Source organism: Streptomyces sp. ME19-01-6, assembly GCF_033793745.1.
GTDB lineage: Bacteria > Actinomycetota > Actinomycetes > Streptomycetales > Streptomycetaceae > Streptomyces.
Window position 1 is genome coordinate 1 of sequence record NZ_JARAXF010000010.1, and the last position, 57,347, is coordinate 57,347.

51 protein-coding genes and 1 pseudogene (1 of these 52 running past the window's edge) are annotated in these 57,347 nt (G+C 72.4%); 35 read left to right on the plus strand and 17 right to left on the minus strand.

All coding sequences use genetic code 11. From position 1 onward, the window contains the following. From PV419_RS22975 to PV419_RS22985, 3 genes are all read left to right on the plus strand, one after another. Nucleotides 1-262 (plus strand): flavodoxin-dependent (E)-4-hydroxy-3-methylbut-2-enyl-diphosphate synthase (locus PV419_RS22975; RefSeq protein ID WP_319691752.1); only part of this gene is annotated, 262 nt, incomplete at its 5' end. 32 nt (nucleotides 263-294) lie between these two features. Beyond that, the gene (dxs, locus tag PV419_RS22980; RefSeq protein WP_319691754.1) at nucleotides 295-2,322 is read left to right on the plus strand and encodes a 1-deoxy-D-xylulose-5-phosphate synthase; all 2,028 of its coding nucleotides are present in this window, start codon (nucleotides 295-297) and stop codon (nucleotides 2,320-2,322) included. Further along, complete coding sequence (locus PV419_RS22985; RefSeq protein WP_319691755.1) at nucleotides 2,319-3,719, plus strand: aspartate aminotransferase family protein; 1,401 nt, start codon at nucleotides 2,319-2,321, stop codon at nucleotides 3,717-3,719. Before dxs ends, PV419_RS22985 begins: the two co-directional genes overlap by 4 nt. A gap of 58 nt (nucleotides 3,720-3,777) precedes the next feature. Here the strand turns inward: PV419_RS22985 and PV419_RS22990 are convergent, their stop codons facing one another. Then, nucleotides 3,778-4,587: a tyrosine-protein phosphatase gene (locus tag PV419_RS22990; protein WP_319691756.1), complete on the minus strand. Its 810-nt coding sequence runs from the start codon at nucleotides 4,585-4,587 to the stop codon at nucleotides 3,778-3,780. Nucleotides 4,588-4,802: 215 nt separating this feature from the next. On the opposite strand from PV419_RS22990, the gene PV419_RS22995 reads away from it, so the two are divergent. Beyond that, the gene (locus PV419_RS22995; RefSeq protein WP_319691758.1) at nucleotides 4,803-6,908 is read left to right on the plus strand and encodes an alpha-galactosidase; all 2,106 of its coding nucleotides are present in this window, start codon (nucleotides 4,803-4,805) and stop codon (nucleotides 6,906-6,908) included. Nucleotides 6,909-6,987: 79 nt separating this feature from the next. Then, a complete protein-coding gene (locus tag PV419_RS23000) occupies nucleotides 6,988-7,812 on the plus strand; it encodes an SGNH/GDSL hydrolase family protein (protein ID WP_319691760.1) in 825 nt (274 codons plus the stop codon). A 109-nt stretch (nucleotides 7,813-7,921) separates the two neighbouring features. Here the strand turns inward: PV419_RS23000 and PV419_RS23005 are convergent, their stop codons facing one another. Then, the gene (locus tag PV419_RS23005) at nucleotides 7,922-8,302 is read right to left on the minus strand and encodes an ATP-binding protein (protein WP_319692159.1); all 381 of its coding nucleotides are present in this window, start codon (nucleotides 8,300-8,302) and stop codon (nucleotides 7,922-7,924) included. A 196-nt stretch (nucleotides 8,303-8,498) separates the two neighbouring features. Here PV419_RS23005 and PV419_RS23010 point away from each other — a divergent pair, with 196 nt between their 5' ends. From PV419_RS23010 to PV419_RS23020, 3 genes are read left to right on the plus strand one after another with little or no spacing between them, the layout of a single operon-like run. Beyond that, a complete protein-coding gene (locus tag PV419_RS23010; RefSeq protein ID WP_319691761.1) occupies nucleotides 8,499-9,365 on the plus strand; it encodes a helix-turn-helix transcriptional regulator in 867 nt (288 codons plus the stop codon). Between the two features lie 3 nt (nucleotides 9,366-9,368). Beyond that, nucleotides 9,369-9,620 (plus strand): DUF397 domain-containing protein, encoded by a 252-nt coding sequence (locus tag PV419_RS23015; protein ID WP_319691762.1) that lies wholly within the window; start codon nucleotides 9,369-9,371, stop codon nucleotides 9,618-9,620. 39 nt (nucleotides 9,621-9,659) lie between these two features. Beyond that, nucleotides 9,660-10,475: an SAM-dependent methyltransferase gene (locus tag PV419_RS23020; RefSeq protein ID WP_319691764.1), complete on the plus strand. Its 816-nt coding sequence runs from the start codon at nucleotides 9,660-9,662 to the stop codon at nucleotides 10,473-10,475. Here PV419_RS23020 and PV419_RS23025 read toward each other — a convergent pair. From PV419_RS23025 to PV419_RS23050, 6 genes are all read right to left on the minus strand, one after another. Continuing rightward, nucleotides 10,413-11,327, minus strand: coding sequence for an STM4011 family radical SAM protein (locus PV419_RS23025; protein WP_319691765.1), 915 nt, complete (start codon nucleotides 11,325-11,327; stop codon nucleotides 10,413-10,415). The two genes, PV419_RS23020 and PV419_RS23025, sit on opposite strands and share 63 nt — an antisense overlap. Nucleotides 11,328-11,337: 10 nt before the next feature. After that, nucleotides 11,338-12,711 (minus strand): STM4012 family radical SAM protein, encoded by a 1,374-nt coding sequence (locus PV419_RS23030; RefSeq protein ID WP_319691766.1) that lies wholly within the window; start codon nucleotides 12,709-12,711, stop codon nucleotides 11,338-11,340. Continuing rightward, a complete protein-coding gene (locus tag PV419_RS23035) occupies nucleotides 12,708-13,511 on the minus strand; it encodes an STM4013/SEN3800 family hydrolase (protein ID WP_319692161.1) in 804 nt (267 codons plus the stop codon). Before PV419_RS23035 ends, PV419_RS23030 begins: the two co-directional genes overlap by 4 nt. A gap of 7 nt (nucleotides 13,512-13,518) precedes the next feature. After that, the gene (locus PV419_RS23040; protein WP_319691768.1) at nucleotides 13,519-14,736 is read right to left on the minus strand and encodes an STM4014 family protein; all 1,218 of its coding nucleotides are present in this window, start codon (nucleotides 14,734-14,736) and stop codon (nucleotides 13,519-13,521) included. Next, on the minus strand, nucleotides 14,717-15,697 hold the full coding sequence (locus tag PV419_RS23045; RefSeq protein WP_319691769.1) for an STM4015 family protein: 981 nt from the start codon (nucleotides 15,695-15,697) through the stop codon (nucleotides 14,717-14,719). The genes PV419_RS23040 and PV419_RS23045 overlap by 20 nt, the downstream gene beginning before the upstream one ends. 64 nt (nucleotides 15,698-15,761) lie before the next feature. Then, on the minus strand, nucleotides 15,762-16,733 hold the full coding sequence (locus PV419_RS23050; protein ID WP_319691771.1) for an STM4015 family protein: 972 nt from the start codon (nucleotides 16,731-16,733) through the stop codon (nucleotides 15,762-15,764). Nucleotides 16,734-16,935: 202 nt separating this feature from the next. Between PV419_RS23050 and PV419_RS23055 the strand changes: the two genes are divergently transcribed. The 8 genes and pseudogenes from PV419_RS23055 to PV419_RS23090 all read left to right on the plus strand — a co-directional run bounded on the left by PV419_RS23055 (nucleotide 16,936) and on the right by PV419_RS23090 (nucleotide 25,849). Next, nucleotides 16,936-17,262, plus strand: coding sequence for a hypothetical protein (locus tag PV419_RS23055; protein ID WP_319691773.1), 327 nt, complete (start codon nucleotides 16,936-16,938; stop codon nucleotides 17,260-17,262). Between the two features lie 32 nt (nucleotides 17,263-17,294). Further along, on the plus strand, nucleotides 17,295-18,518 hold the full coding sequence (locus PV419_RS23060) for a DUF6745 domain-containing protein (RefSeq protein ID WP_415925367.1): 1,224 nt from the start codon (nucleotides 17,295-17,297) through the stop codon (nucleotides 18,516-18,518). A 1-nt stretch (nucleotide 18,519) separates the two neighbouring features. Continuing rightward, nucleotides 18,520-18,705 (plus strand): annotated as a pseudogene (locus PV419_RS23065) (glycoside hydrolase family 19 protein); the annotation flags it as partial. A gap of 124 nt (nucleotides 18,706-18,829) precedes the next feature. Continuing rightward, the gene (locus tag PV419_RS23070) at nucleotides 18,830-20,071 is read left to right on the plus strand and encodes an MBL fold metallo-hydrolase (protein WP_319691775.1); all 1,242 of its coding nucleotides are present in this window, start codon (nucleotides 18,830-18,832) and stop codon (nucleotides 20,069-20,071) included. Between the two features lie 196 nt (nucleotides 20,072-20,267). Next, nucleotides 20,268-21,161: a chitosanase gene (locus PV419_RS23075; RefSeq protein WP_319691777.1), complete on the plus strand. Its 894-nt coding sequence runs from the start codon at nucleotides 20,268-20,270 to the stop codon at nucleotides 21,159-21,161. Between the two features lie 259 nt (nucleotides 21,162-21,420). Continuing rightward, nucleotides 21,421-21,729 (plus strand): trypco2 family protein, encoded by a 309-nt coding sequence (locus tag PV419_RS23080; protein WP_319691778.1) that lies wholly within the window; start codon nucleotides 21,421-21,423, stop codon nucleotides 21,727-21,729. Nucleotides 21,730-21,737: 8 nt separating this feature from the next. Continuing rightward, on the plus strand, nucleotides 21,738-24,884 hold the full coding sequence (locus tag PV419_RS23085) for a trypsin-like peptidase domain-containing protein (protein ID WP_319691780.1): 3,147 nt from the start codon (nucleotides 21,738-21,740) through the stop codon (nucleotides 24,882-24,884). Next, the gene (locus PV419_RS23090) at nucleotides 24,788-25,849 is read left to right on the plus strand and encodes a hypothetical protein (RefSeq protein WP_319691782.1); all 1,062 of its coding nucleotides are present in this window, start codon (nucleotides 24,788-24,790) and stop codon (nucleotides 25,847-25,849) included. Before PV419_RS23085 ends, PV419_RS23090 begins: the two co-directional genes overlap by 97 nt. On the opposite strand, the gene PV419_RS23095 is transcribed toward PV419_RS23090, so the two are convergent. The 3 genes from PV419_RS23095 to PV419_RS23105 form a co-directional block, all read right to left on the minus strand. Continuing rightward, nucleotides 25,806-26,513, minus strand: a complete 708-nt coding sequence (locus tag PV419_RS23095; RefSeq protein WP_319691783.1) for a gamma-glutamyl-gamma-aminobutyrate hydrolase family protein — start codon at nucleotides 26,511-26,513, stop codon at nucleotides 25,806-25,808. The genes PV419_RS23090 and PV419_RS23095 overlap by 44 nt on opposite strands. A 32-nt stretch (nucleotides 26,514-26,545) precedes the next feature. Next, nucleotides 26,546-28,033: an ethanolamine permease gene (gene eat, locus PV419_RS23100; RefSeq protein WP_319691784.1), complete on the minus strand. Its 1,488-nt coding sequence runs from the start codon at nucleotides 28,031-28,033 to the stop codon at nucleotides 26,546-26,548. Between the two features lie 99 nt (nucleotides 28,034-28,132). After that, the gene (locus PV419_RS23105; protein WP_319691786.1) at nucleotides 28,133-28,954 is read right to left on the minus strand and encodes a FadR/GntR family transcriptional regulator; all 822 of its coding nucleotides are present in this window, start codon (nucleotides 28,952-28,954) and stop codon (nucleotides 28,133-28,135) included. Between the two features lie 91 nt (nucleotides 28,955-29,045). On the opposite strand from PV419_RS23105, the gene PV419_RS23110 reads away from it, so the two are divergent. The 4 genes from PV419_RS23110 (at nucleotide 29,046) to PV419_RS23125 (ending at nucleotide 33,674) form a co-directional block, all read left to right on the plus strand. After that, on the plus strand, nucleotides 29,046-30,413 hold the full coding sequence (locus PV419_RS23110) for a glutamine synthetase family protein (protein WP_319691788.1): 1,368 nt from the start codon (nucleotides 29,046-29,048) through the stop codon (nucleotides 30,411-30,413). Nucleotides 30,414-30,424: 11 nt separating this feature from the next. Then, complete coding sequence (locus PV419_RS23115) at nucleotides 30,425-31,807, plus strand: aldehyde dehydrogenase family protein (protein ID WP_319691790.1); 1,383 nt, start codon at nucleotides 30,425-30,427, stop codon at nucleotides 31,805-31,807. A gap of 1 nt (nucleotide 31,808) precedes the next feature. Further along, complete coding sequence (locus PV419_RS23120) at nucleotides 31,809-32,609, plus strand: 3-oxoacyl-ACP reductase (protein ID WP_319691791.1); 801 nt, start codon at nucleotides 31,809-31,811, stop codon at nucleotides 32,607-32,609. 69 nt (nucleotides 32,610-32,678) lie between these two features. Then, on the plus strand, nucleotides 32,679-33,674 hold the full coding sequence (locus tag PV419_RS23125) for a DUF2510 domain-containing protein (protein ID WP_319691793.1): 996 nt from the start codon (nucleotides 32,679-32,681) through the stop codon (nucleotides 33,672-33,674). 23 nt (nucleotides 33,675-33,697) lie between these two features. Here the strand turns inward: PV419_RS23125 and PV419_RS23130 are convergent, their stop codons facing one another. Continuing rightward, nucleotides 33,698-34,918, minus strand: a complete 1,221-nt coding sequence (locus PV419_RS23130) for an amino acid deaminase/aldolase (RefSeq protein WP_319691795.1) — start codon at nucleotides 34,916-34,918, stop codon at nucleotides 33,698-33,700. Between the two features lie 222 nt (nucleotides 34,919-35,140). Between PV419_RS23130 and PV419_RS23135 the strand changes: the two genes are divergently transcribed. Continuing rightward, nucleotides 35,141-36,307, plus strand: a complete 1,167-nt coding sequence (locus PV419_RS23135) for a hypothetical protein (RefSeq protein ID WP_319691796.1) — start codon at nucleotides 35,141-35,143, stop codon at nucleotides 36,305-36,307. Continuing rightward, nucleotides 36,304-37,527 (plus strand): type VII secretion-associated serine protease mycosin, encoded by a 1,224-nt coding sequence (mycP, locus tag PV419_RS23140; protein WP_319691798.1) that lies wholly within the window; start codon nucleotides 36,304-36,306, stop codon nucleotides 37,525-37,527. Before PV419_RS23135 ends, mycP begins: the two co-directional genes overlap by 4 nt. Here the strand turns inward: mycP and PV419_RS23145 are convergent. Then, on the minus strand, nucleotides 37,524-38,246 hold the full coding sequence (locus PV419_RS23145) for a serine hydrolase (RefSeq protein ID WP_319691800.1): 723 nt from the start codon (nucleotides 38,244-38,246) through the stop codon (nucleotides 37,524-37,526). The genes mycP and PV419_RS23145 overlap by 4 nt on opposite strands. A 157-nt stretch (nucleotides 38,247-38,403) precedes the next feature. On the opposite strand from PV419_RS23145, the gene PV419_RS23150 reads away from it, so the two are divergent. Both PV419_RS23150 and PV419_RS23155 read left to right on the plus strand, forming a co-directional pair. After that, complete coding sequence (locus PV419_RS23150) at nucleotides 38,404-39,138, plus strand: SseB family protein (protein WP_319691802.1); 735 nt, start codon at nucleotides 38,404-38,406, stop codon at nucleotides 39,136-39,138. Nucleotides 39,139-39,250: 112 nt separating this feature from the next. Continuing rightward, nucleotides 39,251-40,075, plus strand: a complete 825-nt coding sequence (locus tag PV419_RS23155; protein WP_319691804.1) for an aquaporin — start codon at nucleotides 39,251-39,253, stop codon at nucleotides 40,073-40,075. Nucleotides 40,076-40,178: 103 nt separating this feature from the next. Here the strand turns inward: PV419_RS23155 and PV419_RS23160 are convergent, their stop codons facing one another. After that, entirely contained in the window at nucleotides 40,179-40,550 is a 372-nt protein-coding gene (locus PV419_RS23160; RefSeq protein WP_319691805.1) for a DUF1844 domain-containing protein, read from the minus strand. A 392-nt stretch (nucleotides 40,551-40,942) separates the two neighbouring features. Here PV419_RS23160 and infC point away from each other — a divergent pair, with 392 nt between their 5' ends. From infC to PV419_RS23210, 10 genes are all read left to right on the plus strand, one after another. Further along, entirely contained in the window at nucleotides 40,943-41,560 is a 618-nt protein-coding gene (infC, locus tag PV419_RS23165) for a translation initiation factor IF-3 (protein ID WP_319692164.1), read from the plus strand. 116 nt (nucleotides 41,561-41,676) lie between these two features. Next, nucleotides 41,677-41,871 (plus strand): 50S ribosomal protein L35, encoded by a 195-nt coding sequence (gene rpmI, locus PV419_RS23170; protein ID WP_319691807.1) that lies wholly within the window; start codon nucleotides 41,677-41,679, stop codon nucleotides 41,869-41,871. A 99-nt stretch (nucleotides 41,872-41,970) separates the two neighbouring features. Next, entirely contained in the window at nucleotides 41,971-42,354 is a 384-nt protein-coding gene (gene rplT, locus PV419_RS23175; protein WP_014175141.1) for a 50S ribosomal protein L20, read from the plus strand. A gap of 96 nt (nucleotides 42,355-42,450) precedes the next feature. Next, the gene (locus PV419_RS23180) at nucleotides 42,451-43,284 is read left to right on the plus strand and encodes an RNA methyltransferase (protein ID WP_319691809.1); all 834 of its coding nucleotides are present in this window, start codon (nucleotides 42,451-42,453) and stop codon (nucleotides 43,282-43,284) included. Between the two features lie 32 nt (nucleotides 43,285-43,316). Then, nucleotides 43,317-44,486, plus strand: a complete 1,170-nt coding sequence (locus tag PV419_RS23185) for a sensor histidine kinase (protein ID WP_319691811.1) — start codon at nucleotides 43,317-43,319, stop codon at nucleotides 44,484-44,486. Nucleotides 44,487-44,642: 156 nt separating this feature from the next. Next, nucleotides 44,643-45,770, plus strand: coding sequence for a phenylalanine--tRNA ligase subunit alpha (pheS, locus tag PV419_RS23190; RefSeq protein ID WP_319691813.1), 1,128 nt, complete (start codon nucleotides 44,643-44,645; stop codon nucleotides 45,768-45,770). Continuing rightward, nucleotides 45,770-48,295 (plus strand): phenylalanine--tRNA ligase subunit beta, encoded by a 2,526-nt coding sequence (gene pheT / locus PV419_RS23195; protein ID WP_319691815.1) that lies wholly within the window; start codon nucleotides 45,770-45,772, stop codon nucleotides 48,293-48,295. Before pheS ends, pheT begins: the two co-directional genes overlap by 1 nt. Nucleotides 48,296-48,580: 285 nt before the next feature. Then, entirely contained in the window at nucleotides 48,581-49,768 is a 1,188-nt protein-coding gene (locus PV419_RS23200) for a PP2C family protein-serine/threonine phosphatase (RefSeq protein ID WP_319691817.1), read from the plus strand. 128 nt (nucleotides 49,769-49,896) lie between these two features. Beyond that, nucleotides 49,897-51,234, plus strand: coding sequence for a transcriptional regulator (locus PV419_RS23205; protein ID WP_319691819.1), 1,338 nt, complete (start codon nucleotides 49,897-49,899; stop codon nucleotides 51,232-51,234). Between the two features lie 58 nt (nucleotides 51,235-51,292). Further along, on the plus strand, nucleotides 51,293-51,823 hold the full coding sequence (locus PV419_RS23210; RefSeq protein ID WP_319691821.1) for an NUDIX hydrolase: 531 nt from the start codon (nucleotides 51,293-51,295) through the stop codon (nucleotides 51,821-51,823). Nucleotides 51,824-51,886: 63 nt separating this feature from the next. Here PV419_RS23210 and PV419_RS23215 read toward each other — a convergent pair whose 3' ends face one another. The 3 genes from PV419_RS23215 to PV419_RS23225 form a co-directional block, all read right to left on the minus strand. Continuing rightward, a complete protein-coding gene (locus PV419_RS23215) occupies nucleotides 51,887-52,144 on the minus strand; it encodes a hypothetical protein (protein ID WP_319691823.1) in 258 nt (85 codons plus the stop codon). Nucleotides 52,145-52,512: 368 nt separating this feature from the next. Further along, complete coding sequence (locus PV419_RS23220) at nucleotides 52,513-53,373, minus strand: 3-hydroxybutyryl-CoA dehydrogenase (RefSeq protein ID WP_319691825.1); 861 nt, start codon at nucleotides 53,371-53,373, stop codon at nucleotides 52,513-52,515. A 157-nt stretch (nucleotides 53,374-53,530) separates the two neighbouring features. Further along, entirely contained in the window at nucleotides 53,531-55,813 is a 2,283-nt protein-coding gene (locus PV419_RS23225) for a xyloglucanase (protein WP_319692166.1), read from the minus strand. 308 nt (nucleotides 55,814-56,121) lie between these two features. Here PV419_RS23225 and PV419_RS23230 point away from each other — a divergent pair, with 308 nt between their 5' ends. Beyond that, nucleotides 56,122-57,347 carry the 5' portion of a glycoside hydrolase family 10 protein gene (locus tag PV419_RS23230; protein ID WP_319691827.1) on the plus strand. 25 nt of this gene lie beyond the right edge of the window, so only the first 1,226 of its 1,251 coding nucleotides appear in the window; its start codon is at nucleotides 56,122-56,124; the stop codon falls past the right edge of the window.

A 57,347-nucleotide genomic window follows, 5' to 3' on the forward strand; every position in this document is an offset into this window, starting at 1 on the left:
GGCGGGTCTGCAGGGTATGGAGGTGCCGTTGCGGGTCGCGGTGATGGGGTGTGTGGTCAATGGTCCGGGTGAGGCGCGTGAGGCGGATCTGGGTGTGGCTTCGGGCAATGGCAAGGGGCAGATCTTTGTGAAGGGCGAGGTGATCAAGACCGTGCCCGAGTCGAAGATCGTGGAGACCCTGATCGACGAGGCCATGAAGATCGCCGAGCAGATGGAGAAGGACGGGGCCCGTTCGGGTACCCCCGAGGTCACCGTGAGCTGATACACGCAGATACGCAAGGAGGGGATCCGCGCATGCCACTACTGGAGCGCGTCCGGGGCCCGCGTGACCTCAAGGCGCTGACCGAGGGACAGCTGACCGAACTGGCGGAGGAGATCCGTCAGTTCCTGATCACCGCAGTGGCCAGAACCGGCGGACACCTGGGCCCCAACCTCGGTGTCGTCGAGCTGTCCATAGCGCTGCACCGCGTCTTCGACTCGCCCGTGGACCGGGTCCTGTGGGACACCGGGCACCAGTCCTACGTCCACAAACTGCTCACCGGCCGCCAGGACTTCTCCAAGCTCCGCGGCAAGGGCGGGCTGTCCGGTTACCCGTCGCGCGCCGAGTCCGAGCACGACGTCATCGAGAACAGCCACGCCTCCACCGCCCTGGGCTGGGCCGACGGCCTGGCCAAGGCCAACGAGGTGCTCGGCCGCACCGACCGGCATGTCGTCGCGGTCATCGGCGACGGCGCGCTGACCGGCGGCATGGCCTGGGAGGCGCTCAACAACATCGCCGCCGCCCGGGACCGCCCGCTGATCATCGTCGTCAACGACAACGAGCGCTCCTACGCGCCCACCATCGGCGGCCTCGCCAACCACCTGGCCACCCTCCGCACCACCGACGGTTACGAGCGCGTCCTGGCCTGGGGCAAGGACGTACTGCAGCGCACGCCCGTGGTCGGCCAGCCGCTGTACGAGTCGCTGCACGGCGCCAAGAAGGGCTTCAAGGACGCTTTCGCGCCGCAGGGCATGTTCGAGGACCTGGGCCTGAAGTACGTCGGCCCCATCGACGGACACGACATCGCGGCCGTCGAATCCGCCCTGCGCCGCGCCCGGCGCTTCCACGGCCCGGTCCTCGTCCACTGCCTCACCCAGAAGGGCCGCGGCTACCGGCCCGCGCTGGAGGACGAGGCCGACCGCTTCCACACGGTCGGCGCCATGGACCCGCTGACCTGCGCGCCCCTCGCGCCCTCCGGCGGCCGGTCGTGGACCTCGGTGTTCGGCGAGGAGATGGTACGGATCGGCGCCGAGCGCCCCGACGTGGTGGCGATCACCGCCGCGATGCTGGACCCGGTCGGCCTGACCGAGTTCGCCCGGGCGTATCCGCGGCGGGTGTGGGACGTCGGCATCGCCGAGCAGCACGCCGCGGTCTCCGCTGCCGGGCTCGCGACCGGCGGGCTGCACCCGGTCTTCGCCGTCTACGCCACCTTCCTCAACCGCGCCTTCGACCAGCTGCTGATGGACGTCGCGCTGCACAAGTGCGGGGTGACCTTCGTCCTGGACCGCGCGGGCGTCACCGGCACCGACGGGCCCAGCCACAACGGCATGTGGGACATGTCCCTGCTGCAGGTGGTGCCGGGCCTGCGGGTCGCCGCCCCGCGCGACGCGGACCAGCTGCGCGCCCAGCTGCGCGAGGCGCTCGACGTGGCCGACGCGCCGACCGTCATCCGCTTCCCGAAGGAGTCGGTGGGCGACCCGGTCCCGGCGCTCGGCCGCGTCGGCGGCATGGATGTGCTGCGACACGCAGGGCCCGAGCCGGCCGACCAGGGCGGCGGCGGTGATGTGCTGCTGGTCGTGGCCGGGGTGATGGCCCAGGTCGGCCTGACCGCCGCCGAGCTGCTGGCCGAGCGCGGCATCGGCTGCACCGTCGTCGACCCGCGCTGGGTCAAGCCTGTCGACCCCGCCCTGCCGGGGCTGGCGGCGCGCCACCGCGCCGTGGCCGTCGTCGAGGACAACAGCCGCACGGGCGGAGTGGGGGCGGCGGTCGCGCAGGCGCTGCGCGACGCCGAGGTGGATCTGCCGGTGCGCACCTTCGGCATCCCCGAGGCGTTCCTGGCGCATGCCAAGCGCGGGGAGGTGCTGGCCGACATCGGGCTCACCCCCGCCGAGATCGCGGGCCGGATCGGGGCGGCCCTGGCCCGTATCGACGCATCCGTCACCGCGCCCGTCACCGCCCCCGGTGCCACCGCGCCCGTCACCGTCCCCGCCACCGGCGCCGGGCGGCGCGCGGCCACCGCCCGCTCGGCCCCGCCCGCGGCCCGCAAGGAGAAGGACGCATGACAGCAGCCGAGCAGCGATCGGGCTTCGACCTCGGGAAGCTCCTGGCCGAGCGCGGATCCGAGCGGTACGACCTGCACGCCCGGCACCTCAACCACCAGCTGCCGCGCATGCTGCACACCATCGGCTTCGACAAGGTCTACGAGCGGGCCGAGGGCGCGTACTTCTGGGACGACGAGGACCGGGACTACCTCGATATGCTCGCCGGCTTCGGGGTGATGGGTTTGGGCCGTCACCACCCGGTCGTCCGCAAGGCGCTGCACGACGTCCTGGACGCCCAGCTGGCCGATCTGACCCGCTTCGACTGTCAGCCGCTGCCCGGCCTGCTCGCCGAGAAGCTGCTCGGCCACACCCCGCATCTGGACCGGGTCTTCTTCGGCAACAGCGGCACGGAGGCGGTGGAGACCGCCTTGAAGTTCGCCCGGTACGCGACGGGCAAGCCGCGCGTCCTGTACTGCGCGCACGCCTTCCACGGCCTGACGACCGGTTCGCTGTCGGTCAACGGAGAGGACTCCTTCCGTAAGGGGTTCGCCCCGCTGCTGCCGGACACCGCGATTCCACTCGGCGACCTGGCCGCGCTGGAGCGGGAGCTCAGACGCGGCGATGTGGCCGGGTTCGTCGTCGAGCCGATCCAGGGCAAGGGCGTCCACGAGACCCCGCCCGGCTATCTGCGCGCCGCCCAGGAGCTGCTGCGGAGGCACAAGGCGCTGCTGATCGCCGACGAGGTGCAGACGGGGCTCGGCCGGACCGGGGACTTCTTCGCGTACCAGCACGAGGCGGGCGTGGAGCCGGACCTGGTGTGCGTGGCCAAGGCCCTGTCGGGCGGCTATGTGCCCGTCGGCGCGACGCTCGGCAAGGACTGGATCTTCAAGCGCGTCTATTCGTCGATGGACCGGGTGCTGGTCCACTCGGCGAGCTTCGGCGCCAACGCGCAGGCGATGGCGGCGGGGCTGGCCGTCCTCGCGGTCATGGAGGACGAGAAGGTCGTCGAGAACGCCCGGCACACCGGCGACCTGCTGCGCACCCGCCTCGCCGCGCTGGTGGACCGCTACGAGCTGCTCCATGAGGTGCGCGGGCGCGGGCTGATGATCGGCATTGAGTTCGGGAAGCCGACCTCGCTGGGGCTGCGCAGCCGCTGGGCGATGCTGCAGGCGGCCCGCAAGGGGCTGTTCGCGCAGATGGTGGTGGTGCCGCTGCTGCAGCGGCACCGCATCCTCACCCAGGTCTCCGGCGACCATCTGGAGGTGATCAAGCTGATTCCGCCGCTGATCATCGGGGAGCGGGAAGTGGACCGCTTCGTCGAGGCGTTCACGGCCGTCATGGACGACGCGCACGGGGGCGGCGGGCTCATGTGGGACTTCGGGCGGACGCTCGTCAAGCAGGCGATGGCCCACCGCTGACCGCCCCCGGGCGGCCGGCGGCGGCCCCGGCCCCGCCGGCTCCAGTGCCTCAGTCGCCTCAGTTGGCGAGCAGCCGCTCCCGCAGCCGCTCCCGCTTGGCCGCATCGAGCCCGAGCCCCCGGGCGAGGTACGTCTCGGTGTCGCCCCAGGTCTCCTCGATGGCCTCGAAAGCGGCCGCCAGATACTCGGCGCGGGCGTCGAAGAGCGGTGCGAGCAGCGCCATGACCTCGGGGGACATCCCGTCCTCGGCGTGTGAGGCGCGCCACACCTTATAGCGGCGGTGGGCGGCGGCCGACTCCAGGTAGTCGGCCTCAATGGCGTCCCGCTCCACACGGAGGGCCAGCAGGGTCACCGCGATCGACAGGCCCGCGCGGTCCTTGCCGGCCGAACAGTGCATCAGCGCGGGCGCGCCGCCGTCCGCGAGCTCGTCGAGCACCCGGCTGTGCTCGGTGGTACGGGTGGTGATGGTCAACCGGTACGAGTCGATCATCCGCTGCGCCGCCCGCCCCTCGCCGAGCATGTTGCGCAGGGTGGCCAGATTCCCCTCGCGGACCATGGTCCAGAACCCGGTGCCGTCGGCCGGATCGGACAGCGGGAGGTTGACGGTCCGCACGCCCGGGAGCGCCACATCCAGGCCCTCGAGTTTGATGTCGGCGGAGTTCCGGAAGTCGAAGACGGTGTGCAGCCCGAGCGAGCCGAGGAACGCGGCGTCGCTGTCGGAGGCATGCGCCAGATGGCCGCTGCGGAACAGTACGCCACGCCCCACGCGCCGCCCGTCGACGGTCGGCAGACCGCCCACGTCCCGGAAGTTGCGCACCCCCGTGAGCTCGGGCTCGGTCGACGGGACCTGCGGCGTCTGCTGCGTCACGGGCGCTCCTTCGGCTCGGCCGCCGGCGCCGCTCATCGGCGAGGCGGACTGTGCTGACCATACGACATACGTGTGCGGGGGCGACTGGGCCGCGACCGGACCGCGACCGGGCAGCGCTCGGTCGGTGATTCGTCGGGTCGACGGGCACTCCGGGCATTGCGCGCCGGGTGCACTGCCCCGATGATGTTCCAGTCTGTGCGGAATTGGGGAGAGTGATGATCGAAATCGGTGGTAGTGGTCGGATCTGGCTGCTGTCGGGGCGGAGCAGCAGCTATGCGCTGCACCTCACGGAGGATGACGAGTTGCTTCACCTCCACTGGGGCGCGCGCATCGCGCTCCCCGACGCGGAGGCGCTCGCTGCTGAATCCGTCCCCGCCTCATGGGGGTTCGAATCACCTCTGGACGGGCGCGAAGAGTTCCCGGTGGAAGGCGGGCCCCGCTTCGTACGCCCCGCCCTGTCGGTGCGGTCGCAGGATGTCAGGGGCACCGAGTGGCGCTTCGAGCGGGGCGTGGTGGCCGACTCCGGGGAGGAGCTGCGGCTCCACTTCCACGACCCGCTGCACCACCTCGCCCTCACCCTCCACTACCGGATGCGTGACGACTTCGACGTGATCGAGCGCTGGACCACCGCGGCCCACGCGGGCGGCCCGGACGACGCCCCGCTGGAACTGCTGCGCATCGACTCCGCCGCCTGGTCCCTCCCGGCGCGCGACCGCTGGCGGCTGACCCATCTGTACGGGCGCTGGGCCGCCGAGAGCCAGCTGGCGCGCACCGACCTCACGCCCGGCGAGAAGGTGCTCGGCAGCCGCCGCGGCCACACCAGCCACCAGCATCTGCCCTGGATAGCCCTGGACTCCGGCGAGGCCACCGAAGAACACGGCGAGGTGCACAGCTGCGCCCTCGCCTGGTCCGGGTCCTGGCGGATCGCCGTCCAGCGGCTGCCCATCGGCGCGGTGCAGGCGGTCGGCGGCGTCGGCCACGACGACTCGGGCCAGCTGAGCCTGGCGCCCGGCGAGTCCTTCACCACCCCCGCCTTCGCGGGCCTGTGGACCGACGGCGGGTTCGGCGCCGCCAGCCGGGCCTGGCACGCCTGGCAGCTGGCCCATGTGATCCCCGGCGCCGACGGGCACCGGCCGGTGCTCTTCAACTCCTGGGAGGCTACCTTCTTCGACGTCAGCGAGGAGCAGCAGCGGGGGCTCGCCCGACGCGCCGCCGACATGGGCGTGGAGCTGTTCGTCGTCGACGACGGCTGGTTCGGGGCGCGCACCCACGACCGCGCCGGGCTCGGCGACTGGACCCCCAACCTCGACCGCTTCCCCGGCGGGCTGAAGCCGCTGGCGGACGAGGTGCACGGGCTGGGCATGCAGTTCGGGATCTGGGTCGAGCCGGAGATGGTCAACGCCGACAGCGACCTCTACCGGGCCCACCCCGACTGGGTGCAGCACCACCCCGGCCGCACCCGCACCGAGTTCCGCAACCAGCTGGTGCTCAACCTCGCCCGGCCCGACGTACGCGAGCACCTGTGGGAGCGGCTGGACACCCTGCTGTCCAGCGCGCCCATCGACTATGTGAAATGGGACTTCAACCGGTCCTTCTCGGACGCGGGGTGGCCGGGCGACCCGTACCCCCAGCGGCTGTGGATCGAGCATGTGCGCGGGCTGTACGAGCTCCTGGGGCGCCTGCGGGCCGCACACCCGGACGTCGCCTTCGAGTCCTGCTCGGGCGGCGGCGGCCGGATCGACCTGGGCATCCTCGGCCTCACCGACCAGGTGTGGACCTCGGACAACACCGACCCGCTGGACCGGCTGCCCATCCAGCACGGCTTCAGCCAGCTGCACCCGGCCCGCGTCATGGCCGCCTGGGTCACCGACACCCCCAACACCCTGGGCAATCAGCGCATCACCTCGCTGCGCTTCCGCTTCGTCAGCGCGATGGCCGGCGTGCTGGGGGTGGGCGGCGATCTGAGCCGATGGAGCGAGGAGGAACTCGCCGAGGCGCGCGACTGGGTGGCGCTCTACAAGCGCATCCGGCCCGTCGTCCAGCACGGCGAGCTGTACCGGCTGCGGCCGCCGGGGGACGGCGGACTCACCGCCGTGCAGTATGTGCGCGGCGAGGAGACCGTGGTGCTGGCCTGGCTGCACGCGCAGAGCCTCGGCGAGCGGCAGCCCAGGCTGCGACTGCGCGGACTCGACCCCGAGAGCCGGTACGAGGACCTGGAGACCGGGACGGTCCACCGGGGGGCCGTGCTCGGCCACCACGGCCTCGAGACCGGACTGCGTCGCGACCTGGACGCCGCCGTATTCCACCTTCGGCGGATCTGACCAGGTGGGATAGATCACCCCTCGTCAACCCCTGCCTACGGTGGCGTAGGTCACTGGCCAGGGAGGAGGATGTCGGGACGTGGCAGACGATGCGAAGAGACTCAACAGCGGTGTGATCGGGGCGTACGCCGCCATCGGGGACAGCTTCACCGAAGGCGTCGGCGACCCGGGCCCCGAAGGCGTTTTCATCGGCTGGGCGGACCGGCTGGCCGTCCTGCTCTCCGACCGGCACTCCGGAGCCGGGCCCACCGGCGGCCCGGCTCCGGCCGACTTCCGCTACGCCAACCTCGCCGTGCGGGGCCGGCTCCTCGACCAGATCGTCGAGGATCAGGTCCCGCGCGCGACGGCGCTCGGCCCCGATCTGGTGACCTTCTGCGCGGGCGGCAACGACATCCTGCGGCCCGGCAGCGACCCCGACGACGTCGCCGAGCGCTACGAGGCGGCCGTGGCCCGGCTCACCTCCAGCGTCGGCACGGTGCTGCTGTGCACCGGGTTCGACACCCGCGGCGTGCCGGTGCTGCGCCATCTGCGCGGCAAGATCGCCATGTATTCGGCCCATGTGCGGGCGATCGCCGACCGGTACCAGTGCCCGGTGCTCGATCTGTGGTCGCTGCGCTCCGTACAGGACCGGCGCGCCTGGAGCGATGACCGGCTCCACCTGTCGGCCGACGGACACACCCGGGTCGCGCTGCGCGCCGCCCAGGTGCTCGGCCTCGACGTGCCGGCCGACCCGGACCAGCCGTGGCCGCCGGAGGGGCCGCGCACGGCCGCCGAGGTGCGCCGGGACAACCTCCACTGGGCACGCGAACACCTGGTGCCCTGGATCGGCCGACGGCTGCGCGGGGAGTCGTCGGGAGACCATGTGGAACCCAAGCGGCCGGACCTGCTGCCGCTGCGGCACTGAAAGCTCCCCCAGGGAAGTCTCAGGAGAGCCCGAAGAGAAGCGACGAGAAACAGCGGCCGAAACAGCGGAGAGAATCAGCGAAGACGAAGCGGGGTCGCGCCAGGGGAGCCTAAACTAGGTAGGCCCACACGGCGCGGCCCGTGCCGTCGGCGTCCGGTCTGACGCCCCATGCCTCGGACAGGGCCTCGACCAGCATCAGCCCGCGGCCGCCCTCCTGGTCCACGCTCACCGACCGGGCCTGTGGCTCCGTGCGCGCACACCCTTGGTCGGCCACTTCCAACCGCAAGCGCTTGCTCATGAGCTGCATCGTGCACCGGACCTCCTCACTGGAGGTGTGGCGTACGGCGTTGGTGAAGAGCTCGGAGACGACCAACTCGGCGTTGTCGCACATCTCCTGCCCGGCGCCCCATGAGCACAGTCGCAGCACGACCAGCCTTCTCGCCTCCGCGACGGAAGTGCTCAGTGCCGGAAGACGAAACGCGTCCTGCAGGCACGGAGCGGAGAGCGAGCCGCTGCGCCCTAACCGGAGAGCCTCATAGGAAGGAGCCACGTCGCCACTATGCTCTGCGCCACTCGCGTATGGCAAGGTTCAATCTGTAAATTGCAGAATCGAAGAGACAGTCTGTTGCTGAGGCTGAGCGCGTGCCAGACTGCTGCGATGTGAAGGTAGTTGGAGGGGGACGGTAGTGGCGGATGGGCGAGCGGGCGGCGCCCCGACCGTCCTGAGAGTCGTGCTCGGCAAGCGGCTGCAGGACCTCAGGGAGAAGGCCGGGCTGTCATACGAGCGGGCGGGCCGCGCTCTCGACGTCACCCATGCCACGATCCGCCGCATGGAGAAGGCCGAAGTCGGCCTGAGGCTCCCGTATGTCGAGAAGCTGCTGCGCGTCTACGGGGTCACCGACCCGGAAGAGGTCGAGGGATTCCTCTCCCTCGCCCGCGAGGCCAACAAGCCCGGCTGGTGGCACCGCTTCCGGGATGTGCTGCCCGCGTGGTTCAACACCTTCGTCAGTCTGGAGGGCGAGGCCAACCTCATCCGGGCCTATGAGCCGCACTATGTCCCCGGGCTGCTGCAGACCGAGGACTACGCCCGTGCGGTGATGTGTGCCGGAATGCCGCACGCGCTCGACTCGGAGACCGAGCGCAATGTCGCCCTGCGGATGGAGCGGCAGTCCCTCCTCACGCGCCCGAACCCACCGATGCTGTGGGTGGTGATGGACGAAACGGTGCTGCGCCGTCCCATCGGCGGGCCCGAGGTCATGCGCGATCAGATCACGCGGCTCATCGAAGCCGCGGCGATGCCCAACATCAGGTTGCAGATCATGCCGTTCGACGCCGGGCCGCACCCGGCGATGTACGGCCCCTTCCATATCTTCCGGTTCCCGATCCAGGAACTGCCGGATATCGCGTACACGGAGACGCTCGTCAGCGGCTCCTACTTCGACCAGCGCGATGACGTATCGGCGTTCCTGGAGGCCTTGGACCGGATGTGTGCGCAGGCCGCGCCTGCACAGACCACTCAGGCCATTCTGAGTGGCATTCGCAAGGAGATCTGATCGATGGATCGCATTCGCAGGGACCGCGTCTACAGCGGAATGCCGGCGACGGACCTCGGCACCGAGGGCTGGCACAAGCCGTGGAGCGGTGGCAATGGGGGAAGTTGCGTCGAGGCGATGAGGCTGAAGGACGGGCGAGTGGCGCTGCGCCAGTCCACGGATCCCGACGGACCCGCCCTCATCTACACGCATCTGGAGATGAAGCGGTTCATCCAGGGTGCGAAGGCCGGCGAAGCGGATTTCCTGCTCGCCTGACGCAGCCACGGGTCACAGGGGAGTGAGTGACCGACATAAATGGAGAACGGTGTGACCGACCAAGGATTCTCCGTCCAGGAGATAAACACCAGCACGCCTCATCCGGCCCGGATGTACGACTACTACCTCGGGGGCTGGGACAACTACGAAGCCGACCGCAGAGCGGCCGACCGCATTCTCGAAGTAACACCGACCATCCGCGGCACCGCCCGTGCCAACCGGGAGTTTCTGCACCGGGCCGTGCGCACCGTCGTCGCGGGTGGGGTACGGCAGATCATCGACATCGGGACCGGCATCCCGACGTCGCCGAACACCCATGAGGTTGCCCGGGAGATCGCGCCGGAAACCCGGGTGGTCTACATCGACAACGATCCGATCGTGGCCACGCACGCGAGCGCCAAGCTGACGAACACGGGTGGCACGAGCTTCGCGCTGGGGGACGTGCGCAAGCCCACCGAGGTCCTCGACCGGCCCGCGGTGCGGGAGTTCGTCGACTTCACCGAGCCGGTGGCGCTGCTGCTGGTCGCGGTGTTGCACTTCGTCAAGGACGAGGAGGACCCGGCCGGGATCCTCGCCACCCTCACCGAACGGCTGGCTCCGGGCAGCTTTCTGGTGATCAGCCATGGCACCTTGGACTTCACCGGCCAGGCCGACATCGCCGCGGAGGTGTACCGGAAGTCCACGGCAAGCCTCAACCTGCGCGGCCACGCCGAGATCCTGCCGTTCTTCGACGGGTTTCCGCTGCTGGAGCCCGGCCTGGTCCAGGTGCCGTCATGGCGGCCGGACGGCCGCCTACCGGACAAGAGGACCCGCGCCGACGTCGGCGTCTACGGCGGGGTGGGGCGCAAGCCCTGAGCCCGTGCCGACGGCGGCCGGAATCCGCTCCAGCACCCCGCCCGCGAACACGTCGTACAGCGGCAGCGTCTCCAGGTGCACATAGCCGATGTGGCAGTCGCAGACGGCGAGCGGACAGGGGCGGGGCGCGAGGGCCGCGCGGTACGAGCCGTCGTAGAGGTTGCCCAGCTCCGCGCGGACGAAATGGCAGCGGCGCACCGTGCCGTCGCCGTCCACCGAGACCACCGAAGCGCCGGTCCGGCATCGAAGGCCGGCGCTTCGGTGCGGATGACGGCTGTAGCCGAACAGCGGGTCGAGCGCGGTCCACTCGGCCGCTTCCCCGTCCGTATAGGAGCGCCCCTCGGCGGCGTTGACCCACAGATAGACCCGCTCGGGCAGATCGGCGCGCAGCCTCCGGGCGGGCTCCAGGTGCTCGGGCAGGCCGACGATGCCGACGCTGTGGCGCACCCCGAGCGCCGTCAGCTCACGGCTCTTGGCCAGAAACCGGTCGTACGGCGTCTGGCCCGGGTGGAAGGTGCACCACAGCGCCAGGGTGTCCAGGTCGGCCTCCGCCATCCAGCCCGTACGGCAGCTCAGATTCGTCTGGATCGCCACCCGCTCGATATGCGGCAGCCGGCTGAGCTCGGTCAGCGCGCGGCGGTACCAGGAGCGCACCAGGCCCTCGCCCCACGGGGTGAACAGCACCGACAGCCGGTCCCCGGTGTTCGCCGCGGCCCACGCGGTGAAGCGCTCCAGGGCGGCCCGGTCGGCGCGCAGTTGCTCCCGGGTGTCGCGCCGCTTGGCGAACGGGCAGTACGGGCAGTCGTAGTCGCACGAGGCCAGCGGGCCCCGGTACAGGATCGTCAGGTCCACACCGGCCGCCTCACCGCAGGTCGTAGTCGGCCATGGCGGCGCGCACCGCCGGGGAGAACAGCTCGGGCCCCAGCGCGTCGGAGTGCGCCAGCCCCTCGGGGGAGAGCCGCAGCAGGCCGGGGGCGGCGTCCGGATCCAGCCAGCCGCGCTCGGCGAACCGCGCCAGCTCGGTCGGGAAGTCCTCGGCCGGGTCGGTGCCGAACCGGGCCCGGTAGCCGGCGACCGGCATGCCCTGTGCCTGCAGGACCGACTGCAGGAGATGGCGCCGCCGGGCCTCCTCGGCGGTCATGATGCGGCCCACCTCGGCGCGCGCGAAGTCGGTCGCGGGACGCGCTGTGTAGTCGTCGATGATGCCGCGGATCTCCCGCATGTCCACCGCGTAGTCGAACGAGTAGTGCAACGCGGAGGTGTACGAGCGGGCGCCGCAGCCCAGCCCGACCATGCCGTCGGTCTGGCAGGCGTAGTCCTCCCCGCCGGTCCCCGGCGCGTCCCGGCGGCGGAACATGCGCATCGACACCTGCTCATAGCCCTGGGCGAGCAGATGGTCCCGGCCCGCCCGGTACAGCCGCAGCCGCTGGGCGTCCCACTCCGCCTCCGTGGCCGCCGCGTCGCGGCGCCCCAGACCGGTCAGCGGGCGCACGTACAGCGGATACAGATACAGCTCCTCGGGGCGCCAGGCCAGGGCGGCGTCCAGCGACTGCCGCCAGCTCCGCTCGGTCTGCCCGTCGATGCCGTAGATCAGGTCGATGTTCAGCACGGGGATGCCGGCCTCGCGGACCCGCCCCAGCGCGGCCTCGACATCGGCCCGGCGCTGCGGCCGCACCGCCGAGCGCGCCTCGGCGTCCACGAAGCTCTGCACCCCCAGGCTCAGCCGGGTGGTGCCGCGCCCGGCCAGTACGGCCAGCCGGTCGGCGGTCGCGGTGGCCGGGGAGGCCTCGACCGAGAGCGGAACGGCCGCGAGATCGGCCCCCATGCGCCGGCTCGCGATATCGCACAGTCGCTCCAGCTCCGCCGCCTCCAGGAAGGTCGGCGTGCCGCCGCCGAAGGCGGCCGTGGCGAACCGGGCCCCGTTGCCGAGCGCCTCGCGGACCGTGTCCGCCTGCCGCTCCAGGGCGCCGAGATAGGCGCTCACCAGCCCCTCGGGGGCGCCGACGCGGGTGAAGAGGTTGCAGAAGCCGCAGCGCACCTCGCAAAAGGGGATGTGCAGATACAGCGACAGCGAGTCCTTGGGCTCTTCCGCCCACAGGTCGCGCAGCGCGGGGCGTGGATCCAGCGGGCGGTAGGCGGTCTTGTGCGGGTACGCGTAGACATACGACTGGTACGGGCTGACCGTGCCGGTGGTGGCGGTGGCGGTGGCGTGGCTGACGGTGGTGCTGGTGGTCATGAGGCCTCGAGGAAGAAGTGGGTGTACGGCACGGTCCAGACGACTTCATGGCCGAGCCGGTGGCCCGTGTAGCCGTCGTCTCCGTACGCGGTGCCGTGGTCGGAGCAGACGATCGCGAAGCCGGGGCCGCGACCGCTCAGCGCGGAGAACAGCCGGCCGATGTGGCGATCGACGTACTCCAGCGCGGCGGCGTGGGTGGCGCGCGAGTCGCCCGCCTCGCGGGTCGCGCCGGGCAGATGGAACCAGTTGGGCTGGTGCAGCGCCGAGACGTTGACAAAGAGGAACAGCCGTCGGGCCGGCGGCAGCCCGGCGATGACCTTCTCGGCGCACGCGACCTGCGCCTCGAAGGAGGTGGGGGACGGAACGCCGAACTCCGGCTTCCAGTGGCTCTCCTGGAAGAGGCCGGGGAGCACCGAGCCCAGCGGGCCCCGCTTGTTGAAGAACCCCACCCCGCCCACGCACACCGTGTGGTACCCGGCGGCCACGAGCCCGGACACCAGGTCCGGGGTGTCGAACACAAAGGTCCCCTCGGCGGTGGTCTCGCTGCCCGCGAACCGGGCGGCGAACAGCCGCCGGTGCGGGCCCGGCGTGGCCGGCGTGGGCAGGAACCCGGCGAACATCGCCTGGTGCGAGGCGTAGGTGAAGCTGCCGGGCGCATGCCGCTTGTCCCACACCCCGCCGGGGAGCCGGCTCGAAAGATGGGGGATTCGGCCCTCGGCCGCCAGCTCGGCCGCCACGTCGTAGCGCAGCGTGTCCAAGGTGACCAGCAGCAGATCGTGGCTGCCCACGACCTCGTTCATATCGGGCTCAGCCAAGGGCATCGGCGCCGCCCCCTCCCGCCGCTCCTCCGGCAGCCCCTGTTGCCGCCTCTTTTGCCACCGTTTTTGCCGCGGGCGTTAGCCGCCGGACCGCGGCCGCGACCTGCGCGCCGTAGGTGTCCAGGCCCTCCGCGCCGCTGCCGGGCAGGCCGGTCAGCCGGGGCAGCAGATCGCCGAAGGCGTTGACCTCGCCGATCGAGAAGCGCCGCCATCCCGTGCCGGGCAGCAGATCGACGCCGACGCACAGGGTGCCGGGGAAGCAGGCCGCCGCCCGCTCCGCCAGGCCCAGCACCTCGCCCCAGGACACCCCGGCCGCCTCCGCCGCGGCGCGCGCGGCGGCCAGATCGCCGCGGATGCCGCCGAGGTGGAGGTTGGTCATGGGGGAGCGGCTGGTGCGCACCACGGCGTGGCTCGCCCGCCCGTCGACCACCACGACCCGCAGGTCGGCGGCGCGGCCGTGCTGCGCCGCCTTGGGCACCCAGCGCTCAATGTGCAGCCCGTCGGGGGCCAGCGTGTCGACGATCGCGGCGATCTCGGCCTCCGTCTCGTACCGGCGCACCCGCAGGGAGTTGAAGAGCCGCCCGTCGGCCGTGCGCTCGACCGAGGTCGCCGCGCGCACCCGGCCGTGCGCACCCCATTCGACGGCGAGCACCCCGGAGGCGGACGAGCCGTGCGCGAGCTTCACAAAGGCGCGGCGCAGCCCGCCGGAGCCGGCCAGCAGCGCCCGTACGTCCTCCCAGCCGCGGACGGGCGGCGCCTGGGGACCGGAGGTCGGCGACGGCGGCACCGGGACCCCGGCCTCGCTCAGCACGCCGTGGCACAGCCGCTTGTCGAACATGATGGCCAGCTCGTCCGGATCGTCGAGCATCACCGCGCCCGCCGTACGGGCCGCCTCGGCGACCTGGCGCACGGCGCCGGTGAACCGGGCGTACCAGTGCGCGGTGCCCTCGACGCGGGTCGGGTCGGCGGCGCCGCGCAGCAGCAGCTCGACCTCCTCGTCCTCGCCCGGGGAGTCCAGCCGCACCGTCTCGCCCGGCTCGAACCGGGGCCTGCTGTCGTACAGCACCTCGCGCCAGGGCAGCACCCGGGGCGCGGGCAGGCCCGCGGCCAGCACGGCGTCCGCGAACATCTCCACCCGGCGGCCCCCGGGGTTGCCGATCACCGCGAAGCGCACGTCGTGGCGCACGTCATTCGGAGACGGCGACATAGCGGTGCTCCTCGTTGCTGTCGTCCCACTCGAACCTCTGCGCCCGTTGCTGCTCCGAGAGGTCCACCTCGACCCCGCTCGACTCCAGCGCGTCGCGCACCCGCTGCGCCAGCTTCTCGCTCAGGTAGTGGTGGTGGAGGTCGAGCAGCATGAGATGGGTCAGCGGCTGACCGCCCAGCAGGGCCTCGGCCCCCACGTCGGTCAGCACGCCCATGGACAGGTCGAGGGAGGTGAGCTGGGCGACGACGGGAGCGGCGGCGACGGCGGCGGCTATCTCGTCCTGGATCTCGCTGTTCTGCAGGCCCAGATGGCTCAGCTCGGGGAAGCGGCCGCCGGCCAGCAGCGGGGCGAGGTCGGCGAGGGTCGCGTCGCCGCCGTACTGGTCGATCCCCAGCCACAGCGCGAGGTGCTCCAGCCGGGGGAGTTCGCTGTCGCAGACGGCCCGGACGACCGAGGCGGGCAGACCGCCCGACTCGAACCGCAGCCTCCGCAGCCGCTCATGGCGCACGGGGCGGAAGGCCAGCGCCTCCTCGGGCCCCCCGTAGCCGCAGCCGCGCACCACGAACTCCTCGAGCAGCGGGTACGCCTCGACCACGGGCGTGACGTCGGCCATCTCCAGCCACGACAGCTCGCACTGCTCGCCCGTCACATCGCCGATGAACAGCGACCGCAGCGCCGGCAGCCGCCCGGCCGACTCCGTCAGCAGGTCGAGCACCGGCCGCACGTTCTCGTATCCCCCTTCACCCCACCAGGCGCCGATGACGATCGCACGGATCCGGTCCGCCGGGACGGTTTCCAAGAACTCCCGCCACAGCTGCTCGAAGGTCCGGTCCTCGCCGAAGTCGCTGGCCAGCCGCCAGGCGACGGCGTCGGCGGGCGGCAGGTCGGTCGCGTCGGTCCCGGACCCGGCGAAGTCGGCGACGGGGAGACCCGCGAAGGACTCCAGGAGTTCGCTGATCATGAGGCGGTGCGGTCCTTTCGGTCGTCGTGGGGCACGGCGGTCGAGGTCTTGGGCAAGGGGGGCGTCACTCGGAGACCGCGGTGTAACGCCACACCTGGACCTCTCGGTCGTCCTCCTCCTCGTCCTCGTCGCCCTTCTCGGAGAGGTCGAGCTCCACGCCGGAGGGCTCCAGGGCCTCGCGCAGCCGCTCCTCCATCGCCTCGGAGAAGAAGTTGTAGTGCAGATCGAGCGTCTTGAGATGGGTCAGCGGCTGGCCTTCGAGCAGGGCCTCGGCGCCCGTGTCCGTCAGCACGCCCATGGACAGGCTCAGGGAGGTGAGCTGGGCGACGATGGGGGCGGCGGCGACGGCGGTGGCTATCTCGTCCTGGATCTCGCTGTTCTGCAGCCCCAGGTGGCGCAGTGCGGGGAAGCGGCCCCCCGAGAGGAGCCCGCCGAGATCCGCGACGGTCGCGTCGCCCCCGTACTCGCTCACCCCCAGCCACATCTCCAGCCGCTCCAGCGCGGGCAGTTCGCTGTCGCAGACGCCGCGCACCGCCGCGCCGGGCAGCCCGCCGCTCTCGAAGCAGAGCGTGTGCAGGTGCTCGTGGGTGACGGCGGGGAAGGACAGCTTCATGCCGCCGCGGATCTTCAGCTCCCGCAGCCGGGGGAAGGCGTCCAGGACCGGGGTGACGTCGGACTGTTCGATCCAGGAGATCTCGGCCTGCTCCGCGTCGATGTCGCCGATGAAGACCGCGTCGAGGGCGGGGAACCGGTCCTTGGCGGCGACAAGCGGCTCGATGACCGCGCTGGAGTCGTCCACGTATGTCTCGCCCCACATGCCGAAGATCAGCGCCCGCACGCGGGAGGTGTCCACCGTGTCCAGGAACCGCTGGAAGCGGCCGGCGTAGCCGCCGTCCGAATCCGAGTCGCCGTAAGGGTCGTGGGAGAGCCTCCATGCCACGGTCTCCGGCTCGGGGAGCTCCCGCTTCTGGTCGGGCGACGGGAAGTCGAAGGCCGGGAGGCCGTGCAGTTGCTCGTGGTTTTCGGCGTAGTCCATGCCGGGAGATCTCCTGATGCTTCGAGTGGGCGTGCCCGTTTCCGAACGACGTGCGAAGAGTTCTACCAAGCCCCACCGACAGCGGTGGCGGCGGGCGTTGTCCAAGCGTTGTCAGACCCCGCGCCTAACGTCGTGGACATTGACCGGCCCCCGTACCAGCGGTGGGTCCGGACGCTGCTGTGCGGTGAAAAAGGAGAAGCGCATGTACCGCCAGGGAGACGTGCTGATCGTGCCGGTGGCCGAGGAGGCACTGCTGCCGAACACCGAAGCGCTGCCGCGGCAGCCGCGGGACCCGCGGGGGCGGCTGGTGCTGGCGCTGGGCGAGGTGACCGGACACGCCCATGCGGTGGTCGGGCCGGGCACGCTGGTGCGCGAGTCGGGGCCGTTCGGCGTGTCGTACCTCCATCTGCCCGACGGCGGGAGGGTGGTGCACGAGGAACACGCGGCGATACCGCTGCCCAAGGGGTGGTACCGCGTGGTGCGGCAGCGGGAGTACGTGCCGGGCGCCGTGCGCGTGGTGGCGGACTGAGAACCGGAACTGGGAAACGGGAGACGAAAACCATGAGCTCCATGACGACGGCATCGGACATCGCGGGGCCGGGCAGCACGGAATCCGACGTCGCGGGTCCGGACGGCATCGCCGGTTCGGGCAGCGCGGAAACCCTGAGCCCGGTCGAGCGGTGGCGGGCGGTGGCCGCGGCCACGGGCCCGGCCGACCGCCGGGCCGCGGAGGAGGGCGTGCTGCTGGCCTACGACGCGGCCGGGGCGGCGCGCCCGGAGCGGATCGTGTGGGTCGACTCCCCACGGGAGGGCACGGCGGCGGCGATGCTGCTGACCGGCCGGGATGGCGCACTGCCGCGGGAGATCGCGGACCGGGCGGCCGGCGCGCTGCGCGCGGCGGGGGTCGAGCCGGTGGCGGGCGCGGCGGGCGCCTGTGTCCGGGAGGCGGTGCGCACCCTTCCGTGGGCGGCCGCGCGACAGCGGCTGCACGGCGCGCTCGGCAGCTCCGGCTGGGCCGAGCGATGGGCCCTGACCGGCGCGCCGCTGTGGGATGTCACCCGCTCCCTCACCGAGCGTGTCCGCACCGGAATCGTCGAGGCCCTGGCGGCGGGGTCGGACCGGGACCAGGAGTCCGCCGTCCGGCTGGCCATGCTGGACGCGGTGCTCGGCCAGCACGACGCGCCGTGGCTGGCGGCGGTGACCGAAGAGGGCGATGCCGGCTCGGCCGAGGGCGCGGAGGGCGGCGAGCTCGCCGGCCAGGCCGCGGTGGCGCGGTCCGCGGGGTGGTGGTGGCCGTACGAGAAGGCCGTGGTCATCGCCGAGCGTCCGGTCACGCTGCACCGCGACGAGGCGGGCCGCCTCGACAGCGGCACCGGGCCCGCGCTGGCCTACCCCGACGGCTTCGCGCTGTACGCGTGGCGGGGCATGCCGGTGCCCGCGGCCTTCCTCGAGCAGCTGTCCGAGCTCACCGCCGAGCGCATCCGCACCGAGGAGAACGCGGAGCTGCGCCGCGTCATGCTGGAGCACTACGGCTACGACCGCTATCTCACCGAGTCCGGGGCGCGGCCGGTGCACCGCGATGAGACCGGGGTGCTGTGGCGCATCGAGATGGCCGGGGACGAGCCGGTGACCATGGTCGAGGTGGTCAATTCCACGCCGGAGCCGGACGGTACGCATCGCACGTACTGGCTGCGCGTGCCGCCGCACACCGCCTCTGCCCGTGAGGGCGTCGCCTGGACCTTCGGCCTGGACGCCGACGGGTACGCCCCCAAGCGCCAGACCTGATCCGGGCACCATGACCCCGCACGACGCCATGGTCAACCAGCGGGGCTTCGGCGAGACGATCCGCAGCATCAACGGCAGCGTCGAGTGCAACGGCGGAAACCCCGGCCAGGCGCAGAGCCGGATCGACGCCTATCAGAGGTTCGTCCAGATACTGGGGACCGCCCCCGGATCCAACCTCAGCTGCTGATCAGCGAAACCCAGCGGAACAAGTTCAGCGGTCTCGCGAGTTGTCCAAGCAGCGCGGCGGTCCCCGCCGCGCTGCCACACCGCAGACCGTACGGGGGTATCCGCCCCCTCACCCAGGAGGTGCCGTGACCGGCCCCAGCCAGAAACGTGCCCGGCTCGCCTCCACCCTGCGCCCCGCCGCCTTCGGGGCTGACCCGGCCGGTGAGCGGATGGAGCGCATCCGCCGGTCGCCGAACTTCGCGAACGGCGTGTTCGTGAACCCGGTGGGCGCCCGCATCGCGCCGTCCGGCTCCATGCTGAAGCTCCTGCCCACGTACTTCCGCAAGGAGGAGCGCGTCCGCCGGGCCCCCGCCGGGCCCGTGCCGGTGCACCCCACCACCCTCGCCGACCTGGCCGCGCCGCCCGCCTCCGGGCTGCGGCTGACCTGGATGGGCCACTCGACCGTGCTGGCGGAGATCGACGGGCGGCGGGTGCTGTTCGACCCGGTGTGGGGCGAGCGCTGCTCGCCCTTCTCCTTCGCGGGGCCGAAGCGGATCCACCCGGCGCCGGTGCCGCTGCGCGAGCTGGGGCCGGTCGATGTGGTGGTGATCTCCCACGACCACTACGACCACCTGGACATGCCGACCATCCGCGCCCTGGTGCGGTCGGAGGCGGCGTTCGTGGTGCCGCTGGGCGTCGGCGCCCATCTGGAGCGCTGGGGCGTGCCCGAGCGGCGGATGACCGAGCTGGACTGGCGCGAGTCGACGGAGGTGGCCGGCCTGCGGCTCACCGCCACCCCGGCCCGCCACTTCTGCGGTCGCGCGCTGCGCAACACCCAGCACACACTGTGGGCCTCCTGGGTGGTGGCCGGGCCGGAGCACCGCGTCTACCACAGCGGGGACACCGGCTACTTCCCCGGTTTCGCGGAGATCGGGGAGGCGTACGGGCCGTTCGACGCGACCATGATCCAGATCGGCGCCTACAGCGACTTCTGGCCCGATATCCATATGACCCCCGAGGAGGGCCTGCGGGCGCATGTCGATCTCCAGGGCGGCGAGCCGGACCGGGGGATCATGCTCCCGATCCACTGGGGCACCTTCAATCTCGCCCCGCACCCCTGGGAGGAGCCGGCCGAGGGCACGCTGACCGCCGCGCGGGCGGCCGGCGCGCGGGTGGCCGTGCCCCGGCCGGGAGAGCCGTTCGAGCCGGTGGCGGGGCTGCCGCTGGATCCGTGGTGGCGGGCGATCGCGGCGCGACCGGCGGCGAGTGCGGTGGCCTCGGCGGCGGTCTCGCCGCAGGTGCCTGGCCCAAGCGCCGCGGCGTCCGGCGGCGGCCCCGGTGACCAGGCCGGCGGCCCGGGCGCCGCGATCCCGATGCCCCAGGCGTAATCTGCCGAGGTAAACCCCGGGCGCAGCACGTCACTTGGCCGCGCGCCGTGCGGCCGCTGTCTTCGGTTCTTCGTTCATCACCCTTGTCGCGGACATGGCGCGCTCGATTCAATGGTTAGGAAAGGTTCCTATCGGATCGCTCTTCATGACGACCCGTGCGCGCTTCCCCCGCAGACGACAGGGAACGGAGATCCACATGTCCAAGAGGATCGGTCTCGTGGCCGCCGCCGTAGCCGTCCCGGCGGCGCTCGTCCTCATCGGGGTCGGGATCGGCCGGGCCGTCGAGCACACGCCGTCGCCGGCGTCCGCGCAGGCCGGGAAGGCCGCGCAGGCCGGGAAGGCCGGAAAGGCGGAGCGCCGGGACGCCGCGGTGAAGAATCTGGACGATCCCGCGAAGAAGGAGATCGCCATGAAGCTGGTCTCCAGCGCCGAGAACTCCTCGCTGGACTGGCGCGCCCAGTTCAAGTACATCGAGGACATAGACGACGGGCGCGGCTACACCGCCGGGATCATAGGCTTCTGCTCGGGCACCGGCGACATGCTCGAACTCGTCGAGTACTACACGCAGGTCAAGCCCGGCAACGTGCTGGCCAAGTACCTGCCCGCGCTGCGCGAGGTCAACGGCAGCGACTCCCACGACGGCCTCGACCCCAACTTCACCAAGGACTGGAAGACCGCCGCCCAGGACGAGACCTTCCAGGACGCGCAGGAGCACGAGCGCGACCGCGTCTACTTCGACCCGTCCGTGAAGCAGGGCAAGTCCGACGGGCTGGGCGCGCTGGGCCAGTTCATCTACTACGACGCGATCGTCATGCACGGCCCCGGCGACAGCAAGTACAGCTTCGGCGGCATTCGCAAGACCGCCCTGTCCAAGGCCAAGCCCCCGGCGCAGGGCGGCGACGAGAAGACCTACCTCAACGCCTTCCTGGACGCCCGCAAGAAGGCCATGCGGAGCGAGGAGGCGCACAGCGACACCAGCCGGGTGGACACCGAGCAGCGGAAGTTCCTCAACGAGGGCAACCTCGGCCTCGAGCCGCCGCTGAAGTGGAAGGTGTACGGCGACCCGTTCGAGATCAGGGCGTTGGCGTGAGCCCCCGGCACACTGCTTCGCTGTGTTTCCTTTTGGGGAGTGACATGAAGTACCGCAAGGCCCTGGCCGCGGTCGCCGTGGCCATCGCCGCGGCGGGGGCGCCCCTGCTCACCGCGCCCACCGCCGGCGCCGCCGCCACCGCCAACTGGTGGGACGGGCAGATGCACACCGACGACAGGGACCCGGGCGGTCGGCTGTCGGTGTCCTTGGGGTCCTCTTGTAAAGTTTCGTCATCCGGGGCGAGTGACGAGGGGAACCCGTGGTCGAACTGTCGGAGATGATCCGCGAGTTGCGTGCGCAGCTGACCGCCGCGGCGGCCGCCGGCGCACACGAGGCGTTGAAGTTCGACGTCGGCCCGATCGAGATCGAGGTGACCGTGGCCGTCACCAAGGAGGGCGGCGCGAACGGCAAGGTCCGCTTCTGGGTCGTCGAGGCGGGCGGCAACGGCAAGTACTCGACCAGCGAGACCCAGCGCATCTCCCTCACCCTCCAGCCGACGATGACCGGCCCGGGCGGTACGACCACGACCGCCCGGATCTCCGGCGCCGAGGTGGACGGGGAGCGCTGAGGCCGACCGTGCCCGGGCTGGAGGTCGGCCGGGTGGCCGAAGTGCTCGTCACGGTCGCGGTGGGCCCCGGAATGCGGGGCTCCGGCTATCTGGTCGGGCCGGGGACGGTGTTGACGGCGGCCCATGTGGTGGCCGGGGCGGTCCGGGTGCGCGTGCGATTCCAGGCACACCGGCCCGAGGAGCGTGTGGTGACCGCCGAGGTCGCCTTCGCACACGTGGGGGCCGATATCGCCGTGCTCGCCCTGCCGGACCGCTCGGACGAGGTCCCGAGTGCGAGGTACGGGCGGGTCGGCGAGCACGACGCGGTGCTGCGCTGCAGCGCCATGGGCTTTCCCGCCTTCAAGCTGCGGGACGACGGCCCGGACGGCAGGCCGTACCGCGACTCCGAGCATGTGCACGGCACCTGTTCAGTGCTGTCGAACCGCAAGGAAGGCACCTTGGACCTGCGGGTGCCGCCGCCGGACGGCAGTTGGGACGGCATGTCGGGAGCCGCCGTCTTCAGCGGCGATCGGATCGTCGGCGTGGTGGCCGCCCACCACGTCGACGACGGGCCCGGGCGACTCGCGGTCAGCCGGGCGGACCGGTGGGCGCAGCGGATGCCCGAAGAGGAACTCGCGCTTGTGCAGGGTCTGTTGAGGCGCCGCCTCGCCCCGGAACAGCTGCCGGATGTCCTCCCGCCGTCCGGCCTCGGCCGGATCAAGGCCGGGTACGAGGCGCTGCTGCGGGACATCGCGCCGCCGCGGCTGGCAGGGCGCCGCGACGAGCTGCGCGAGCTGGTGGAGTTCTGCGCGGGCCCGGAGCCGTACCGCTGGATCCAGGGGCGCCCCTGGACAGGCAAGACCGCGCTCGTGTCGTGGTTCGCGCTGCACCCGCCGCGCGGAGTGGTGCCGGTGTCGTTCTTCATCACCTCGCGGCTCGCCGGCCAAGCGGACAGCACGGCTTACACCGAGGCCCTGGTCCACCAGCTCGCGGCGCTCGTCGGCCGCGAGCCCTCCGCGCACGCCTCGCCCGTCATCCGCGACGGCGAGCGCCGAGCGCTGCTGGCCGAGGCCGCCGAGCGGGTGGCCGAGGACGGCGGCACCCTGCTGCTCGTCGTGGACGGCCTCGACGAGGACCACTCGGCCCGCACCCCCGGCGCCCCCGGCCCCAGCATCGCCTCCCTCCTCCCGGACCGCCTCCCCGCAGGCGTCCGCGTCCTCGTCGCCAGCCGTCCCAACCCCGATCTGCCCCTGGATGTCACGCACGGCCATCCGCTGCGGCGCTGCCAGGTGAAGACCCTGGGCCGTACGGACGTCGTCGCGAACCTGGAACACGAAGCCCGGTTCGAACTCTCCCGCGCGCTGGCCGGGGACGACCTCGAGAAGGAGATCGTCGGCCTGCTGGCGGCGGCGCGAGGCAGTCTGCGGCCGGAGGATCTGCGCGAGCTGAGCGGGCGGCAGCTGCATGAGGTGCGGCAGCGGGTGAACGGGGTCTTCGGGCGGATCCTGCGGCTCCGGGGCGATTCGTCGAGGGAGCTCGACGACCGCGGGTATCTGTTCGCGCACGAGACGCTGTTCGCGGCGGCGGTGGAGATGCTGGGGCCGGATGTCGGGCCCTATCGGGAGCGGGTGCACGCCTGGGCGGAGGGGTATCGGGAGCGGGGGTGGCCGGAGGGGACGCCGCCGTATCTGTTGCAGCAGTACGGACGGATGGTGAGCGGGCTGGGGGATGTGGGGCGGGCGGTCGGTCTGGCCACGGATGTGCGGCGGCAGGATCGGATGCGTGCGGTGGGCGGCAGTGACGGCGCGGCGCTCGCCGAGATCGACGCGGTGCGCACCATGATCGTGCGCCGGGCGCCCGACGACCTCGGCCGTCTGGCGGCGCTGGGCGCGGCCGAAGACCTGGTGTCCAGCCGCAATGCCTCCCTTCCCTGGAACCTGCCCGTCGTCATGGCACGACTGGGGCGGATTCAGCGCGCGGAGGGGCTGGCGCGAAGTGTCTTCTCGGACGAGGGGCGGGCGCGGGCGCTGGCGGGGGTGGCCCAGGTGATGGCCGAGGGGGGCGATGCGCGTGCGGCCGAGTTGGCGAGGGAGGCCCAAGAGCTCGCATACACCCTCCAGGACAGGCCCCCTCCTGAGATCGACGAGATCAGAGAGGAGGTCATCCGGGCGGCAGCGGTGGTGCTGGCGACCCTCGGACGGGGAGCTGAAGCGCTCGAAGTCGCGGAGATTCTACAAGTGTTGACGACTTCCTCCCGCCGCATGACGGTCGCAGCGGCGACCGCCTGTGTGGAAGTCGCGGCGGCCGTGCGTCCGTACGACGCGCGCCTGGCTGACGACATCCTGGACAGAGTTCTGGCGGAGGGGGAATCGCTGCTGGTCGAAGAGGGGCGTATCAGCGTGCTGGGTACTGTTGCGTCGGCCTACGCCACGGTTCACCCCTCACGCGCCGCGGAACTGCTCGATCACGTGGAGGAGTTGGCCCTCGACGCGGCGCCGGACCGAATGTCCGCGCTGTGGGCGGCGGCGTCCGCCATACGCCGTGCGAGGCCGGAAGCCGCCGCGCGACTGGCCTTGAAGGCGAGTACCCGCGTCAGGTCTCTTCTCGATACCGGAGGCGAGGATGTGGGCCGCCGGTCCGTGGCCTGGGCGGCGCGCGCTCTGGTCGACTGCGGGCTCACTCAGGAGGCGCAGGACCTGGCCGACGCCTACCGTGTCGCCGATCCGCGGGTCTACTCCGTCATCGCCGCGGGCTGGGCGCGAGCGGGGGCAACCGACCGGGCCTCGCACGCTCTGAGGGCCGCCTATGGGGCGGGGGACGTGCCACCCCATGTCCGCGTCACCACCGCCGGCGAGTTGGCCGCGGCCGGAGCGTTCGACGAGGCCGAGCGGACGCCGCGGAGATCGGCGATCCCATGTCGGCCGCGAAGGCGCTGGGCGCTGTGGCGGGGCACATTCTGGGCAGCGATGTCGCCCGGGCCACCAGGCTCTTGGAAGCCGCATTGGAGACCGCCCGCCGGTCTCTCACCGACGATCGCTGGGTCTGGCGACAGCTGCGGACACTTGCCCATGCCCTTGCCATGGTTGGCGACTTCCGCCATGCCGAGCGGCTGGGCCGTTGGTTCGCCGACCCGGTTGAACACATCACGGTGCTGGCGACCATGGCGATGGTGCTGAGCGCTTCCGATCTCACGGCTGCCAGGCGGCTGGCTGAGGCGGCGGCTGACGAACTGGAGCGCGGAGAAGACCGGCCGACGGCAGACCGGGAGCGCGGCGGCTCCATCGCCCACTACGCGACACCGGCCGTCAGTCACGCGCTGGCCCGGGTCGGTCTCACGGAGCGGCGGTCACGGCTCTTCGGGCGTGTCCGCCTCGAAGACTCCGCCGAGTTGTCGCCGACGCTGGTCGCCGCGCTGTGGGAGCTCAGTCCGGACGCGGCGGAAGACATGGCACGTGTGCTGGAGCGGCAGTTGGCCGACTCCCCGCACTCCGACCAACGTATCCGAGGTTACGTTGAGCTCCTCGTCGCGGTGGGGCACAGGACGCCGGAGCGTGGCCTGGCGTTGCGGGAGGCATTGCGTCGGGAGCTTGCGGAGGACGACCCTGTGTTTCGGTTCCTCTTCGGCGAGATCTATGTGGCGGCCGCCCTGCTGGTGGCCGGGACGGGGCATGGAAGCTCACAGCGGCCGGGGCAGGCAGACACGGATGCCGATGGGCCACGCGCTCTCATCCACGCGGCTCGTGGGGAGTACGAACAGGCCGAGGCGCTGGTCGCGGGTCTGTACCGCGAGAGGGAAGGACCCGCAGCCCGGGCAGCCATGGCGGCCACGATCGCCGGGCTGCCCTGGCGCCCCTGGCTCGAACAGGGCGAGTTGGCTCTGACGCGAGGCTGTATCGAGCTGACCCTCCCCAGGCCCTCCGCGGACGCCGACCGCATCGCCCGCGCGCGCGAGCAACTGCGCAAGGTCCTGGTGACCGAGCACTGGTACGAGGCGCTGCCCGTCCTCGCCGAGCTGGATCCCGGCGCCCTCCGCCCCGTCCGCGATGTCGTCTTCGCGCACCTGGGCATCGAGGTCGACGCCGCCGACGAGACGACCGTCAGCCCCGAGCCGCGGCCGCTGCCTCCACCAGCGCCCGCATGACCCGCAGATCCTGCCCGGTGTCCGCCTCCGGATGCCACTGCACCCCCAGCACAAAGCCCGCGTCCCCCGGCACCTCCATCGCCTCCACCGTCCCGTCTCCCGTCGCGTGCGCCGAGGCCACCAGCCCCGCACCCAGCCGGTCCACCGCCTGGTGGTGGTACGTCGGCACGGACACCGCCTCCGGCGCGATCCGTGCCAGCAGCGTGCCCGGTACGGGCTTGACCTCGTGTCGCTCGAAGACGCCGGGCGGGCCCACATGGCCCTCCAGGTGCTGGATGAGCGTGCCGCCGCGCGCGACGTTGAGGAGCTGCATGCCACGGCAGATGCCCAGCAGTGGCAGGCGTACTGCAAGCGCCGCCTCGATCAGCGCCAGTTCCCACGCGTCCCGTTCCCGCGCGGGCGGGCCGGTGCGTTCGTGGGGCTCGGCGCCGTAGCGTACGGGCTCGACGTCGGGGCCGCCCGCGATGACGAGGGCGTCCAGCCGGGACACCACGGAGGCGGCCGACGCCGGGGCATCGTCCGGCGGCAGCATGGCGGCCAGTCCGCCCGCGCGCTGGACGAGGCGGTGGTAGCCGGCCGGGAGCAGGGCCGCGGGCTGGTGCCAGACCCCCCAGCTGACCGCCGACTCCAGGTAGGTGCTGATGCCGATGAGGGGCTTTGGCAACGAAGGGTCCAATCTTTCAGGGCTGGGCGGTCTCAGTCGCGGGACAGTTCCGCCTCCGCCTCGGCCAGCGCCGCGAACTCCTCCTCCGGGGCCGCCGCCACCAGACGGTGCCGACTGTAGAAGGCGAAATAGGCGAGGGCCACGGCGTAGACGCCCAGCGCGATGAAGGCCGCGTCCTTGTCCACCAGGAAGGTGGCCACGAGCGCCGAGCAGGCCAGCACGAAGGCGACGGAGGAGGTCACCACCCCGCCCGGGGTCCGGTACGGGCGGTGCAGCCCCGGCTCGCGGCGGCGCAGCACGATGTGGGAGAGGGACATCAGCGCGTACGAGATCGTGGCGCCGAAGACCGCGACGTTGAGCATCCGGGCACCGTCGCCGGTCGCCGCCGCGAGCGCGAAGCCGAGGGCGCCGGGGACCAGCAGGCCCAGGTAGGGGGCCTTGCGGCGGGTGGTCAGGGAGAGGAAGCGGGGGAGGTAGCCGGCGCGGGAGAGGGCGAACAGCTGCCGTGAGCCGGCGTAGATGAGGGAGAAGAAGGAGGCGACGAGGCCGGCCAGGCCCGCGTAGTTGACGATGCGGGACAAGGTGGTCGCCTCGCCGTCCGGCTGCAGCGCCTCGACGAGGGGGTTGCCGGCGTCCTGGACCGCGTTCGCGCCGCGCGCGCCGGTCGCGGCGAGGAAGGTGAGCAGGGCCAGCACCAGCAGGATGGCCACCGACCAGGCCATGGCCTTGGGCAGGGTGCGCGCGGGGTCGCGGGTCTCCTCGGCCGCGAGCGGTACGCCCTCCACGCCCAGGAAGAACCACATGCCGAAGGGGAACGCCGACCAGATTCCGAGCAGGCCGAACGGCAGCCAGGAGCTGGCGCCGAGGGCCGAGTGGTCGACCGGGATGTCGTCGAGGGAGCCGGAGTCGAACTCGGTGAAGGCGCCGAGCGCGAAGATCAGCAGGGCGGCGACGGCGATGGCGGTGACGATCAAGCTGAAGCGCAGGGCCTCGCCCACGCCCCACAGGTGGATGCCGATGAAGATGACGAAGCAGGCGAGGTAGACCGGCCAGCCGGACTCGAGGCCGAAGAGCCCGAGCGACTCGACGTAGTCGCCGATGAAGATGGAGATCGCGGCGGGCGCGAGGACGTATTCGATGAGGATCGCCGTGCCGGTCAGAAAGCCGCCCCAGGTGCCGAGGGCGCGCCGTGCGAAGCCGTAGCCGCCGCCCGCCGTGGGCAGGATCGCCGCCAGTTCGGCGAGGGCGAAGACCATGCAGGTGTACATCAGGCCCATGAGCACGGCGGCGATGGCCAGGCCGCCGAAGCCGCCCTCCGCCAGGCCGAAGTTCCAGCCGGAGAAATCGCCGGAGACGACGTAGGCGACGCCAAGGCCGGTCAGCAGCAGCGGGCCCGCGCTGCCGCGGCGCAGTGTGCGGCGTTCCAGGTAGGCGTCCTCGCCGGGCGCCTCCCCACCGGACGGGGGCGCGGCGCCCGGCGAGCTGACAGGGGTGCGCGAGGACTCGGTTCCGTCGGCCATGGATGCTCCTGGTCCACACGAGAGGCGAGGGCAATGGTCTGGAGGCATACCTTTGCCCCGTCGGGCGGGCATGCGCAAGACCTCTGCGTAAAACACCGGTTAAGGGCGCGTGCCGTCCCGATCGGCGGTGTCATCGGCGTCGGAGGCCAGAAAGCCGCGCAGCAGCGCCGCCGTGCCCTCGCAGTGCTCCCGCATCACCTCGCGCGCGCCGTCGGCGTCCCCGTCCAGCACCGCCTCGACCAGCGCGGTGTGCTGGGCTTGCGAGTGTTCCAGGTTGCGCACCAGCAGCGGAATGCAGTCCAGCAGGTCGTTGACGGTGGCGCGGACGGCCGCGTACTGGGCGGCGAGCGAGGGCGAGCCCGCCAGTTCGGCGAGCGTCAGGTGGAGCAGCGTATCCAGCCGGCGGTAGTCGGCGAGCGGCGCGTCGCGCGTCGCGTCGAGGGCGGCCCGCAGCCGGGCGGCCCGCTCGCCGGACAGCCCGTGCACGGCGCACAGCCCGGCCGCACCCACCTCCAGGACCTCCCGGAACCGCAGTGTGTCCTCGACGTCCACCTTCCGGACCCGGCGCCGCAGTTCGTCCTCGCCGCCGCCGGCCGGCTCCGGCCGGGCCCGTACGAAGGTGCCGCCGTAGCGGCCGCGCCGGCTCTCCACCAGCCCCTGGTCCGCCAGCACCTTCAGCACCTCGCGCAGCGTCACCCGGCTGATCCGCAGCCGCTCGGCCAGCTCCCGCTCGGCCGGCAGCCGCCCGCCCTCGGGGACCAGGCCAAGACGCAGGATCCGGAGTATCTGCTCCAGCGCCTCCTCGAAACCGTTGCCGGCCCGCACCGGCCGCAGCACCGGCGCCAGCCGGTCGTCCGCGCCGCCGCCGACGGCCCCCGCACCGCCGCCCGCGGCCGCCGCGCCGTCTCCGCCGCCGTTCATGGAACCTTCCGCACCTACTTCCCAATCAATGGTCTACCCGAATACCTTATGGCTTCTGCCGCTCCGAGTCGTATCGACAGGAGGCCCCACCGTGGCCGACCGTACGCCCCCGCTCTCCGTCGACGAGCTGACCAGGCTCGTCGACACCGGAGAGATCGACACCGTCGTCCTCGCCTTCACCGACATGCAGGGCAGACTCCAGGGCAAGCGGTTCGCCGCCCGGTTCTTCCTCGACGAGGTCCTGGAGCACGGCACCGAAGGGTGCAACTACCTCCTCGCCGTCGACGCCGACATGAACACCGTCGACGGCTACGCCATGTCCTCCTGGGAGCGCGGCTACGGCGACTTCGCCATGCATGGTGACACCGCCACCCTGCGCCGCACCCCCTGGAACCCCGGCACCGCGCTCATCACCGCCGACCTGGCCTGGCACGACGACTCGCCCGTGCTCGCCTCCCCGCGCCAGATCCTGCGCCGCCAACTGGACCGGCTCGCCGGGCGCGGCTGGACCGCGTACGCGGGCACGGAGCTGGAGTTCATGGTCTTCAAGGACACCTACGAGCAGGCCTGGGGCGCCGGCTACCGCGGGCTGACCCCCGCCAACCAGTACAACGTCGACTACTCCGTCCTCGGCACCGGCCGCGTCGAGCCCCTGCTGCGCCGCATCCGCAACGAGATGGGCGCGGCCGGCATGACCGTCGAGTCGGCCAAGGGCGAGTGCAACTTCGGCCAGCACGAGATCGCCTTCCGCTACGACGACGCCCTGACCACCTGCGACCAGCACGCCATCTACAAGACCGGCGCCAAGGAGATCGCCGCCCAGGAGGGCATGGCGCTGACCTTCATGGCCAAGTACGACGAGCGCGAGGGCAACTCCTGCCACATCCACCTCTCGCTGCGCGACGAGTCGGGGGCGCCCGTGCTCGCCGACGGCGACGGCCCGTACGGCATGTCCAAGACGATGCGCCACTTCCTCGCCGGGCAGCTGGCCGCGATGCGCGACTTCACCCTCCTCTACGCGCCGAACATCAACTCCTACAAGCGCTTCCGCCCCGGCTCCTTCGCGCCCACCGCCGTCGCCTGGGGCCCGGACAACCGCACCTGCGCGCTGCGAGTCATCGGCCACGGCCCCTCCCACCGCCTGGAGAACCGCCTCCCGGGCGGCGACGTCAACCCCTACCTCGCCGTCGCGGGCATGGTCGCGGCCGGGCTGTACGGGATCGAGGAGGAGCTCGAACTCCCCGAGGTGTGCACCGGCAACGCCTACAACGGCGACGCCGAGCACGTCCCGGCCACCCTGCGCGACGCCGCCGAGCTGTGGCGGACCAGCCCCATAGCGCGGGCCGCCTTCGGCGAGGAGGTCGTCGAGCACTACCTCAACATGGCGCGTGTCGAGCAGGAGGCGTACGACACCGCCGTCACGGACTGGGAGCGCTTCCGGTCCTTCGAGCGCATGTGAGGAACCACCGAGTGAGCAACGAGCACCCGCACGAGCACCAGGTGGTCAACCCGGCCACCGAAGAGGTCATCGCCACCGTCCCCGCCGCCACCCCCGCCGACGTCGACGCCGCCGTCACCCGGGCCGCCCGGGCCCAGACCGGCTGGGCCGCCCTGGCGCCCGGCGACCGGGCGCGGCTGCTGCGCCGCTTCGCCGCCGCCGTCGACGACCACCTCGAGGAACTGGCCCGCCTGGAGGTCCGCGAGGCCGGACACCCCATCGCGGGCGCCCGCTGGGAGGCGGGCAACGTCCGCGACCTGCTGGAGTACGCGGCCGGGGGAGTGGAGCGGCTCGCCGGCAGCCAGATCCCCGTCCCGGGCGGCCTGAACGTCACGTTCCAGGAGCCGCTGGGCGTCGTCGCCGTCATCGCGCCGTGGAACTTCCCCATGCCGATCGCCGCCTGGGGCACCGCCCCCGCCCTCGCGGCCGGCAACGCCGTCCTGCTCAAACCCGCCGAGACCACCCCGCTCACCGTGCTCCGGCTGGCCGAACTCGCCACCGAGGCGGGCCTCCCCGACGGGCTCTTCCAGGTGCTGCCCGGGGCCGGGCCGGTCGCGGGCGAGGCGCTGGTCGAGCACCCACGCGTCGCCAAGGTCGTCTTCACCGGGTCGACGGCCGTCGGCAAGCGGATCATGGCCAAATGCGCGGCGGGCGTGAAGCGGGTGACCCTCGAACTCGGCGGCAAGAGCCCCAACATCGTCTTCGCCGACGCCGATATCGAGCACGCCGCGCGCTCCGCCCCCGGCTCGTTCCTGGACAACACCGGCCAGGACTGCTGCGCCCGCAGCCGCATCCTGGTCCAGCGCGCCGTCTACGACCGGTTCATGGAGCTGCTGGAGCCCGCCGTGCTCTCCGTCGTGGTGGGCGACCCCGCCGAGCCCGGCACCGCCATGGGCCCGCTGATCTCCGCCGCCCAGCGCGAGCGCGTACGGTCTTTCGTCACCGAGGACGCGCGCGTCGCGATCCGCGGCGAGGCCCCGGCGGGCAAGGGCTTCTGGTACCCGGCCACCGTCCTGGAGGGCACCGGGCCCGACCACCGCGCCGCCGTCGAGGAGATCTTCGGGCCGGTCGCCGTGGTCCTGCCCTTCGAGGACGAGGCCGACGCCGTACGGCTCGCCAACGCCACCGACTACGGCCTGTCCGGCTCCATCTGGACCCGCGACGTGGGCCGCGCCGTGCGCGTCTCGCGGGCGGTGGCCGCCGGGAACCTGTCGGTCAACTCGCACAGCAGCGTGCGCTACTGGACCCCGTTCGGGGGCTACAAGCAGTCCGGCCTCGGGCGTGAGCTGGGGCCAGGGGCGCTGGCCGCCTTTACCGAGACCAAGAACGTCTTCATCAGCACCGAGGAGCAGTGACGTGACCGAGATCCCCAAGACCCCCGAGGCCCCGGTGTGCCGCCGCCTGGTGGGCCGTACCGCCGTCGTCACCGGGGCGGGCAGCGGCATCGGCCTGGCCGCCGTGCGCCGCCTGGCCTCCGAGGGCGCGCATGTGGTCTGCGCCGACATCGACGAGAGTGCGGGCAAGGCCGCGGCCGACGAGGTCGGCGGGCTGTACGTCCGGGTGGACGTCACCGACCCGGAGCAGGTCGAGGCGCTGTTCAAGACCGTGTACGACACCTACGGCTCGGTCGACGTGGCCTTCAACAACGCGGGCATCTGCCCGCCCGAGGACGCCTCGATCCTCACCACCGGCCTGGACGTCTGGAAGCGGGTCCAGGAGGTCAACCTCACCTCCGTCTATCTGTGCTGCAAGGCCGCGCTTCCCTATATGCGGCGGCAGGGCAAGGGGTCGATCATCAACACGGCCTCCTTCGTGGCGGTCATGGGCGCCGCGACCTCGCAGATCAGCTACAGCGCGTCCAAGGGCGGGGTGCTGGCGATGTCGCGCGAGCTGGGCGTGCAGTTCGCGCGCGAGGGCATCCGGGTCAACGCGCTGTGCCCCGGGCCGGTCAACACCCCGCTGCTGAAGGAGCTGTTCGCCAAGGACTCCGAGCGCGCCGCGCGCCGTCTGGTGCACGTGCCGGTGGGGCGCTTCGCCGAGCCGGAGGAGATCGCCGCCGCGGTCGCCTTCCTCGCCAGCGACGACTCCTCGTTCGTCAACGCCGCGGAGTTCCTCGTCGACGGCGGCATCGCGGGGGCGTATGTCACCCCGGTGTGAGCAGCCAAGGTTGGGAGAGGTGGGCCGGTGTACTGAGCCGACGTGTGCCCATAAGGTGACGGCGTGAGCATGACGACACCCCCGGGCTGGTACCCGGACCCCGGCTACACAGGCCTCGGCCCCGCTCCCGAACGCTGGTGGGACGGGTTCGGCTGGACCGAGCACACCCGCGAGGCCTCGGGGCCGACGAGCCAGACGTTCGGCCCGCCCGTGCCCGTGTACTCGCCCGGGGAGGCCGGCACCCCGGCGCGGGGCCGCGGCCCGAAGATCGCGGCGGCCGTCGTGGTGGCGGCCGTCGTGGCCGCCGCCATCGCGGGCGGCGTCGCGCTGCTGGGCCACGACGGCGGGTCCGGCGACGGCGACGACCGGGCCAAGCCGGGGCCGACCGCCAGCGCGCCCGGCCCGGACGGCAGCGACGGCGGGAGCAGCGACGGGGGCACCTCCGGCGGCGACGGCGGGAGGGGCCCGGGCGGCCCCACCGACACCCCCAGCGCCCCCGAGCCCACCGACGACGACCCGACCATCGCCGAGGACACCCTGAACGGCATCGGCCTGCCGGTCCTGGACGGCTGGCAGGAGCGCCGCAGCAGCGCGGGCGGCGCGGGCGTCACCACCGAGGACCAGTACCCCTGCCCCAACGACCCGGCGAGCAACTGCCTGCGCGGTGGCGTCTTCTCCCTGCCGGCCACGGGCTTCAAGGCCAAGTCCGCGGAGGGCATCGCCAAGGAGGACATCAAGCAGGCCGCGGAGAGCTCCTACGGCAAGGACCCGGAGAGCGGCACGGAGTCGTACGGCGGGATCACCTCGCACAAGCAGCTCAAGTCCGAGGCGGTCACGGTCGCCGGGCAGAAGGGCTACCTGGTGCGCTGGAAGGTGATCACGAAGAAGGGCGAGGACGGCTACGTCCAGACCGTCGCCTTCCCGTCACCCCTCCTGCCCGACAACATGGTCCTGGTGCGCTTCGGGTTCGACGTCAGCGACAAGGCGCCGCCGCTGTCCGAGATGGACAAGATCGTCAAGGGGATCAAGGCGCTGGGCGACAACGGAGACGGCCAGTCCGTCTGACCTCCGGTCCCGGGCACCTGCCGTCACAGATAGGTGCGGCCCTCGCCCCGGTACGTGGGCACCGCGTCCACCACCCGGTCCCCGTCGACCAGATGCAGCACGTCGAAGCGCTCGCACAGCTCACCGGCCTTGGCGTGCCGGAACCACACCTTGTCGCCGATCAGCAGATCGTCGGCAGGCGTCCCCAGCAGCGGCGTCTGCACCTCGCCCGGCCCCTCCATCGGGTCGTAGGACAGCCCCTGCGGCAGATACGGCACCGGCAGCCGGTCCCGGCCCGCCGCGCCCGACGCCGGGTAGCCGCCGCCGAGCACCGTCACCACGCCCACGCCCGGCCGGCGCACCACCGGCTGGGCGAAGAGGGCCGCCGGGCGGCCGCGGAAAGAGGTGTAGTTGTCGAACAGCCGGGGCTGGTAGAGCCCGGACCCGGCGGCGATCTCCGTCACCGCGCCCTCGGCGGCGGTGTGCTGCACGCTGCCTGTGCCGCCCCCGTTCACGAACTCCAGGTCCGCCACCGCCCGTACGGCCCGCACCGCCGCCGCCCGGCGCTCGGCCAGCTCGCGGCGCGCGGCGGACTGCATCAGCCGGATGGCGCGGGACCGCAGCGGGCGCCCGGCCACCGCGTCGCCCACGCCCGCCACATGCCCCTCGTACCCCATCAGCCCGACGACGCGGAAGCCCGGGCGGCGCTGGATCGCCTCCGCCAGCTCCGCCAGCCGGGCCGGGTCGCGCAGCGGCGAGCGCAGCGCGCCGATCCGCACCCGGCCGCCCAGCAGACGCAGCGAGGTGTCCAACTCCAGACAGACCCGGACCTCTTCGGTCCCGGTGCGCGCCCCCTCGATCAGGTCGAGGTGGCTCATGTCGTCCACCATCACCGTCACGGCGGCGGCGAGTTTCGGATCGCCGGTCAGCGCGGCGAACCCGTCCCGGTCGGCGGACGGATAGGCGAGCAGGACGTCCTCGTACCCCTCGCGCGCCAGCCACAGCGACTCCGCGAGCGTGAAGCTCATGATGCCCGCGAAGCCGTCCTTGGCCAGTGCCCGATCGAGCAGCGCGCGGCACCGCACCGACTTGCTCGCCACCCGGATCGGCTTGCCGTGCGCCCGCCGCACCAGATCCCGGGCGTTGTCGTCGAAGGCCCGCAGATCGACGATCGCCAGCGGTGCCTCGAGATGAGCGGTGGCCCGGTCGTAACGGGTCCGGTCGGCGGGGAGATCAGGGGGGAGATCAGCTGGAAGTGCGGACATGGGCGAAGCTTGCCAGACGGCCATTACCACCGGGTAGAGGGCGGCCGGTGCGGATGGCGCCCGGCGCCCCGTAGAGTGTCGCGCACACCACGACCGGCAGGTCAGCGGCGTGATGTCCGCATACGGGCCCGCCTGCCTGAAAGGTCGCAAGGCCGCCGGGTGAGTCGGGCGGCCGGGCGCGACCAGGTGAACACGTCTTTCGAGGGTGCGAGAGGGGTGCAGGTGAGCACCGAAGCGGAACAGGCACGCACCCCAGGCCGCACCCCACCGCCCCGCCCCGCCCACCCTCCGCACACCGCGCCCCCGCCGGGCGCCGCCCTCCGCCCCGGGCCGCTGGGCGATCCGGACACCCCGATCCTCGGCGTGCCGCTGCGGGCCCCGCGCGCCAACAGGGGCGGGAACGCGGGCGCGGGCGCAGCCGGGCACACAGGCGTCGGCAGCGGTACGGGCATACCGCGGGCGCGGTCGGCCGACGGCCCGCCGCGCCCCCCCGGCCTTCCCCCGCGCCCCACCGCCGCACCCTTTCCCGCCGCGCCCCCGCTCGCCCCCCGGCCCGCCGCCTTCGGCCCATGGCGCCGCCCCGACCGGTCCGCCCCCGACTCCCTGTACGACGGTGCCGCCCCGGACCGGCCGGCCGGCCGCCGTACCCCCGGAAGGGTCGCGGCCGCCGCCGCGAGTCTCGTCCTCGGCCTCGGGCTGCTCGGCGGCGCGGCGGCCGGAACCTGGCTGACCGGCGACTCCGGGCCCCGGTCGGCCGCCGGTGACAGCTACGCACGGGCGCGCGGCGCCTGGCACAGCGTCCCCGTCGACGACCTCTTCCCGCGCACTCTGCGCGGGACCGGCCCCGGGGGCGCCGACCGGACCTGGACCCGGATCGCGGTCGCTCCGGACAGCAGCTGCGGCGGCGCCTTCGACCCGCTGCTGGAGAAGGCCCTGGCCCCGGTGGGCTGCAAGCGGCTGCTGCGCGCCACCTATACGGACGCGACCAGCACCGGTGTGACCACCGTCGGCCTGCTGGTGACCAAGGCCGGGTCGGGGGCCATGCGGGGGCTCAGCGAGCGGTTCCAGGCCGAAGGGCTCGGCGAGCGCGCCGACCTGATGCCCCGCCCGTACGCCGCGAAGGGCACCGCCGCCGCCGGCTTCGGCGATGCCCAGCGGGCCAGCTGGCGGATCCGGATCCTCACCGACGCCCCGGCCGTCGTGTACACCGTGTCCGGCTTCGCCGACGGCCGCAAGGTCACCGGCCCGCAGCCCGCCGGCGAGGCCACCCGCGGCGGCGCGATGACGGCCCCGGCCCAGGCGGGCCTCGGCCACGACGCGCGCGGCATCGCCGACGAGATCGAGCGCGCCTTCCGCCGCGCCCTGTCCAAGACGGAGGTCCCGCGATGACCGGGTGGCGGCGGCTGCGCCGGGCCGTGGGCGCGGGGCTGGTCACGGCCGGGCTGGCACTGCTGCCCGCCGCGCCCGCCCGGGCGGACGGGATACAGGCGCAGGAGTGGGCGCTGGACGCCATTCACGCGCCGGCCGCCTGGAAGACCACGAAGGGCGCGGGCGTGACGGTCGCCGTGCTCGACACCGGCGTGGACGACCGGCACCCGGACCTCACGGGCCAGGTCCTCGCGGGCAAGGACATGGTCGGCTTCGGAGCCGGGCGCGGCGACCGCGCCTGGGCCCGGCACGGGACCGCGATGGCCGGGATCATCGCGGGGCACGGACACGGCGGCTCCGGCGGCGACGGGGTGATGGGCGTGGCCCCCGAGGCGAAGATCCTGCCGGTGCGCGTGATCCTGGAGGAGACCGATCCGGCGCGCAAGAAGGCCCGTACGCAGCGCGGCGGCGCGCTGGCGAACGGGATCCGCTGGGCGGTCGACCACGGCGCCGACGTGATCAACATGTCGCTGGGCGACGACAGCAAGTCCGCGCACCCGGAGCCCGCCGAGGACGCCGCCGTGCAGTACGCGCTGCGCAAGGGCGTGGTCGTGGTGGCGTCGGCGGGCAATGGCGGCAAGGACGGCGACCGGGCCTCCTACCCGGCCGCGTACCCCGGGGTCATCGCCGTGACCGCCGTGGACCGCTACGGCTCGCGCGCCGGCTTCTCCACCCGCCGTTGGTACGCCGCGGTCTGCGCGCCCGGCGTCGACGTCGTCATCGCCGACCCCGACCGGCGCTACTACGCGGGCTGGGGGACCAGCGCCGCCGCCGCGTTCGTCTCGGGCGCCGCCGCGCTCGTCCGCGCCGCCCACCCCGAGCTGAGCCCCCTGCAGATCAGACAGCTGCTCACTGACACCGCGCAGGACCGCCCCAAGGGCGGCCGCAGCGACGATCTCGGCGCGGGCATGGTGGACCCGGCGGCGGCGATCAAGGCGGGCGCGAAACTGAAGCCCCAGGCACAGCGCCCGGCCGTGGGCGCCTCTCCCCAGCGCTACTTCGGCTCGGGCCCGGACCGAACCCGTACGGACAGCGACGAGGGCGGACCGAACCGCCTCGCCCTCACCGCCGGAGCGGCCGGGGCGGGCCTGCTGGCCGCCGCGGTGGCGCTGTGGCGCGGGACGGGGCCACTACGCCGACCGGGGCTCGCCCGGTGGCGGCGGGGGAGAACCGAGCGCTAAAAAGCGCTCACGGCCGCGCGTGCGGCGGTCTCCACGAGTGCGACGCCGCTGTCCTTGTCCTTGTGGCCGCCTGAGAGCACGGACACGAGGTACGTACGACCCCCCGCCGTGACGCGGCCGATGCTGTTGATGACCCACAGACCGGTGGCGCTGCGCGGCATCCAGCCGTTCTTGAGCCAGGTGCGCGTCGCGCCGTCGGCGGCGGCCGAGACGCCCCAGGCCTGATCCGCCACTATCCGCCCCATGAGCTGCTGGACATACGCGCGCGACGGCTCGCTGAGCACCGCCCTGCCGTCCGCCGCGCCGGTCGCGAAGACCTCCCGAAGCAGCCTGAGCTGATCCGCGGCGGTGGTCTGGGTGAGCCCCCACTCCCCGGACCGGCCGCCGTGTGTCTCCGTCAGGCCGAGCCGCTGGTTGGCGGCGTCGAGGCCCTCTTCGCCGCCGATCTCCGGCCACAGCGCGGTCGCCGCGTCGTTGTCACTCTCCTGGATCATCACGGTGGCGTACGAGCGCTCCTGGGCCGTGAGCCGCCGCCCCGCGTCCTGGGCCTGCAGCAGCAGCGCGGCGAGGATGTCCACCTTGACGATGCTCGCGGTGTCGTACGCGTCGCCGCCGTACACCGCGCTCGCCGCCGAGCCGGTGTCCAGGACCGCGGCCGAGAACCGGGCGTCGGTGCCGTCCGACACGGCGTTCAGCGCGTCGGCCAGAGCTTGCTCCATGCCGTTTCCTCCCCTGGTCGCGCCGCCGCTCGCCGTGAGCCCGTACGTGTGTGCCGACGGCGACCGCGGCGGCCAACAGTGCCAGTGCCGCGACGGCCGCGTACAGAGCGGGGCGGCCCGTGGAAGAACAGGTCGGCGGCCCCGATACCCTCGTCGGGTGGCGCTCAAGAACATCCCCGATCCCGGCTTCTCCGGCGACGACGGCTCCGCCGACCCCCGCCTGACCGCGGCGCTCGCCGCCTGGGCCGACGACCCCTCCACCGAACCCGAAGTGCTGGGAGCGCTCACCGGGGCGCGGCTGCTGGTGCCGGTGGTCGCGCTTCTCGGCGAGATCGAGGAGGGCCCGGGGGGACTGCGCCGGGAGAAGACCAGCGACATGGCGGTGCCCACGCTGCAGGCGCCCGACGGCCGGCGTGCCCTGCCCGCCTTCACCTCCCTGGAGACGCTGGCCCGCTGGCGCGCGGACGCCCGGCCGGTGGCCGTACCGCTGCGCCAGGCGCTGGAGGCCGCCGCGCACGAGAAGGCGGACACCGTGGTGCTCGACCTGGCCGGGCCGGTGCCGTACCAGCTGACCGGGCCCGCCCTGCTCGCCCTCGCCGAGGGCCGGACCAGCGCCGATCCGCTCGCCGACCCGGCGGTGGCGACGGCGTTGCGCACCGTGCTGGCCGCCGAGCCCGGCGTGGTCCGCGCCCATCTGGCGCCCGCCGCGGACGCGGACGGGATCCTCGCGCTCACCCTGGAGCCGGGCGCTCCCGCGCCGGAGACGGTGCGGCGGGTCGCGGAGGCCCTGGCCGCGGACGAGACGCTGCGGGCCCGGCTGGTGCGCGGGCTGGACCTGGCGCTGCTGCCGCCCGGGACGCCGGTGCCGGGGGAGCCGTTGTTCAGCCGCTGAGCCCTGTGTCTCTACGGAGCCCTGTGGCTCCGCGATCTCCGACAGGCGAAATCTCCTGTTTCGTCCCACAATGCAAGGACGACAACTGGCGATCCGATCGAGGAGAGCGCCAATGGATACGAGTACGGCGGAGACGAGAACGGTCGTATCCGAATTCGTCGGAACCCTGCTGCTGGTCTTCTTCGGGGTCGGTTCCGTGGTCCTCGCGGGCGACTACATCAACGCTGTCGGCATCTCGCTCGCCTTCGGCTTCACCCTGCTCGCGCTCGCGTACGCGTTCGGCGGTATCTCGGGCTGCCACATCAACCCGGCGGTCACCCTGGGTGTGCTGCTGGCCAGGCGCATCGACATCCGTACGGCCATCGAGTACTGGGTGGCGCAGCTGGTCGGCGGGATCGCGGGGGCGGCTGTGCTCTTCCTGCTGGCCAAGCAGGTGCCGAGGCTGGTGACGGACGACGCGTTCGGCAGCAACGGCTACGGAGGCCGGTCGCCGGTGGGCATCGGGGGCGGCGGGGCCTTCCTCGCCGAGGTGCTGCTCACGTTCCTGCTGGTCTTCGTCTTCCTCACGGTGACCCGCGAGGTCGTGCTGGCCGGCGTCGAGCCGGTGCCGGTGGGCCTGGCCTTCGCGGTGGTCAACCTGGTCGGCATCCCGCTGACGTGGGCCTCCGTGAACCCGGCGCGCAGCCTGGGCCCGGCGCTGTTCGCGGGCGGCGGCGCACTCTCCCAGCTGTGGCTGTTCCTGATCGCGCCGATGGTCGGCGGGGTGCTGGCGGCGGGTGTGCACATGCTCACCCACCCGCGGCGTCCGGTCGCCGAGGAGGAGCAGGAGCAGGAGCAGGTGACCGGACACCGGCCGCATACGCCCTGGGGCAGGCGGCCCGGCGGCAAGGGCCCGACGGCGGGCGAGCCGGAGACCAAGGGGCCGGAGGCCGCGTGAGCCGCGGAAGCCGGAGCCGCGCCGCCCCGGCCACCCACTGGGGCGGCGCCACGCCGCCTGCCGGCTCCCGCTGGGGCCGCACCGCCCGCTGAGCGGGAAGCGCTCAGCCCCCGAAGACCGGCCCGGTGAACTTCTCGCCCGGCCCCTGCCCCGGCTCGTCCGGCACCACCGACGCCTCGCGGAAGGCCAGCTGCAGCGACTTCAGCCCGTCGCGCAGTGGCGCGGCGTGGAAGGAGCTGATCTCCGTGGCGCTGGCCGTGACCAGCCCGGCCAGGGCGTTGATCAGCTTCCGGGCCTCGTCCAGGTCCTTGTGCTGTGGGCCCTCCTCGGCCAGCCCCAGATTGACCGCCGCCGCGCTCATCAGGTGCACCGCGACCGTCGTGATCACCTCGACCGCGGGCACATCCGCGATGTCGCGGGTCATCTGTTCGAAGTCGGGCGCGGGTGTCGGCTGCCCGGCGTTGGCGTCGCTCATGGTGCTCGAGGCTCACTTCCTGATGGATGGTGCGGCCCAGCCTAGGCGGCGCGCCGCGGGCCCGTTCCGCGGGGCGTGGAGCGGCCGGTGAGCCCGCTCGGTGTGAGCATTCTCGGCCAGTCCTGGTATCGTAGGGAAACGACCGGCCGGTCACTCGTGTGTCCGGCCCACAAGTGGAGGCTCCGAACTCCCACCTGAACCGACCCCCGGGTCGGCAGGTCATCGGTCAGGCTGCGCCCCGCGGTGATATCGCGGCGGTGCTCCCGGTCTATGAGGAGCCCCGCCTGTGTACCGTCCGGGGCGTTTTTCACGTCACGGCGCGGTGGTCCAACCAAAACAGACGTTACGCGGCTGTCCGCCAGGCGGTCGCGTGGTGCAACCGAGGAGGCCCCATCAGCGCCGAGCCCCGCATCAACGACCGGATTCGCGTCCCCGAGGTGCGACTCGTCGGTCCCAGTGGCGAGCAGGTCGGCATCGTGCCGCTTGCCAAGGCCCTGGAGCTTGCGCAGGAGTACGACCTCGACCTCGTCGAGGTGGCGGCGACCGCACGTCCGCCGGTCTGCAAGCTCATGGACTACGGAAAGTTCAAGTACGAGTCGGCCATGAAGGCCCGTGAGGCGCGCAAGAACCAGGCGCACACGGTCATCAAGGAGATGAAGCTCCGGCCGAAGATCGACCCGCACGACTATGACACCAAAAAGGGTCACGTCGTCCGGTTCCTCAAGCAGGGCGACAAGGTCAAGATCACGATTATGTTCCGTGGCCGTGAGCAGTCCCGGCCGGAGCTCGGCTACCGGCTGCTGCAGCGGCTGGCCGAGGACGTCCAGGAGCTCGGCTTCGTGGAGTCCAACCCGAAGCAGGACGGCCGCAACATGATCATGGTCCTCGGTCCGCACAAGAAGAAGACCGAGGCGATGGCCGAAGCCCGCGAGGCGCAGGCCGCCCGCAAAGCGGAGCGCCAGGGCGGCAGCCCCGCGGAGGAGCCCGCCGAGGAGCCCGCCGAGGCGTGATTCGAGGCGCGAGCCTCGCCCCGGGGCCGCGCGCCCCGGACACAACCCGAAACATCCCGACGCTTCACCCTGCTCACAGCGGCCGGACGGCGTCCTGACGAGGAGAGAACGGCGACATGCCGAAGAACAAGACGCACAGTGGTGCCAGCAAGCGCTTCAAGCTCACCGGCTCCGGCAAGGTGGTGCGTCAGCGCGCCGGTCGCCGCCACTACCTCGAGCACAAGCCGTCCACGTTGACGCGCCGCCTGGCCGGCACGACCGAGATGGCCCCGGCCGACGCCAAGAAGATCAAGAAGCTTCTCGGCAAGTGACGCCCCGCCCCGCTTCGGCGGGGCGCGTCGAGCCGACCGGGACCTATTCGTTTCCGGGCCGCGTGAGTCAGCCGCGGCCCCGTACAAGGAGTTAAACAAGTGGCACGCGTCAAGCGGGCAGTCAACGCCCACAAGAAGCGCCGGGCGATCCTCGAGCAGGCCAGCGGCTACCGGGGCCAGCGCTCCCGCCTGTACCGCAAGGCCAAGGAGCAGGTCACCCACTCCCTGGTCTACAACTACAACGACCGCAAGAAGCGCAAGGGCGACTTCCGTCAGCTGTGGATCCAGCGCATCAACGCCGCTGCCCGCGCCAACGGCATCACGTACAACCGCTTCATCCAGGGTCTGAAGGCCGCCAACATCGAGGTGGACCGCAAGATCCTGGCCGACCTGGCGGTCAACGACGCGAACGCCTTCGCCGCGCTGGTCGAGGCCGCGCAGAAGGCGCTGCCGAGCGACGTCAACGCGCCGAAGGCCGCGTAAGCGCTGCGCTGAGCTGTACGGCTACGGACCCGCAGGTGATGCTCACCTGCGGGTCCGTGCGTGTTTGCCCACAACCAGGAACTGAGAGCACCCCCTATGGCGACCCCCGAGCTGACCTCCCTGAAATCGCCGCGCGTCACCGCGGCGAGACGGCTCGCCAAGCGCAGCTTCCGCGGCAAGGAGCGCAGATTCCTCGTCGAGGGCCCGCAGGCCGTCCGTGAGGCGATCGCGCACCTGGTGGAGGTGTATGTGACCCCGGAGGCAGCCGCCCGCCACACGGACATCGTCGCCGCCGCCCGCGCCGCGGGCGCCCCCGTGCTCACCGCGACCGACGAGGTCGTCGCCGAGATGTCGGACACCGTCACCCCGCAGGGCATCGTCGGGCTGTGCCGCTTCCTGGACACGCCGTTCGAGGAGATACTGCGCGCCCGCCCCCGGCTGGTCGCGGTGCTGGCACACGTCCGCGACCCCGGCAACGCCGGCACCGTGCTGCGCTGCGCGGACGCCGCCGGGGCGGACGCCGTGGTGCTCACCGACGCCTCCGTCGACCTGTACAACCCCAAGTCCGTGCGGGCCTCCGTGGGCTCCCTCTTTCATCTGCCCGTCGCCGTCGGCGTGCCCGTGGAGCGGGCCGTGAGCGGCCTGCGGGCGGCCGGGGCGCGGGTGGTGGCCGCCGACGGGGCGGGGGAGCGGGACCTGGACACCGAGCTCGACGAGGGGGTCCTCGGCGCGTCCACCGCCTGGATCTTCGGCAATGAGGCGTGGGGTCTGCCGGAGGCGACCCGCGCACTCGCCGACGAGGTGGTGCGCGTTCCGATCCACGGCAGAGCCGAGAGCCTCAACCTCGCCACGGCCGCCGCCGTGTGCCTCTATGCCTCCGCTCGTGCGCAGCGCGCTCCCGGAGGGTGCCGCTCCGTCACATCGACCTAGTAGGGTTGCCCCCTCTAGGAGGGGGTGCGGGGATGGACGTCAGGACCTCCGGCGCCAGGTCGAGTGATGCCTGTGCGCCCGGAGCGCGCCTGCCTGGAGGGTATGCGCGGTGGGAGCCGGACGAGGCGACGGCGGGTCTCGGCGTGCACCCGGACGACCTGCCCGACGGCCTGGTCATCGCCGATGAGACGGGCCGCGTCACCTGCTTCAACGCCGCGGCGGCCCGGATCACCGCGACCCGCCAGGCCGACGCCCTCGGGCGGAAGCTGGAGCGCGCGCTCCCGTTAGAGGACCTGGAGGGCCGCCGCTGGTGGGCGCTGACCGATCCGTACGGGGGCCTGGCCACCCGCGTCGGCCAGCCCGAGCGGAACCTCCTGCTGCCCGGCGGCCATGAGGTGCTGGTCTCCGCCCGGTACGTGCGCGAGCGGCCGACAGGGCCGGTGCGCCGGGTCGTGGTCTCGCTGCGCGGCACGGAGGCGCGCCGCCGCACCGAGCGCAGCCATGCCGAGCTGATCGCGACCGTCGCCCACGAGCTGCGCTCCCCGCTCACCTCGGTGAAGGGGTTCACGGCGACGCTGCTGGCCAAATGGGAGCGCTTCACCGACGATCAGAAGCGGCTGATGCTGGAGACCGTCGACGCCGACGCCAACCGCGTCACCCGCCTGATCGCCGAGCTTCTCGACATATCGCGGATCGACTCCGGCCGGCTCGAGGTGCGCCGTCAGCCGGTCGACATCGCGGCCGCGGTCCGGCGCCATGTTCAGGCGCTGACCGCCTCGGGTCACTCCTCCGAGCGCTTCCTCATCAGGGTCAGGGAGCCGCTGCCGGGCTTGTGGGCCGATCCGGACAAGGTCGACCAGGTGCTGGGGAACCTCCTGGAAAACGCGGTGCGCCACGGCGAGGGAACCGTCACCATTGAGGTGGCCCCCGAGCGGGCGAAGCCTGCCGCGGACGGCCCCCCTGTCGAAAGGACCGCCGTCACCGTGAGCGATGAGGGCCCCGGTATCCCCGAGGAGTCGATGAGCCGCGTCTTCACCCGCTTCTGGCGGGGCAGCAAGCGCGGCGGCACCGGCCTGGGCCTGTACATCGTCAAGGGCATCGTCGAGGCACACGGCGGGGCCATCACCGTCGGCCGGGCCCACGGCGGCGGCGCGGAGTTCCGATTTACCCTGCCCGTGAGTACCCCGGCCTACCTGGCCTGAGGAACCCACGGGCCCACACCCGACCGGGGCCCGGGGCGTCCCCCGGAACAGCGCGGTCCTGCGCCCTTTAGACTCGGCTTTTGGCACCTTTGGCGCACCAGTGGTCCGGCAGTCGAGCGGGGTCGCGCAGCCAGCCAATCGGAAGCACGGGAAGAGATGTCGGCACCGAATAAGTCGTACGACCCTGTCGAGGTCGAGGCATTGAAACCAGAAGAGGTCGCCCGGATGCGGGACGAGGCGCTCGCCGCCGTCGCCGCCGCCGGGGACCTCGAGGCGCTGCGCGAGGTGAAGGTCGCGCACACCGGCGACCGCTCGCCGCTGGCGCTGGCCAACCGCGAGATCGGCGCGCTGCCACCGCACGCGAAGGCGGACGCGGGCAAGCGCGTCGGCCAGGCGCGCGGGGCGGTGAACAAGGCGCTGGCGGCCCGGCAGGCGGAGCTGGAGGCGGAGCGGGACGCCCGGGTGCTGGTCGAGGAGGCGGTGGATGTCACGCTGCCGTACGACCGGGTCCCGGCCGGTGCCCGCCACCCCATCACCACGCTCTCCGAGCGCATCGAGGACGTCTTCGTGGCCATGGGCTACGAGGTCGCCGAGGGGCCCGAGGTCGAGGCGGAGTGGTTCAACTTCGACGCGCTCAACTTCCCGCCGGACCACCCGGCCCGCGAGATGCAGGACACCTTCTTCGTGCAGGGCGCGAAGGGGCAGGCAGGCGCCGGGTCCGGGGTGGTGCTGCGGACCCACACCTCGCCCGTGCAGATCCGGTCGATGCTCGACCGGAAGCCGCCCATCTATGTGATCTGCCCCGGCCGGACGTTCCGCACCGATGAGCTGGACGCCACCCACACCCCCGTCTTCCACCAGGTCGAGCTGCTGGCCATCGACGAGGGCCTGACCATGGCCGACCTCAAGGGCACCCTGGACCACATGGTCAGGGCGCTGTTCGGGGAGGGCATGTCCACCCGGCTGCGGCCGAACTTCTTCCCGTTCACCGAGCCGTCCGCCGAAATGGACATGCAGTGCTATGTGTGCCGCGGCGCCTCGGTCGGCAACCCCGACCGGCCCTGCCGCACCTGCTCGAGCGAGGGCTGGATCGAGCTCGGCGGCTGCGGCATGGTCAATCCGCGGGTGCTGATCGCCTGTGGCATCGACCCGGAGAAGTACAGCGGGTTCGCCTTCGGCTTCGGCATCGAGCGGATGCTGATGTTCCGGCACAACGTGGAAGACATGCGAGACATGGTCGAGGGTGATGTGCGCTTCACCAGGCCCTTCGGGATGGAGATCTGATGCGGGTCCCGCTTTCTTGGCTGCGGGAGTACGTCGACCTGCCGGCCGGTGAGACCGGCCGCGACGTGCAGGCCAAACTCGTCTCGGCGGGGCTGGAGGTCGAGACCGTCGAGCAGCTCGGCGCCGGCCTCAAGGGCCCCCTGGTGGTCGGCCGGGTGCTGGCGATCGAGACGCTGGAGGGGTTCAAGAAGCCCATCCGCTACTGCCAGGTCGACGTCGGACAGGCAAACGGCAGCGGTGAGCCGCAGAACATCATCTGCGGCGCCACCAACTTCGCCGTCGGCGACAAGGTCGTCGTCTCGCTGCCCGGCGCGGTGCTGCCCGGCGGCTTCGCGATCTCGTCGCGCAAGACCTACGGCAAGGTCTCCGAGGGCATGATCTGCTCAGCCGCCGAGCTCGACATGTCGGACGACCACAAGGGCATCATCGTGCTCCCCCCGGAGTACGAGGTGGGCACCGACGCGATCGAGCTGCTCGAGCTCGTCGACGAGGTCCTGGACATCGCCGTCACCCCGGACCGCGGCTACTGCCTGTCGCTGCGCGGCATCGCCCGCGAGGCCGCGACCGCCTATGGGCTGCCGCTGCGCGACCCGGCCCTGCTGGACGTGCCCGCGCCCAACGCGCACGGCTACCCGGTCCAGGTCGCCGACCGGATCGGCTGCGACCGCTTCACCGCGCGGACCGTCACCGGCCTCGACCCTGAGGCGCACTCCCCGATCTGGCTGCGGCGCAGGCTGCAGAAGGCCGGGATGCGGCCGGTCTCGCTCGCCGTCGACGTCACCAACTACGTGATGCTCGAGCTCGGGCAGCCGCTGCACGCCTACGACCGGTCGCGCGTCAGCGGGACGATCGGTGTGCGTCGCGCCGAGCCGGGCGAGAAGTTCACCACCCTCGACGGCACCAAGCGCGTCCTGGACGCCGAGGACCTGGTGATCACCGACGAGAACGGCCCGATCGGACTCGCCGGCGTCATGGGCGGTGCCAACACCGAGATCGCCGACGCCCAGACCGACCCCGAGACCGGCGCCGTCCAGGGCACCACCGAGGTGGTCATCGAGGCCGCGCACTTCGACACGGTCTCGATCGCCCGTACGGCGCGCCGCCACAAGCTGTCCTCGGAGGCCTCCCGGCGCTTCGAACGCGGCGTCGACCCCGAGGCCACCTCGGCGGCCGCCCAGCGCACCGTCGATCTGCTGGTGCTGCTGGCGGGCGGCACCGCCGAGGCGGGCGTCACCGAGATCGTCGCGCCCAGCGCGCCCCGTACGATCACGGTGCGCGCCGACCACCCGGACCGGGTCGCGGGCGTCGTCTACGGCCGGGAGACCGTGGTGCGCCGGCTGCAGCAGGTCGGCTGCGATGTCTACGGCGCCGACACCCTCACCGTGACCGTTCCCAGCTGGCGGCCCGACCTCCGGGACCCCAACGACCTCGCCGAGGAGGTCATCCGGCTGGAGGGCTACGAGAACCTGCCCTCGACCCTGCCCCAGCCGCCGGCCGGCCGCGGGCTGACCGAGCGTCAGCGGCTGCACCGCCGGGTCGGCCGGGCGCTGGCCGGCGCCGGCTATGTGGAGGCCCTGAACTACCCGTTCATCGGCGCGGAGGTACTCGACCAGCTGGGCCTGGCCGCGGACGACCCGCGGCGCGACGTGGTCAGCCTGGTCAACCCGCTCTCCGACGCCGAGCCCGCGCTGCGCACCACCCTGCTGCCGGGGCTGCTCGTCGCGCTGCGGCGCAACGACGGCCGCGGGACGCGCGACCTCGCGCTGTTCGAGACGGGTCTGGTCTTCCGCGCCACCGGCGACGAGCCCCCGGCGGTCATCCTGCCCGTCGACCACCGTCCGTCGGGCGAGGAGCTCGCCGCGCTGAACGCCGCGCTGCCCCGCCAGCCGCGGCGCGCCGCCGTCGTCCTGGCGGGCGCCCGCGAGCAGGCCGGCTGGTGGGGCAAGGACACCCCGGTGAGCTGGGCCGACGCGGTCGAGGCGGGGCGGATCGTGGCGCGTGCGGCGGGGGTGGAGCTGATCGTCCGCCAGGACCAGCAGGACCCCTGGCACCCCGGCCGGTGTGCCGCGCTGCTGGCCGTCGTCGACGGCCAGGAGATCCTCGTGGGCAACGCGGGCGAGCTGCATCCCCGGGTCACCAAGGCCCTCGGCCTGCCCGAGCGCACCTGCGCGATGGAGATCGAGCTGGACCGCCTGGAGCGAGCGGCGCCGGGACCGGTCCAGTCCCCGCATGTGTCCTCCTTCCCGGTGGCCACGCAGGACGTCGCGCTCGTCGTCGACGCGTCGGTCGCCGCGGCCGATGTCGAGGTGGCGCTGCGGGCCGGCGCGGGTGAACTCCTCGAGTCGCTGCGGCTGTTCGACGTCTTCACCGGCGAGCAGCTCGGCGAGGGCAGGAAGTCCCTGGCCTACGCCCTGCGCTTCCGCGCCCCCGACCGCACGCTGACCGCCGAGGAGGCCTCGGCGGCCCGTGACGCCGCGGTCGCGGCGGCGGTGGAGCGCACCGGCGCCGTGTTGCGCGGCGCCTGACGGCTGGTCGCTTGAGCCCTGGTGGGGCCCTGGTGGGGCCCTGGTGGGGGCGCATCCCGTACGCGGGGTGCGCCCCCACCGCGTTGCGGGGCCGTTTCCCGCTGCTTCGGCGCGGTGTTCGGCAATGTGTTGATAGCTAGCTCACCCGATCAGGTGAGAATCGGAGTCCGGCTACTCATTTTGACAGGAGCTGTCGCGAGAATCGTCCCGGTCGTACGGTCCGCGCAGCACCGACCATCCCGGGCCCGGCCGACCGCCTTATTGGCCGGCGTTGGGGGACGACACATGATCGGGACATGGGTAGCCGGCGGCGCGTTCGTACGGCGAGCACGGGGCCTGAAGGCGTTCACCCGGGTGGTCCCCGGCCTGTGGGTGCTCGGCGTCATCTGCTGGGAGCTGCTGTCCCCGCACGACGCCGAAGTGGTCCCGCTGCTCGCCGCCGCGCCCGCCATCTCCTGTGCCAGCAGCGGCCGCCGCAGATGCATCCTGATGCTCGGCGGCGCGAGCCTGCTGTTCGCCCTCGGCCCGCCCAGCCCACTGGAACCCGACGGCGACGTCGAGGAGTCACACGCGAGCCTGGTCAGCTGCGGCGCCATCCTCGCCGTGGTCGTCGCCAGCTATTTCACCTGCGGCCGCAGGCTGCGGCTGGTCCGCGAACTGGAGCAACTGCGGGCGGTGGCGGCCGCCGCGCAGGACGCGGTGCTGCGGCCGCTGCCGGCCCGCCTGGACGGCATCGAGATGGCGGCCGGCTATCTGTCGGCCAGCCGGGGCGCCGTGGTCGGCGGCGACCTGTACGAGGCGCTGGCCACCGCGCACGGCGTCCGCGTGATCATCGGGGACGCGCGCGGCCACGGCCTCGGCGCCATCAGCACCGTCGCCGCCGTGCTCGGCAGCTTCCGCGAGGCCGCCCACGACGAGCCCGAACTCGCCGGCGTACTGCGCCGCCTGGACCGCGCCCTGCAGCGCCATCTGCGGGAGCGGGCCCTGGGTGATCCTACGGCCGGCGAGGAGCCGGAGACCCCGGTCGCGGAGGAGTTCGTCACCGTGCTGCTGCTCGAAGTGGGTCCCGACGGCGAGCTCACGGCGCTCAACTGCGGCCACCCCTGGCCGTATCTGCTGTCGGAGGACGCGACCGGTGGGGCGTGGGTCCGCAGGCTGCCCCTGGGCGAAGTGCTGCCCCCACTCGGCCCCTTCCCGCTGCCAGACGACCTCCCCGTCGCCCGCCGCGCCCCGCTGCAGCCCGGCCAGGCGCTCGTCCTGCACACCGACGGGGCCGAGGACGCGCGCGACGCGCACGGGAACTTCTTCGCGCTCAGGCCCGCCCTGGCCCAGGCCGCGGGCACCGGTCCGATCGTCCCCGCGGCGGTCATCGAGGCGGTGCGGTCGGCGGTGCTGCGGCACACCGGCGGCCGGCTCGCCGACGACGTCGCGCTGCTGGCGCTGCGCAACGAGAGCAAGGCCGTCCGGCAGTAGGGCCCGCGACGTCGCGGGCCCTCCTGCCGGACGGTCCGAGCCCGGTCACTTCACACCCCGTGCGAACCGACCTCCACTACGCTGGCCACACCGGGGGCACGCGGCTGGGGGCGCATCAGGAGGGGGCCATGGAGCCCAACACACTGCTCGACTCCGTACTCGACGAGGCCGGGATCTCCCATGCCGGTCTCGCCGCGCACATCAACGAGGCGGGCCGGGCCCGCGGCATGAAGCTGCGGTACGAACACACCGCGGTCGCCCGCTGGCTGAAGGGCCAGCGCCCCCGCGGTCAGGTGCCCGACCTCATCTGCGAGGTGCTCGGCGGGCGGCTGCACCGCGCGCTCACCCTCGACGACATCGGCCTCGGCACCCCCGGCTCCCCGCGCGCCCCCGCCACCCCGCTGTCCGGCTTCGTCGAGCGCGCCACCGCGCTGTGGCGCTTCGACGAACAGCAGCGGCCCCACGTCGTGGCCGCCCCCGCGGTCACCGGCACCCCCGCCGTCATCCCGGTGTGGGAGTGGGAGAACCCGCCGGAGGACTCGGACGTCTCCCGCCGCGGCCTCACCCGCGTCAGCATGGCCGACATCGACATGCTGCGCGCCGCCCGCGCCCACTACGAGCAGATGTACCGCAAGGCCGGCGGCGTGGCGACCAGAGCCCGCGTCGTGGGCTTCCTCAACGCCGAGGCCGCGCCGCTGCTGCGCGGCAGCTACCCCGACGCCACCGGCCGTCAGCTGCACCGGGCGACCGGCGGCCTGGTGGCGATCGCCGGGATCTGCGCCTACGACTCGGACACCCACGGCCTGGCCCAGCGCTACTTCCACCAGGCGCTGCGGCTGGCCAAGGCCAGCGGGGACCGCGGGCTCGGCGCGTATGTCATCGCGCTGCTGGTCAACCAGTCCCTGTTCATGAAGGAGTACCGGCAGGCGGTCGCGTTCGCCGAGTCGGCGCTGCGCGCCTGCGGCTCGGACATCACCCCGGCGCTCGCCGCCGACCTGTACGCCATGCAGGCCAAGGCGTACGCGCGGCTGGGCGACGGGGCCGGGGCGCTGTCCTGCATCCGACGCGCCGAGACCGCCGCCGACCGGATCCGCCCGGGCCAGGAGCCCGACGAGACCGGCTACGTCCAGCCCGGCCTGGTCAACGTCCAGGTCGCGGAGGCGTTGCTGAGCCTGGGCGACCTCGGCGGCGCGCGGGAAAACGCCACCGCCGCGGTCGGCACCCCCGCGCACGACCGGGGCCGGGTGCACCGGCTCGCGATGCTCACCCACATCGCGCTGAGACAGGGCGACGCGGACCGGGCGGTGGCCACGGCGGTGGAAATGACCGAGCGGGCCCGCGGCATGGAGTCCCGGCGTTTACGCGACCGGCTCCGCGCCGTGCGGGAACACCTTGCCGAGAGCGGGAGCGCGGCGACTGCCGAAGCCGCCGAACTCATCGACGGGGCGCTGCGCGTGCCCCTCTGAGTCCGGTCCGCGCCCTCGTCGACAGCCTTGCCAACTGTGCGGCGGAAGGTGGCTGACAGTGCGATGGAAGAACCTCAGGGAGCGGACCGTGTACGAGAACCGGTGGTTCTCGGTGAACCTCGCCGACGTCAGACTCCCCGACGGCCGCCACCTGGACCACTATCTGATCCGGCTGCGCCCCGTGGCCGTGGCCACCGTGGTCAACGCGGCCAATGAGGTGCTCCTGCTGTGGCGGCACCGTTTCATCACCGACGCCTGGGGCTGGGAGCTGCCGGCCGGCGTCGTCGAGGACGGCGAGGACATCGCGGTCGCGGCGGCCCGCGAGATGGAGGAGGAGACCGGGTGGCGCCCCGGCCCGCTGCGCCATCTCCTCTCCGTCGAGCCGTCCAACGGGCTCACCGACGCCCGGCACCACATCTACTGGGCGGAAGAGGCCGCGTACGTCGGGCCCCCGGAGGACGACTTCGAATCCGACCGGCGCGCCTGGGTGCCGCTCAAGGCCGTCCCGGACATGGTGGCGCGCGGTGAGGTGCCCGCCGCGAACATGGCGGCCGCGCTGCTGCTGCTCCACCACATCCGCTTCGGCTGACCGCCCGCGTCGCCCCCACCGACGGCCGGCCGACCGCGTGCCCCCCCCCGGCCGGGCGGTTCGCTAGCGCCCCGCGGCCTGCCACAACGCCAGCGCCAGCGCGCACACCCCGGTCAGCGCGGCGATGGACCGCAACGGCCAGCGAGCGTGTTCCAGATGGCGTACGCGTGCGGCCAGTTGTTCCACGTCCTCCTCGGACTGTTCCCCGCGGTGGTCGAGCAGGGCGAGTTGTCCGTCGACACGGGCCAGGCTGACATCGACCCTGCGGCGGATTTCCGCGAGCTCCACGGCTAACGCGGCGTGCTCGGGCTCGGTGGTCACGGGCTGTTCCCCTTCCGGAATGTGCTTCCGTGCACTTTCGACAATCCGAGTCAACCGTGTCGCAGGGTGGTACGGGAGAGTGTGCGCAGGACGGACGCGGGTCACCGGCGCACACCCCGTGTGAAAACCGTGTGACCGAATTGTGTGGTCGGTCGCATCCGGAGCCGAGAGTGCTCACGCTGCGTGAGCCCCATGGACCTGGAGGGCGGGGGCGCCACCCAGGTATCGCGGTGGCTCGAGTGCCGCGTACTGCGTGCTCCCGGTGGGCATCGGGTGTGCGTTCTGCCCGTGCACAGCGACCCGGACCTCTTCGAGGCCCAGGCGCGCGTCCGGTCAGGAGGAACTACTGAGGCGGCAAATGGCGCGGGTCAGGCGTACTCGTAGAACCCCGACCCCGTCTTGCGGCCCAGCCGTCCCGCGTCGACCATGCGCAGCAGCAGCGGCGGCGGGGCGTACAGGGGCTCCTTGTACTCGCCGTACATCGAGTCGGCGATCGCCGCGATCGTGTCCAGGCCGATCAGGTCGGAGAGCTTGAGCGGGCCCATGGGGTGGGCGCAGCCGAGTTCCATGCCGTTGTCGATGTCCTCGCGGCTCGCGATGCCGGATTCGAACATGCGGATGGCGGAGAGCAGATACGGGATCAGCAGGGCGTTGACGACGAAGCCGGAGCGGTCCTGGGCGCGGATGGCGTGTTTGTCGAGGATGTCGTGGACCAGGGCCTCGGCGCGCTTGATGGTCTGGTCGCCGGTGGTGAGGGCCGGGATCAGCTCGACCAGCTTCTGGACCGGGGCCGGGTTGAAAAAGTGGATTCCGATGACCTGGTCGGGGCGGGAGGTGGCGACGGCCAGCTTGACCACGGGGATGGAGGAGGTGTTCGAGGCCAGGATGGCGTCGGGGCGGGTCACGACCTGGTCGAGGACCCGGAAGATCTCGGTCTTGACCTGCTCGTTCTCCACGACCGCCTCGATGACCAGATCGCGGTCGGCGAACTCGCCGAGGTCGGTGGTGAAGCTCAGCCGCGCCAGTGTCGCGTCGCGCTCCGCCTCGGTGATCTTGCCGCGCTCGGCGGCCTTGCCGAGGGAGTTGGTCAGGCGGGTACGGCCCAGCTCCAGGGCCTCACCGGTGGTCTCCGCGACCTTGACGTCCAGGCCGGAACGGGCGCACACCTCCGCGATGCCCGCGCCCATCTGGCCGCAGCCCACCACTCCGACGCGTTCGATGTCGGTCACCTCGTGCCTTTCCGCTGATCTGCTGGTCGTCCCCCGACGTTACCCTCCGGTCCGGTCCATGGGGTGGGCCGGGGCCCGGAACCGTGTGGTCCGGACCCCGGCCCTGGATCTCAAATGGGCGGGCGGCGGGGCTGCGTTGGAGTGACGGTGCTCGCGGTCACGCCGAGTCGCCGCGCAGGATGCCGCGTCCGTTCGTGCTCACGTACACCCGCCCGTAGACCCGCGGATCGCCGGTGATCGCGTCCCCGGTCCAGCCCCACTGGTGTGCGTTGTCGTTGATCCGGACCCAGCTCGCCCCGGCGTCCGTGGAGCGGAAGATCCCGCGGACACCGCCGATCTTGGCGCTGGTGTAGAGCGTCTGGTACGAGGCGCCGGGAGCGGCCTTGCCGAAGCCGATGGTGTCGGCCTGCTGGACGTCTCTCAGCTTCGTGAAGGTCGCGCCCGAGTCGGTGGAGTGCCACAGCCCGTACGTCCCGCTCGCGGTGCCGCCCGCGAGCCAGATGTCGCCCTCCGCGCCCGGCAGGGCCTTGAAGCGCACCGGGCCGTCGGCGGGCAGGCCGGTGGTGGCCTTGGCGGTGAAGGTGGCGCCGCCGTCGGTGCTCACATAGAACGTGCCGGCCTTGAAGCCGTAGTACTTCTTCGGGTTCTTGCGGTCGGACTCGACGACCGCCCCGGCCGGGATGCCGCTGGAGGCGGTCCAGGAGTTGCCGAAGCCGGAGGTGTAGTAGACGGACGAGGTGCCCTCGGGGCTCCACACGAAGCCGCTGCCGTCGGCCGCCGCGGCCACCGTGCCGCCGCCCGTGACACCGGACGGCTCGCTGCCCTGCCACCAGTTCGCGCCGTTGTCGGTGGAGAAGGCGATCCGGGGCGCGGCGTCGTTGTTGCCGACCCGCACCACCGTGTTCGGGTTGGTCTCGGCGTAGTCCAGGCTGGTGGTCGTGGTGAAGCTCGGCGAGGTGAACATCATCTTGGGCACAGCGTCGAGGTCGGTGTGGCGGAAGCCGCCGATGTCACCCAGCGCGCTGAGCAGCGGGGCGCCGGACGGCGGGCTCGCCAGGTCAAGGACCGCGGTCTCCTCCAATCCCTTGACCATCGGCGTGATCTTGATCTGGCCGCCGGAGTCCCAAGTGGAGAGGTTCTCGGTGCCGTAGACGGTGGCGCCCGTGCCGTACATCATCCGGTTGGAGTCGAACGGGTCGATCTCCAGCGCCTCGGTCATCCAGCCCAGCTTCGGGGTGACGTCTGGCGGGGACGGGTTGGTGCCGAAGGTCAGCCAGGGGACGGACGAGACGTCGTGGGTGTAGCGGAAGGAGCGGTTGGGGTAGCTGGTGAAGTCCCAGGCGCGGGTCCAGGTCGCGCCGGAGTCGGTGGAGCGGAAGATCTGGGTGTCCGGCCACCAGGAGCTGTAGCCGGTCACCATGAGCGTGCCGGGCTTTAGCCGGTCCACCGTCAGCCCGCTGTAGCCGAAGTAGGTGTCGGCGTCCGCCATCGGGCTGATGTTCTTCCACTCCCCGGTGGCCGTGGCGTACCGCCACACCTGGCCCTTCGCCCCGTCGTACGGGCCGCCCTTGTCGCTCGTGGTGATGTAGAGGTAGCCGTTTTTGGAGTCCAGGACGCCTTTGTGGGAGAGGTAGCCGGTCGGCTGCCCGGCGACGCGCGACCAGGTGGCGCCGGCGTCGGTCGAGCGGTAGACGGTGTTCTCCTTGTCGGCCACGCCCACGTAGATGGTCTTGGTCGCGGTGCCCGACGAGCCTGTGCGCTCGTCGAAGGTCACCCACACCACGCCCTGGTTGTCGCTCAGATAGCCGCTGGAGTCGCTCGGGTCCTGGGCGTAGTTGCCCGCGTTGGGGAAGGCCGTCACCTTCGACCAGGTGGCGCCGGAGTCGGTCGAGCGCCACAGGCCGTTGCCGCTGGGCGCGCCGAAGTACAGCACGCTGTTCTTGTTCGGGTCGATCGCCAGGCGCTCGCCCATGCCGCGGCCGGGCATATTGCCGCCGACCTTGAAGGGGAGGGTGGTGGTCTGCCAGGTGGCGCCGCGGTCGGAGGAGCGCAGGATCGCGCCGTTGGTCGGGTCCCAGCTGTTGGTGTACGTGCCGACGGCCGCGTACACCTTGTTCGGCTCGACCGGGTCACTGGCCAGGCTCGCCACCCCGGTCCAGCCCCATCGGTCCCAGTCCACCCAGTCGAGCAGCGGCACCCACTGCTTGCCGGACTGGTCCCAGCGGTACGCCCCGCCGATGTCGGTGCGGGCGTAGGCGAGGTTCTTCTCCTTGCGGTTGAAGATGATGCCGGGGACGAAGCCGCCGCCGTCGACGCGGACGTTCTTCCAGGTGGTGGCGGCCAGGCCGGCGGTGGGCTTGCTCCGGGTGTCGTCGGGGCGGGCGGCGGCGGGGGCGGCGGCCGCGGTCAGTAATCCGCCGACGAGTGCCAGCGCGGCCATGAGCGCGCCGAGCGGTCTTCTCCTGTCATGGGAACGCACGGGAACTTCCTCTCCGGGCATCCGCCGCGGGCCGCGGCGGTACGGGGGCGGGTCTGTGCGGGTTTGTCCGTGTCCGGGTTTGGGAGCGCTCCCATATGTGCGTACCGCTGATGCTAGCGGCCGGATGGCCGGGCGAGAAGAGTGGCGTCAAGAGGGCGTGCGGGCAGTTGTGAAGGCGCACCGGGACGGTGGGAAGGATTGCCGCATCCCCGTCGGACCCGCATTATCGGCGAAGTCAGTCACGATCGACGGGCAAGTGAGGAGCGAGGATGGGGCAGATCACGCGCAGGGGCCTGACGGCCGCGGCCGCCGGGGCGCTGGCCGCGGCCGTCACGACGGGTTCGACGGCGGCGTACGGGCGCGAGGTGGAGCGGGGGAGCGGCGGACACCCCAGGCGTCAGTTCCGCGGGATGTGGCTGGCCACCGTCGCCAACCGGGACTGGCCCTCCAAGCCCGGCCTCACCGCCGCCGAGCAGCGCGCCGAACTGCTCGCCTTCCTGGACACCGCGGTCGCCCGCCGGCTGAACGCGGTGGTCTTCCAGGTCCGGCCGACCGCCGACGCGCTGTGGCCCTCCCGGTACGAGCCGTGGGCCGAGTACCTGACCGGCGTCCAGGGCCGTGACCCGGGCTGGGACCCGCTGGGCACCGCCGTACGCGAGGCCCACCGGCGCGGCCTCGAACTGCACGCCTGGTTCAATCCGTACCGCGTCGCCAATCACACCGACCCCACCCGGCTGGCCCCCACGCACCCCGCGCGGCTGCACCCGGAGTGGGTGGTGCCCTACGGCGGCAAGCTCTACTACAACCCGGGCCTGCCCGAGGTCCGCCGCTTCGTCCAGGACGCGATGCTGGACGCGGTGGCGCGCTACGACGTCGACGCCGTCCACTGGGACGACTACTTCTACCCCTATCCGGTCGCGGGCCAGGTCTTCGACGACGACGCGGCGTACGAGGCCCACGGTGCGGGGTTCCCGGACCGGGCCGCCTGGCGGCGGGACAACATCGACCGCCTGGTGCGCGAGACCGCCGCGCGGATCAAGCGTCTTGACCGGCGGGTGCGGTTCGGGATCAGCCCCTTCGCCGTCTGGCGCAACCAGGCCACCGACCCGCTGGGCTCCGACACCCGGGCCGGGGTGCAGACCTACGACGACCTGTACGCGGACACGCGCAAGTGGGTCCGTGAGGCATGGATCGACTACATCGTCCCGCAGGTGTACTGGAACATCGGCTTCGCCGCCGCCGACTACGCGAAGCTGGTGCCCTGGTGGGCGGAGGTGGTGCGCGGCACCGGCGTGGACCTCTACATCGGCGAGGCGCTCTACAAGGCGGGGGACCCGGCGCAGCCCGCGCCCTGGCAGGACCCGGCCGAGCTGTCCCGGCATCTCACCTTCGACCGGGACTATCCGCAGGTGCGGGGCAACGTCTACTTCTCCGCGAAGGAAGTGGCCGCCGACCGCAACGGCGCCATGGCGCGCGTGGTCGCCGACCACTACCC

Coding starts and splice junctions, on each gene's coding strand:
- PV419_RS23015 (WP_319691762.1), top strand. CDS start 9,369: ATGGATCGCATTCGCAGGGACCGCGTCTACAGCGGAATGCCGGCGACG.
- PV419_RS23075 (WP_319691777.1), top strand. CDS start 20,268: ATGTCCAAGAGGATCGGTCTCGTGGCCGCCGCCGTAGCCGTCCCGGCG.
- PV419_RS23205 (WP_319691819.1), top strand. CDS start 49,897: ATGGAGCCCAACACACTGCTCGACTCCGTACTCGACGAGGCCGGGATC.
- PV419_RS23225 (WP_319692166.1), bottom strand. CDS start 55,813: ATGGCCGCGCTGGCACTCGTCGGCGGATTACTGACCGCGGCCGCCGCC.
- PV419_RS23055 (WP_319691773.1), top strand. CDS start 16,936: ATGTACCGCCAGGGAGACGTGCTGATCGTGCCGGTGGCCGAGGAGGCA.
- PV419_RS23045 (WP_319691769.1), bottom strand. CDS start 15,697: ATGATCAGCGAACTCCTGGAGTCCTTCGCGGGTCTCCCCGTCGCCGAC.
- pheT (WP_319691815.1), top strand. CDS start 45,770: ATGCGGGTCCCGCTTTCTTGGCTGCGGGAGTACGTCGACCTGCCGGCC.
- PV419_RS22985 (WP_319691755.1), top strand. CDS start 2,319: ATGACAGCAGCCGAGCAGCGATCGGGCTTCGACCTCGGGAAGCTCCTG.
- PV419_RS23105 (WP_319691786.1), bottom strand. CDS start 28,954: ATGAACGGCGGCGGAGACGGCGCGGCGGCCGCGGGCGGCGGTGCGGGG.
- PV419_RS23030 (WP_319691766.1), bottom strand. CDS start 12,711: ATGACCACCAGCACCACCGTCAGCCACGCCACCGCCACCGCCACCACC.
- PV419_RS23060 (WP_415925367.1), top strand. CDS start 17,295: ATGAGCTCCATGACGACGGCATCGGACATCGCGGGGCCGGGCAGCACG.
- PV419_RS23180 (WP_319691809.1), top strand. CDS start 42,451: ATGGCGACCCCCGAGCTGACCTCCCTGAAATCGCCGCGCGTCACCGCG.
- PV419_RS23125 (WP_319691793.1), top strand. CDS start 32,679: ATGACGACACCCCCGGGCTGGTACCCGGACCCCGGCTACACAGGCCTC.
- PV419_RS23200 (WP_319691817.1), top strand. CDS start 48,581: ATGATCGGGACATGGGTAGCCGGCGGCGCGTTCGTACGGCGAGCACGG.
- eat (WP_319691784.1), bottom strand. CDS start 28,033: ATGGCCGACGGAACCGAGTCCTCGCGCACCCCTGTCAGCTCGCCGGGC.
- pheS (WP_319691813.1), top strand. CDS start 44,643: ATGTCGGCACCGAATAAGTCGTACGACCCTGTCGAGGTCGAGGCATTG.
- PV419_RS22995 (WP_319691758.1), top strand. CDS start 4,803: ATGATCGAAATCGGTGGTAGTGGTCGGATCTGGCTGCTGTCGGGGCGG.
- PV419_RS23090 (WP_319691782.1), top strand. CDS start 24,788: ATGGTTGGCGACTTCCGCCATGCCGAGCGGCTGGGCCGTTGGTTCGCC.
- PV419_RS23155 (WP_319691804.1), top strand. CDS start 39,251: ATGGATACGAGTACGGCGGAGACGAGAACGGTCGTATCCGAATTCGTC.
- dxs (WP_319691754.1), top strand. CDS start 295: ATGCCACTACTGGAGCGCGTCCGGGGCCCGCGTGACCTCAAGGCGCTG.
- rpmI (WP_319691807.1), top strand. CDS start 41,677: ATGCCGAAGAACAAGACGCACAGTGGTGCCAGCAAGCGCTTCAAGCTC.
- PV419_RS23035 (WP_319692161.1), bottom strand. CDS start 13,511: ATGAACGAGGTCGTGGGCAGCCACGATCTGCTGCTGGTCACCTTGGAC.
- mycP (WP_319691798.1), top strand. CDS start 36,304: ATGACCGGGTGGCGGCGGCTGCGCCGGGCCGTGGGCGCGGGGCTGGTC.
- PV419_RS23130 (WP_319691795.1), bottom strand. CDS start 34,918: ATGTCCGCACTTCCAGCTGATCTCCCCCCTGATCTCCCCGCCGACCGG.
- PV419_RS23185 (WP_319691811.1), top strand. CDS start 43,317: ATGGACGTCAGGACCTCCGGCGCCAGGTCGAGTGATGCCTGTGCGCCC.
- PV419_RS23020 (WP_319691764.1), top strand. CDS start 9,660: ATGGAGAACGGTGTGACCGACCAAGGATTCTCCGTCCAGGAGATAAAC.
- PV419_RS23050 (WP_319691771.1), bottom strand. CDS start 16,733: ATGGACTACGCCGAAAACCACGAGCAACTGCACGGCCTCCCGGCCTTC.
- PV419_RS23145 (WP_319691800.1), bottom strand. CDS start 38,246: ATGGAGCAAGCTCTGGCCGACGCGCTGAACGCCGTGTCGGACGGCACC.
- PV419_RS23160 (WP_319691805.1), bottom strand. CDS start 40,550: ATGAGCGACGCCAACGCCGGGCAGCCGACACCCGCGCCCGACTTCGAA.
- PV419_RS23040 (WP_319691768.1), bottom strand. CDS start 14,736: ATGTCGCCGTCTCCGAATGACGTGCGCCACGACGTGCGCTTCGCGGTG.